We start from the raw sequence: 43,140 nt of genomic DNA, 5'->3' as shown, positions 1-43,140 counted from the left end.
CCTCCCCCAGAGGGGGAGGATCTATCGCTCCAGATGCTCCCCCTCTGGGGGAGCTGTCGCGGAGCGACTGAGGGGGTCGCCGCAGGCGGCAGGCAACCTCTGCCGCACCCTACGCATTTTCCTGACACCCGAAGGGCGAACAGGAGAACGACGGCATGAACGGCGTGGGTTTCATCGGCGCGATCATCATCGGCGTCTTCGCCGGCTGGCTGGCCGAGAAGATCATGAAGCGCGATCATGGGCTGCTGACCAATCTGGTGGTCGGCCTGGTAGGCTCGCTGATCGGCGCCTTCCTGGCGAGCATGGTGGGTCTGGGGGCGACTGGATGGCTGGGCAGCCTGGTGATCTCGACGATCGGCGCGGTGGTGCTGCTGGCGCTGCTGGGTCTCTTTCGCCGACGCGCCTGAGGGTGGCGCGCCTTGGCATGAAACGCGTCCTGACCGCCGCCGCGGCCCTCGCCCTGCTGGGCGTGGCGGCCTGCGGCGAGCGGGCCAGGCTCGACGTCGCCGCCGGCACGGGTCCCAATCCCCAGCTGCCGGCCCCGAAGAAGACCCTGCTGCCGACGCTGAACATCGCGCCGGCCAAGGGCTGGCCGGAAGGCGTGACGCCGAAGCCGGCGCAGGAGCTGGCGGTCAAGGCCTTCGCCGACAAGCTGGACCATCCGCGCTGGATCCAGGTCCTGCCCAACGGCGACGTGCTGGTGGCCGAGACCAACGCTCCGCCCAAGCCCGAGGACAGCAAGGGTCTGAAGGCCAAGATCGAGGCCGTCGTCATGAAGCGGGCGGGGGCGGCGACCAAGAGCGCCAACCGCATCACCCTGCTGCGCGACACCGACGGCGACGGCGTGGCCGACCTGCGGGCGACCTTCCTGTCGGGGCTGAACTCGCCGTTCGGCATGGCCATCGTCGGCGACGCCTTCTACGTGGCCGACACCGACGCGGTGCTGCGCTTTCCCTACAAGGGCGGCGAGACCACGATCACGGCCAAGGGCGTGCGGGTCACCGACCTGCCGGCCGGGCCGCGCAATCACCACTGGACCAAGAGCCTGATCGCCAGCCCCGACGGCAAGCGGCTCTACGCTACCGTCGGCTCCAACAGCAACGTCGCCGAGAACGGCATGGCGGCCGAGGAGGGGCGGGCGGCGATCTGGGAGATCGACCTGGCCACCGGCGCCAAGCGCCTGTTCGCCGGCGGCCTGCGCAATCCCAACGGCATGGGCTGGGAAGGCTCCACCGGCGCCCTGTGGACCGTGGTCAACGAGCGCGACGAGATCGGCAGCGATCTGGTGCCCGACTACCTGACCTCGGTGAAGGACGGCGGCTTCTACGGCTGGCCCTACAGCTATTACGGCGCCCACGTCGACAAGCGGGTCGCGCCGCAGCGGCCGGACCTCGTGGCCCGAGCCATCGCGCCCGACTATGCGCTGGGGCCGCACACCGCCTCGCTGGGCCTGACCTTCGATGCGGCCTCGGCCCTGCCGGCGCCGTTCAAGGGCGGAGCCTTCATCGGCCAGCACGGCTCGTGGAACCGCCGGCCGCACAGCGGCTACAAGGTGATCTTCGTGCCCTTCACCGGCGGCAAGCCGTCCGGCCCGCCGCGCGACGTGCTGACCGGCTTCCTCAACGACGAGGGCGAGGCCTTGGGCCGCCCAGTCGGCGTGGCCTTCGACGCCAAGGGCGCGCTGCTGGTCGCCGACGACGTCGGCAACGTCATCTGGCGGGTGAGCGGGCGGTAAGGCGTCCCTCCGATCACCCGCGTCGCCGTCTTCCCGCGCCGGAAACCTTTGACAAAATCCCGCACGCCCTCAATCATCCAATTAATAGGACTATTGTCCATATATTGGGCTTGGCGGTGGGTCGCCTAGCCGAGAGGGTCCGGCACGAAGAGGCGCCGAAAGCGCGCCTCCCTGCGGACGGGGATGGAAGTGCATGTCTTTGCGTTCGAGCAAGCTCGCCGCGGCGGCCCTGGCCGGCCTGCTGCTTCTTCAGGCCTCTCCCCATGTCGTGGCGGCGCAAGGCGCTGCCGGTCGCGACGCCGGCGCCGAAGCCGTGCCGACGCTCGGGCCCAAGCCCTTCATCGCCTACTTCAAGCCGATGCCGCCCGCCAGGCTGTCCACGACGGCCTGGGGCGCGAAGGAGGTCGGGCCGCGCGATCAGAGCAATGGCCTCGAAGATGCGGGGATGGCGCGCTGGAACTACTGGGACGGTCAGATCCTCAAGGGGCCGGACGGCGGGTACCGCATGTTCGCGAGCCGATGGGACCAGGCGCTCGGCCACAAGGCCTGGGGAGAGTCCCTGGCCGTCAGCGCGGTCAGCGACACCCTGTTCGGGCCGTATCGCGACAGGGGGCTGACCTGGCCCGATAACCAGGGCGGCCGGGGCCACAACGTCACCGTCCTTCGGATGCACGACAAGCGCTACGCCGTGGTGGTGAGCGAGACGCGGGCCGGCGACGTCTTCGTCTCGAAGTCGATCGACGGGCCATGGCGGCAGCTGGGCGCCATCAGCTTCGATCAGAGCCTCTTCCAGCTGGTCAAGACGCCGGGCGACGTCGCCGTCCGGGGCGATCCGGCGGCGAAGCCCGCGCGCCCCGCCAATTTCAGCGTCATGCTGCGGCCCGACGGGGCCTATCAGATCGTCCCGCGCTCGGGCCAGATCCTGATCAGCAGGACGGGAATCCTCGGCCCGTACAAGGTGATGGGCGACAGTGTCTATCGCGGCCTAAGCGGCATTCCCCAGCACGACCTGAGGGCCTTCGAGGATCCCGTCGTGTGGTTCAGCGGCGGATGGTGCCACATCGTCGTCAATCATTGGCGCGAGCGCCGCGCCTACCACCTGATCTCGCGCGATGGGATCACGCAGTGGAAGGTCCAGGGGCTGGCCTACGAGCCCGGCGCCGACTTCATCCGCTACGCCGACGGCGCGGCGAACCACTGGAACAAGCTGGAGCGCCCCGGCGTGGTCATCGACAAAGGCCATGTAGTGGCCATGACCTTCGCCGTCGTCGATACGCCCAAGGACGACCAGACGGGGAGCAACGGCCATGGCAGCAAGATCATCGTCGTGCCCTTCGACGGCGCGGCGCTGGATCGGGACCTCGCCGGGCTCTAGCGGCAAGGCGCTCGCCAAAGGGGCCGCCAAACAAAAAGGCCGCCGACCCTGGGGTCGGCGGCCTCTTCATGTCCGGAAGTCCCCGAAGGGCCAGGAAGACTAGTCTTCCTTGACGCGCTTCTTGCGGAACGACGGATTCAGGATCTGCTTGCGCAGGCGGATGTTCTTCGGGGTCACTTCCACCAGCTCGTCTTCCTCGATGTAGGCGATGGCCTGCTCGAGGGTCATCTTGCGCGGCGGGGTCAGGCGGATCGACTCGTCCTTGCCCGAGGCGCGGACGTTGGTCAGCTGCTTGGCCTTCATCGGGTTGACGTCCATGTCATCCTGACGAGCGTTCTCGCCGATGATCATGCCGAGATAGGTCTTCTCGCCGGCGCCGACGAACATGGTGCCGCGCTCTTCCAGGTTCCACAGCGCGTAGGCCGCGGTTTCACCGTCCGAGTTGCTGATCAGCACGCCCTTGCGCTGCTGGTCGATGGCGCCCTTGTAGCCCTCGTAGTGGCTGAACACGCGGTTCAGCACGCCCGAGCCGCGGGTGTCGGTCAGGAACTCGCCCTGGTAACCGATCAGCGAACGCGAGGGAGCGGTCAGCTGGATGCGGGTCTTGCCCGCGCCCGACGGACCCATGTCACGCAGCTCGGCCTTACGGAGCGACAGCTTCTCGATGACGATGCCCGAGAACTCGTCATCGACGTCGATCATGACGTCTTCCATCGGCTCCAGGCGCTTGCCGGTTTCCGGATCGGTCTGGAACACGACGCGCGGACGCGAGATCGAGACCTCGAAGCCTTCGCGACGCATGTTCTCGATCAGGACGCCCAGCTGCAGTTCGCCGCGACCCGACACTTCATAAGCGTCGCCTTCGCTGGTCTCGGTCACCTTGATGGCGACGTTTGACTCGGCTTCCTTCAGCAGGCGGTCGCGGATGACGCGCGACTGGACCTTGTCGCCTTCGCGGCCGGCCAGCGGGCTGTCGTTGACCGAGACGGTCATCGAGATGGTCGGCGGATCGATCGGCTGGGCGGGCAGGGCGTCGGTGACTTCCATCGCGCACAGGGTGTCGGCGACGGTGGCCTTGGACATGCCGGCGATGGCGACGATGTCGCCCGCTTCCGCGCCTTCATCGACGGGCTGACGCTTCAGGCCGCGGAAGGCCAGCACCTTGGTGATGCGGCCGCGCTCGATTTCCTTGCCGTTGCGGTCGAGGGCGTGGATGGCCATGCCGGGGACGGCCTTGCCGCTCTCGATGCGGCCGGTCAGCAGGCGGCCCAGGAACGGATCGCTTTCGATCAGCACGTTCAGGATCTGGAACGGCTCGTCCTTCTTGGCGATCTGCTTGGGTTCCGGCACGTGGCGGACGATCAGGTCGAACAACGGACCGAGGTTGTCGCTGGGCACGTTCATGTCCAGCGTGGCCCAGCCGGCGCGGCCCGAGGCGTAGATGTGCGGGAAGTCCAGCTGCTCGTCCGTGGCGCCGATGGCGGCGAACAGGTCGAAGGCGGCGTTGTGCACGCGGTCCGGATCGGCGTGGGCGCGGTCGACCTTGTTGATGCAGAGGATCGGCTTCAGGCCCATCTTCAGCGCCTTGGTCAGCACGAACTTGGTCTGCGGCATGACGCCTTCTTCGGCGTCGATCAGCAGGACGCAGCCGTCCACCATGCCGAGGATCCGTTCGACCTCGCCGCCGAAGTCGGCGTGTCCGGGGGTGTCGATGATGTTGATGCGGGTTTCGCCCGCTTCACCGTTCCACAGGACGCTGGTGCACTTGGCCAGGATGGTGATGCCGCGTTCGCGCTCCTGGTCATTGGAGTCCATGGCGCGTTCGGTCGTCGCCTCGTTGGCGCGGAACACGCCAGACTGGGCCAGCAGCTGGTCGACGAGGGTGGTCTTGCCATGATCGACGTGCGCGATGATGGCGATATTTCGCATGGACATGGGAGGACGGCGGGCTTTCGGAGAAAAATCGGATGAGACGCTGCGCGCGTCAGGCGCGCGGCTTTTACGCGACTGCGCTGCGTTTATCCACCCCGCCCAAACGGCGCCTTATGTCGCGGTTACCGGTGTCACGCCGCAAACCCTTATTCCTACCGGGTTTGGGGTGGTTTCTGGCGGTTGTCGTTTCTTGGGCAACTAATTGTGCAGCGCAGCAATGCCTATTTTATAGTCAAGCTTGGAGATCGATGTTCTCCGATCCTTGCTGTGCAAAGGGTTGCTACCGGATGTCGCAGAAAATTCGACAACGTTGTCCAACTTTCCGCTTGCCCGATTTCGCAGCGCACCCTATAAAGAAGGTGTGAGGCGGCGCTGCCGCTTCTGCCCTTCCTGGGCGTTTCCTCCCTAATGAACTAGCCCGGCCTTACCGCCGGGCTTTTTTTTGGCCCGAAGCCGGCGAGGCGCGATTTTGCAAGCCTTTGCGGCGGTTTGCGGACTTCTTGGCCTGTAATGGCCGTTTTTGCAGGCCGCGAGGGCGCTATTTCAGGCCCGACCAGTCGGCCCCGGCCAGCAGGGCCGTCAGTTTTTCGACATGCGCCGTCAGTGTCGCCAGGCCTTCGGTCGGCTCGCGGGTCGTCTCGTTCATATAGAGCGAGCGGTTGATCTCGATCTGCAGGGCGTGGGTGCGCCGGGCGGGACGGCCGTAGTGCTCGGTGGTGTAGCCGCCGGCATAGGGGGCGTTGCGGGCCACCCTGTATCCCATCTCCTCCAGCGCCTGCTCGACCAGCTTGGTCAGCTCGGGCGCGCAGGCCGCGCCGAAGCGGTCGCCCAGCACGATGTCGCAAGGGCCGCCGCCGCGGGCCCGCGAACCGCGCGCCGCCGCCGCCGGCATCGAGTGCCAGTCGATCAGCACCGCCAGGCCGTGGGCGGCCCGCGCCTGGGCCAGCAGGCGGGTCAGCATGTCGTGATAGGGGCGGTGGGCGCGCTCGACCCGGGCCTTGGCCTCGTCGAAGGTCAGCTTGCGGGCGTAGATCGGCCGCCCGTCCGCCACCCGGGCGATGGCTCCCAGGCCGGCGGCGACCCGGGCGGTGCGGCCGCGCGCGAACTCCGGCAGGTCGCCGTCGAACATCGCCGGGTCCATCTCCCACGGGTCGCGGTTGAGATCGATATAGGCCCGCGCCAGCCGCGCCCGGATGGTCGAGATCCCTTGCGTCGGGGCCCTGGCGATCAGCCGGTCGACGAAGGCGTCCTCCGAGCCGCGCAGCACGTTCTCGGGCAGGCGGGCGGCGGCCATCATTTCCGGCGGATACAGGGCACCCGAATGGGGCGAGGCGAACACCAGGGGCGTCGGGGCGCTCTGGCCCTCCGGCGCGGCCCGCACGGCCTCGTACGCCGGCTCGCGCCCCTGGGCGGCGGTCGCGCCGGCCTGGGGCGAAGCGGTGTCCGGGGTGATCGGGTCCCATGCGTTCATGCGTCACATAGTCGAGAACCCCGGGCTTGCGGTCAAATGTCCTCGCGCCCTGTCGTATCTGTGGACGGTCCGCGTCGGTTCACCGGCGATTTACCGTCCCGGGCCTAGATTCGGCTTTCCAGAGACGAGATCCAACGGACACGTAAGCGACATGGCCCGCATCCTCCTCGCCGAAGACGACGACTCGCTGCGCGGCTTCCTCGCCCGTGCGCTCGAACGCGCCGGCTTCGAAGTCACCGCCTGCGCCGACGGCGAAGAGGCGGTCGGCCACCTCGACCACCCGTGGGACCTGCTGCTGACCGACATCGTCATGCCCGGCATGGACGGCATCGAGGTGGCGCGCCAGGCTGCCGCCCGCGACCCGGACCTGCGCATCATGTTCATCACCGGTTTCGCCGCCGTGGCCCTGTCGGCCCAGGACCGCGCCCCGGCCGGCGCCAAGGTGCTGTCCAAGCCCGTCCACCTGCGCGACCTCGTCTCCGAAGTCGAAAAGATGATGGCTGCGTAAGGCTCCACAGCCTTCCGCGAAACTTCTCCGAAAAAGTTTCCTCGGCGGCTTGCGCCCCGGCCAAGCCGCCGCTATACCCCCACACCTTCCCGGCCGGGACGCCTCAACGAGGCGCTTCGGATCGCTTCGGCGGACGCGTAGCTCAGCGGGAGAGCACTACGTTGACATCGTAGGGGTCACAGGTTCAATCCCTGTCGCGTCCACCATCCCCTCTCTTTAAAATCAGAGACTTGCGCCGAGCGCGCTGACGCGCGGCCGCGTTCGATCGCGCCGCTTGGGCCGTGCTGATCTCCGCAGATCGTGCGTAGAATGAAGCCGTTATTCTCCGCACTCATTCCGCCTGAAGCGCCGACCGCCGCGCGGCAAGAAAAAAGCGCCGCGTTTCGGCGGCGCTTTCCGTGGGTCGCTATGGGCGGCCCGGTCTCAAGTCGTAGGCTACGACGCGGCGCCTGCGCGCCGCGTCGCTCCGGTCGTCAGTAGCGCAGGCGCAGGCCGAACGACGCGCCGGCTTCGCTGTAGGCGTCGTTGGCGCGCAGCTTGGCGTCCACGAAGCCGGTCCAGCCGCTCTTGCTGCGGCTCGACAGGTTGAAGCCGAACTCGCCATAGGCGCCGTCGAAGGCCTTGTCGGTGATCTTGAACGGCGCGCCGGCGCTGAGCAGGGTCACGTCGTTCTTGCCCTTCAGTTCGTCGACCACCCGCACCGAGACGGCGTAGCGGGTCGTCCAGGCCTCGCTGGGGGCCAGGACGCCGGTGATGCGGGCGCCGAGGCTGGCCCGCACGCTCTTGGCGTCCTCGAAGCGGAAGGTCGTACCCGCGGTCGAGACGTCGTCGATGCTGGTGTCGACATAGGTCACGCCGAGGCTCGGCTCGATCACCGCGCCGCCGAAGAACGGCCTGCGCAGGCCGGCCTCGACCGCGCCGCCGAGCGAGGTCACGTCGGCCTTCTGCTGGGTCCAGCCGGCCAGCTGCGAGGCGGCCAGCTTGGCGTTCAGCTGGCTGGCCGCGACCGTGGCCGAGACGAAGGTCCCGCCCGACAGCCAGCTGGCGTAGCCGCTCAGCACCGGGCCCTGCAGCTTGGTCAGGGTGTCATACTGGTCGAAGCGGGCCTTGGCCTGGGCGTAGCCGAGCGCCGCGCCCCAGGCCAGGCCGCCGTCCGACGCGGCGTTGACGGCGTCGAAGCCGATCGTCGCGTTGGTGGAGTCCTGCTTGTAGGAGGCGTCGTAGGCGTAGGTGTTCGACAGCACGGTCAGCGACTGGCCGGTCTGGCGTTCGGCGCGGGCGGCGTCGGCCTTGAACCAGAAGCCGGTCTTGGCGGACGGGGCGTCGGCCTTGGCCGCCGGGTCCAGGGCGTCACGCAGCTCGGCGTTGCGGGCGGTACGGTCGGCCGCGCCGTGCCACAGGCCCTGGGCCTGGGCCGCCAGGGTGGCGAACTGGTAGGCCTGGGTCTTGGGGGCGCTGACCAGCACGGTTCCGGTCGAGGCGTTGGCCAGCTGGCTGAAGAACAGACCCGGCTTGTCGATCGCCCCGCCGAAGATGGCGGCGTTGTACCAGGACGAGCCGCTGTCGAGCACGAAGTCGCCGGCGTGGGTGGTCCCAACGACGACGGCCGTTCCGGTCAGGTTCAGCGCGCCGAAGCCGCTGGCCCGGTCGGCGACCCGCACCTTGGTGACGCCCGAGGACGCGCCCACGGTCAGGGTGTCGGCCTTGCCGCCGGCGTTGAGGGCGGCGTCGATCGACAGCAGCGCCGCGCCCGAGCCGACATAGCTGGACCCCGTCGCCACGATGCTGTCGCCGACGACGCCGTTGGCCATCTCCAGCACGCCGCTGTTGGCGAACCGCGTCAGGCTCTTGAGGACGAAGCTCGAGCCGCCGACGGCCACGGGGTTGAAGCCCACATAGACCGTGCCGCTGTTGGTCAGGACGTTGGTCCCGCCGCCGAAGTCGAAGGTGGTCAGGGCGCCCAGGGTGATCAGCTTGCCGGAGTTGCCGAAGGCGTCGTCGCCGGCCGCGAAGATCGACTCGCCGCCGGTCTCGAAGTTGGTGCCGGCGGCGCTGACCAGTTGGCCGCTGTCGGCGCCGGTCAGGGCCGAGAAGTCGACCCGGCCGGCGATCGTGCCGCTGTTGTTGACCACGACCGAGCCGCCGGTGGCGCGCAGGGCCACGTCGTAGACCGAGCCGCTGACCGACTGGATCGTCGCGCCCGACGCCACGTTGAGCGTCGAGTGCTCGCCCTTGGCGGTGTCGAGGGTGATGACCGCCGAATTGGCGCTGTCGATCTTGCCGGCGATCACCGCGCCCGAGGCGATGTTGATCACGCCGCCGCCGGTGGAGACGGCCTGGATGGCCGGGCCGCTGGCCGAGATCACGCTGCCGCCGATGTTCAGCTCCAGCCCGCCCGTGCCCGAGGTCGCCGCGATGCCGACGCCCGAGGCGCCGCTCACCGCGCCGGTGGTGGTCAGGCTGGTCGAGCCCGCGCCGCTGGTCGAGACGACCAGGCCCTGGGTCGAGCCGCTGACCGAGCCGGCGTTGACGACGCTGACGTCGCCGCCGGCCGAGGAGACGACAAAGCCCGCCCCGTCGAAGCCGCGCACGACGGCCCCGGCGGCGGTGGTCACCGTCACCGTCCCCGAACCGGTCGAGACCACCGAGGCGCCGATGTCGCCCTCGGCCACGCCGCCGGCGGCGGTGTAGGTGACGTCGCCCGCGCCTTCCACGACCACGCCGTAGGCGCCGGGATCGATTATCCCGCTGGTCGTGACGACGACCGCGCCCGTGCCGTGGTTGACGGCGTAGATGCCAGCGCTCTGCTGGCCCGAGCCCGGGGCGACATAGATGCCGCCGCTGGAGTTGATGACCAGATCCTGCGAGCCGCCGAGGATCTCGGCGCGGATGCCCGTGCCGACCCAGCCGTTGTCGCCGGCCACGCCGATCGAACCGGCCTGGTTGATGGTGATCGAGCCGGTGGCGGTGCTCGCATTGATGCCGACGGCCGCGCCGGGCGAGATGGTCCCGGTCGCGCCGGTGGTCACGGCGATGTCGCCGGCCTCCGTCGTGGCCAGGATCCCCGTACCCGCCGTAACGATGGCGGCGTTGTTGGCGATGGTGATGTCGCCGGCGCCGACCGTCGCGGCCGAGACGCCGACCGCGCCTTTCAGCGTGGTTCCGGCGGCCGTCGTGACGTTGATGTTGCCGACGCCGCGCACCTGGGCGCGGATGGCCGCCTGGCCGCCCGTCACGTCGCCGCGGGTCTCGACGATCACGCCGCCGTTGGCCCCGCCGACGCCCGAGATCGCCTCGACGCCGTTGTAGCCGCCCGACACCGCGCCGCGGGTCAGGATCGAGATCAGGGCCGCCTGGTCGCTTTCGGCGTAGACGCCGTCCCAGGTCGAGCCGCCGGTCCCGTTGTTGGCGATCGCTGAATTGGCGTCGATGACGATGTCGCCGCCGACGGTCTGGGCGCTGATCGCCGAGCCGCCGGTGGAGGTGACGGTCCCGGCCGAGCGGATGGTCAGGCTGTTGACGTTGAGGACGCCGTTGTTGCGGCCGACAATGCCAAAGGTCGAGGCGGCGTCGATGTCGCCGCCGATGTCGATCAGCACCTTGCCGTTGGGGTTGGCGCCCTGGCTGGAGGCCACGACGCCGCGCGTGCCGGCGTCGATCGTGCTGGCGTAGACGCTGACGTCGCCCGAGCCGGTGGCGAACAGGCCCGTGCCGCCCGAAGTCACCGCGCCGATGCGCTGGGTCGCCGAGCCGAGCGACACGGCGGCCGCGCCGCCGCGCACCCGCACGCCGTCGGTCTGGGCGGTGATCGCGCCGGTGGTGACGCTGACCGCGCCGCCGGCGCTCTGGATCTCGACCGCGCGACCGCTCGCGGCGGTCACGTCGGCCGTGGCCACGGTGATCGCGCCGGTTCCGCCGGTGGTCTGGGCGAAGATCCCGCCGGCCGCGCCGCCGGTGACCAGGCCGGCGGTCGTGACGTCGATCGCGCCGCCGCTGGACAGGGCGATGACGCCGTAGCCGCCGGTCTGGTTGACGCCGGTGACGTCGCTGAGGCCGTTCTGCGAGACGCCGCCGCCATTGGTGGCGGTGACCGCGCCGGTCGAGACCGACACCGCGCCCGCGCCGCTGGCGAAGACGCCCGGACCGCTCGTGCCGGTCACGGCCGCCAGGTCGAGGTCGATGCCGCCCTTGCCGGTCGAGATGGCGACGACGCCGGTCTGGCCCTGGATGGCGGCGTCGGCGGTGATGTCGATCGCGCCGTGGTCGACGGCGCTGCGCAGGAACGCTTCGATCCCATTGTACGAGCCGGTGACCGCGCCGTGGGTCGTGATCGAGATATTGTTGTCGTCATAGCCCTCGGCATAGACGCCGTCCCACGAGCCGGTGGCCTGCGAGGCGTTGGCCCGGATCGCGCCGTTGGCGACGACGGTGATGTCGCCGGCGTTGGCCTGGGCGCTGATCGCCGAGCCGCCGGTCGAGGTGACCGCGCCGGTGGTGATGTTCACGGTGTTGGCCGCGAGCACGCCGTTGTTGAGGCCCAGCACGCCGTAGCTGCCGTTGGCGACGACCGTCCCGTTGACGTCGATCACCACCTTGCCGTCGGGATTGGTCCCCTGGCTGGAGGCGAGGACGCCGCGCGTGGCGGCGGTGACGTTGGTGGCGTAGATGCTGACGTCGCCCGAGCCGGTGGCGAACAGGCCCGTGCCGCCGGCGGCGTTGACCGCGCCGATGCGGTCGCTCGCCGTGCCGACGGTGATGGCGCCGGCCGTCGCGCCGTCGCCCCAGCCGCGCACCCGCACGCCGTCCGTGGCGGCGGTGATGGCGCCGGCGGTGACGGTCACCGGGCCGCTGGCCGAGTTGACCTCGATCGCGCGCCCTGCGCCGGCCGTGACGTCGGCGAGGTCGAGGGTGACGCCGCCGGCGCCGTCGCCGGCCGCCGAGCGGACATAGAGACCGCCGGCCGCGCCGCCGGTCAGGGTTCCGGTCGAGGTCACGTCCACCGCGCCGAGCGAGGAGGTGGCGTTGATCGCATAGCCCGCCGCGCCGGTGACGCCGGTCGCGTCGTTGAAGGCGTCGAGGGTGATCGCGCCGCCGCCGGTCGCGGTCACCGCGCCGGTCGAGATCGAGATGTCGCGCTTGGCGCTCGCGAAGACGCCGTGGCCTTCGGTGGCGATCACGTCAGCCAGATCGAGGGTGATCTTGCCGTCGCCGGTGGATTCCGCGCCGACGCCCTCGTACTTGCCGGTGACGGTCTGGGTGGCGGTGATGTCGATCGCGCCGCCGGTCGTGGCCGCCGTGGCGTTGGCGTAGATCGCCCAGACGCCATTGACCGCGCCGTTGGTGACGACGCTGATGTTTCCGTCTTCGTAGCTCTTGGCCCAGACGCCGTTGCTGCCGGTCGACTTCAGGGCGCCGTCGGCGGTGATCGAGATGTCGCCGTTGACGGCCTCGGCGCTGATGGCGGTGCCGGTCCCGGCGGTGATCGCGCCCGCGGTGCGGATCGTCAGGTCGTTGCCCACGGCCTCGCCGTAGTTGACGCCGATGATCCCGTAGGAGCCGGCGTTGATCGCGCCGCTGACATCGACCACGACGTCGCCGTTCGGCGCCGTGCCCTGGCTGGCCGCGACGATGCCGCGCGTGCCGGCGGTCACGCTGGTGGCGTAGACATTCACGTCGCCCTGGCTGGAGGCGAAGATCGCCGTGGCGTTGGTGCTGGTCGCCGAGCCCAGGCGGCGGTCGGCCGTGCCGACGCTGACCGTGCCCGCGCCGCCGACGGTCGAGTTGTTGGCCGAGACGGCGTTGCCTGTGCGGGCGCTGACCGAGCCGGCATGGACGGTGATGGCGCCCGCGCCGCCGGTGGCGACATAGACGCCGACGCCGTCGCCCCGGATCGAACCGGCCACGTCGACGTCGATCTGGCCGCCCGCGCCGCGCAGGTCGACGCCGTTGCCGGTCGTGCCGATGAACGACGAGCCGGCGTCGGTCGCCGTGACGCTGAGCGCGCCCGCGCCCGAGGAGGTCAGGTAGACGCCCGTGGCGCCGGTGACCGCGCCGGGGCCGTTCAGGGTGTAGGAAATGTCGCCCGATCCGGTCGTGCGGCCGAACACGGCGTTGCTGGACGCGCTGTCCACGCCCACCGTCGAAAGGGTGATGTCGCCCGCGCCCGAGGTGTTGGTCGAGATCCCGCCCGCGCCGGCGCGGATGGCCGCGGTCGCCTCGACGCCGACGTCGCCGCCGGCCGACTGGGCGTAGATCGCCGCATAGGCGCTGCGCGTCGTCGCGCCGACCGTGTCGCCGAGCGTGACCTGGACGTCGCCGGTTCCGTCGGTCACGGCGAAGACGGTGTTGGCGCCGCCTTCCAGCTTGCCGCCCGCGGCCGTGGTGACGGCGATGCCGCCCGCGCCCGACGTCGTGGCGTTGATGGCCGAGCCGGCGGACGTGGCGGTGATCGCGGTGGTCACGCCGCCGTCGGCGCCGACGGTCACGTCGCCGCCGTAGGACAGGGCGCGCACGCCCACGGCGCTGACGATCGTTCCGCCCTTGGAGTCGATGGAGACGTCGCCGGTGCGGTAGGTCGCGCCGAGCACGCCGACGGCGCCGCCGCTGATGGTGTTGGCGCCGTTGAGGATGGCGACCGAGCCGTTCAGCGAGCTGGCGCTCAGGCCCGTTCCGTTGGCGACCGCGCCCACATAGGTCCCGAAGCCGCCGCTGGCGTCGAGCAGGATGTCCTGGGTGTCGGTGTAGACCGATACGGCGGCCGAGCCGCCCTGGATGCTGTTGACGCCGTCAAGCGTGACCAGGATCTGGCCGGCGGTGGTGTCGAGCGACGAGACGCTGACGCCGTTCCAGGTGTTGGCGGTGACGGCGATCACCGCGTCGGTGACGCCGACCTGGCCGTTGACCCCCGTGGTGACCGAAACGCCGCTGCCCGTGCCGCCGTCGAGTATGCCGCCGCTGGTGGTCGTGGTGATCGTCCCGGCGGTCAGGGCCTGGCCCGGGGCGCCGTTCAGCACGGCCTGGGCGCCGGCGAGGCTGGGTGCGAGCGCGCACAGCGCCGCGATCGAGGCGCTCGTCATCATCGTCCGCGACAGGCGGTCGTTGGTCTTCTTCATGTGGTCTCAGTCCCCCGAAGGACCGCGATCCGGCATCACGGCCCCGTCTGGCGCGTTGGCGCGCCATTGTTGCAAGTGTGACCGCTAGCACCGCGCTCGGTGACCGTCGTGTTCCAACATTGGAACATTTGAGGGGGTGGACGAGCGTCTGGCCGCCGAGTCGAGGCGGCCTCGGCGACCGCGGCTCGATCCGCGCTGCGGCGGCGCCATGAAATTCGATCTGGCCGTGCAATGTATTTCAATGCGCGGCGTTCAAGCTTCCACGCAGTAACGCCGCCTTGGTGCTTGTAAAATGATGGTTTTCGAATCGTGAGGGGCGGCTATGGGGAAGTAATGCGGCTTTTGGTCGCGGCGGCGAGCCTGGAACGAGGACGAGAATAGTCATACAGCCACGCTTGTGGGTCGCAAGCGCCGGCCGCTAGCATCGGCGGCGAAGACTTGGTGAAAGCTTGACTGTTCGAACGAGAGATCCAGCGACGATGACCGCAGCGCGGCCTGGGCCGTCGACCGGAGGGTTGGGCCGATGGACGCTGTGACGTCGCCTTCTGCTTCGGGGCCGGCTTCAGGGTCGCTGCTGGCGCGGCTGGTCTCGCGCGTGGGCGTCGCGCTGCTGATCGCCGCCGTCCTGGCGGTGGCGCTCGTCGCGATCGTCATCCCGCTCAGCTTCAAGGACCAGGCGCTGTTCGCGCTGGCGACCATCGTCGGGGTGATCGCGGCCAATCGCCTGTCGCAGTCCAAGCACCTGACCATTGCCTTGTGCGTGGTCTCGGTGATCGTCAGCACCCGCTATCTGTGGTGGCGCACGACCGAGACCCTGCATTTCCGCAATCTCGGCGAGGCCTTCTTCGGCACGGGCCTTTACCTGGCCGAGATCTACGCCTGGCTGATCCTGCTGCTCGGCTACCTGCAGACCGCCTGGCCGTTGCAACGGCCGGTGCGGCCGATCACCGGCGCGCCGGCGTCCTGGCCCAGGGTCGACGTCTACATCCCGACCTACAACGAGAGCCTGGAGATCGTGCAGGACACGGTGCTGGCGGCGCTGGGCATGGATTACCCGCGCGACCGGTTCAAGGTGTACCTGCTGGACGACGGCCGCCGACCCGAGTTCAAGGCCTTCGCCGAGAAGGCCGGCGCGATCTACATGACCCGGCCCGACAACTTCGGGGCCAAGGCCGGCAATCTCAATCACGCCCTGGGCCAGACCGAGGCCGAGCTGGTCTGCATCTTCGACTGCGACCACATCCCCACGCGCGCCTTCCTGCAGATGACCGTCGGCTGGTTCCAGGAGGACGCGCGCCTGGCCCTGCTGCAGACGCCGCACCACTTCTATTCGCCCGACCCGGTGCAGCGGAACATCCAGACGGTGAAGGACATCCCCGGCGAGGGCGACCTCTTCTACGGCGTGGTCCAGCCGGGCAACGACCTGTGGAACGCCGCCTTCTTCTGCGGCTCCTGCGCCATCATCCGTCGCGCGGCCCTGGAGGAGACCCACGGCTTCGCGCACGAGACCGTCACCGAGGACGCCCACACCGCGCTGAAGCTGCAACGCCGGGGCTGGAACACGGCCTTCCTGGAAATCCGGCTGTCGGCGGGCCTGGCGACCGAGCGCCTAGCTTTGCACATCGGCCAGCGCATCCGCTGGGCGCGCGGCATGACCCAGATCTTCCGGATCGACAATCCCCTGTTCGGCAAGGGTTTGAGCGTCGCCCAACGGCTCTGTTACCTGAATGCGATGCTGCACTTCCAGTTTCCGCTGCCGCGCATCGTGTTCCTGACCTCGCCGCTGGTCTTCCTGCTGCTGGGGTTCAACATCATCAGCGCCTCGGCCCCGATGATCCTGGCCTACGCCCTGCCGCACCTGGTGCACTCGATCGTCACCAACAACCGCATGCAGGGCGAGGAACGCATGGCGTTCTGGGGCGAGATCTACGAGACCCTGCTGGCCTTCCACCTGCTGGGGCCGACGATCGTCACCCTGTTCGCGCCCAAGCACGGCAAGTTCAACGTCACCGACAAGGGCGGCCGGCTGGAGAAGGGCTATTTCGACTGGTCGCTGATGTGGCCGCACATCGTGGTCGCGGGCCTGCTGATCGCCGGCCTCTGCTTCGCCATGTGGCGGCTGGCGACGGCCGAGCCGGACTTCGTGCTGGTCGGCACCCTGGTGCTCAACGCCTTCTGGACCCTGTTCAGCCTGCTGGTGCTGCTGACCGCCATCGCCGTCGGCCGCGAGACCCGGCAGGTGCGCCAGCATGTCCGCATCGAGGCCTCCCTGCCCGCCCGCCTGCGGCTGACCAACGGAGAGGTGCTGGAAGTCCAGACCCTGGAGGTCTCGATGGGCGGCCTGTCGGCGATCATTCCCGACGGCTTCTGGGGCGACGAGCGCCAGCTCGACACGGTCGAGTTCCTGCAGGACGAGCGCGCCCGTCCGTTCAAGGCGCGGTCCATCATGTTCGACAAGGGGGTCCTGAGAGTGCAGTTCCTGCCGCTCGGCTTCGCCGAACGCCGCGACCTGGTGCGCAACGTCGTCGGCCGCGCCGACGCCTGGGTGCCCAACGCCCACTGGGCGCCGGTGCGTCCCCTGGCCGCCCTGGCGGGCCTGGTCCGGGCCAGCGCCAGCATCCTGTTCTGGTGGCGGGCGGCCAAGCCCGCGGCCCTTGCGCCGCGCTCGCGCACGGGCGGCGGACCCGACGGCGGCCGGGCGGCGGTGATCGTCGCGGGCCTGCTGCTGGCCGGCGGCCTGGGCTGGAGCGGGCAGGCGAGGGCGCAGGATCCCGCGCCCGTCGCGGCGGCGCCGTCCGGCTCGACCCGCGTGCTGACCCTCAAGGATCTCGGTTTTGGCCAGTCCCTGCGCCTGCGCGGCGTGCAGGGCGAGGCCGGCGTCGACTTCACCCTGCGCCGCGACGAGGTGGTGACCGCCGCCCGTCTCGTCGTCTCGGGCGCCTATTCGCCGTCGCTGCTGGGCGACCTGTCGCAGCTGGCCGTGACCCTGAACGGCGAGCCGGCCGGCGCGGTCATGCTGACCCCCGACCGGGCGGCCGGAACCGAGTGGTCGATCCCGATCGATCCGGCCCTGTTCCTGCGCGACAACAATCTGAACCTCCGCTTCATCGGCCACTACACCCGCGCCTGCGAGGACCCGCAGCATTCGTCGCTGTGGATGACGCTCAGCAACCAGCGCTCGCGCCTGGAGCTGACGGTCTCACGCCTGCCGGCGAGCCCGGACCTGGCGATGCTGCCCGGGCCGTTCTTCGACAAGGGCGGCGGCAAGCTGGTGCTGCCATTCGTGTTCGCCGAGACCCCCTCCGACGCGGTGCTGCGCGGGGCGGGGGCGGCGGCCTCCTATTTCGGCATGCGGGCCAGCTATCGCGGCTTTGCCTTCCCGACCCTGATCGGCGCCCTGCCGCAGGGCGAGGGCGTGGTGTTCGGCCAGTCGGGCCAGACGATCGGCGGCCTGACCTTGCCGCAGGTGAACGGCCCGACCCTGGCCGTGGTCGCCAACCCCCAGGCCCCCGACCATCGCCTTCTGCTGGTGATCGGCCGCGACACCTCCGAGATCCGCCGCGCGGCCCTGGCGCTCAGCATCTCGCAGGGCGGGCTGAACGGCGCCATGGCCCAGGTCGACACCGCCCTGATCGCCCCGCGCGCGGCCTATGACGCCCCGCGCTGGCTGCGCATGGATCGTCCGGTCCGCCTGGGCGAGCTGGTCGACGCCCAGCTTCTGCAGGCGCCGGGCCTGTCGCCGGCCCCGGTGTCCGTGCCGTTCCGCGTCGCGCCCGATCTCTTCCTGTGGCCGGTGCAGGGCGCGCCGCTGCGCGTGCGCTACCGCTATCCGAAGGGGCCGTGGTTCGACCGCGAGCAGTCGCGCCTGGACGTGTCGCTGAACGGCCAGTACCTGCGCTCCTACCGGCTGAGCGCCCAGGACCGCACGGCCGAGGTGCGTGGCCTGTTCAACCGCTTCGCCCGCAACGAGCACAGCCTGGACCTGCCGCCCTACCTGCTGTTCGGCGCCAGCCAGCTGCAGTTCTATTTCGACATCAAGAGCAACAAGACCGGGGCCTGCCAGGGCCAGCTGCCGACCAACGTCCACAGCGGCATAGACCCGGACACCTCGATCGACCTCAGCGGCGGACGTCACTTCGCGGCCCTGCCGAACCTGGCCTTCTTCGCCAGCGCCGGCTTTCCGTTCACCCGCAACGCCGACCTCGACAAGACCACCGTCGTGCTCGACGCCAATCCCGGAGCGGCCGACATCGAGGCCTATCTGGCGCTGATGGGCCGGTTCGGCGACGTCACCGGCGCGCCGGTCACCCGGGTGGCGATCGCGCGCGACGCCGACGCGGCCGCGCTGAAGGGCCGCGACGTGCTGCTGATCGGCCGTCCCGACATGGTCCGCCGGTTCGGGGCGCTGTTCGCCGGCGCGCCGGTGCGCTTCGAGGACGACCGCCTGCGCCTGAAGCTGGCCGCGCCGATCGAGCGGCTGTTCCTGATGGCCGACGGCGAGGCCTCGGCCGGCCGCGACCACGCCGACGACCTGCTGGTGGCCGGCGAGGGCTTCGAGGGCCTGGTCAGCTTCCGCTCGCCCTTCGATCGCGGCCGGGCGGTGGTGGCCGTGCTGGCCAGCGACCCGACCCGCCTGCCGGCGGTGGTGGCCCGTCTCGACGACCCGGCCCAGAACGCCCGCATCCAGGGCGACCTGGCCATCGTCACCGAGGAGGGCTTCTCCAGCTTCCAGGTCGGCAAGGTGTTCCACACCGGCGACCTGCCCTGGTGGGTCTACGGCATGTGGTGGCTCAGCCAGCGGCCGCTGCTGCTGGCGCTGTCGATCTTCGGCGTCGGCCTGGCCCTGTCGTTCCCGCTCATCGTCGCGCTGAAGGCCATCGCGCGACGCCGTCTCGAAGGTAGCGCCAAGTGAAGTCCCTGCGTCGCATGTCCGTGGAAGCCGCCCTGGCCGCCATCCTGCTGGCGGGCGGGACGGCCTCCGTCGCCCAGGCGCAGAGCGGAAGCGCCGCGGTCGGCGCCCTGGTGCGCCAGGGCGACTTCTGGAGCCAGAAGGGCCGCAAGGACCTGGCGGCCGACGCCTACAAGCGCGCCCTGGCGGCCGATCCCAACAACGCGGCGGCCAAGCGGGGTCTCGCGGCCCTCGACGCGCCGGGCGGCGGGGCGAAAGCGCCCGTGGGCGGAACTTCGGCCGGCGGCGCCGACCTGGCCAAGGCCCGGGGCCTGGCCCAGCGGGGCGAGAACGCGGCCGCCGCGGCGGCCTACCGCCAGGCGTTCGGTGGTTCCACGCCGCCCGACGCCGTCGCGCTGGAATACTATCAGACCCTGGCCGGCGCGCCGGGCGGCGTCGCCCAGGCCCAGACGGGTCTGCGGGCGCTGTCGGCCCGCAAGCCGGGCGACCAGAACGTGCAGCTGGCGCTCGGCCAGGCCCTGACCTATCGCGAGGGCACCCGCCGCGAGGGCGTGGCCCTGCTGGCCCGCCTGGCGGGCGGCGGCGGTTCCGTCGCCGGCAAGGCCGCCAGCGCCTGGCGCCAGGCCCTGACCTGGATGGACGAGAGCCCGCGCAACGCCGACCTGTTCGGCGACTACCTGGCGGCCCGTCCCAACGACGCCGAGATCTCGCGCAAGCTGGCCGCGGCCCGCACCGCGCCCAAGGCTCCGGCCGCTGCGGCCGTCGATCCGTCGGCGGGCGACCGGGCCAAGGGCTTCGAGGCCTTGCAGGGCGGCGACGTCGCCGAGGCCGAACGGCGCTTCCAGGCGGCCCTGGCCCGCCGCGCGGGCGACGCCGACGCCCTGGGCGGGCTGGGCCTCGTGCGGCTCCAGGCCCAGCGGTTCGGCGAGGCCGCCGACCTTCTGGGACGGGCCAGCCGGTCCAACCCGGCCAGCGCCGGCCGCTGGAAGGAGGCCCTGACCAGCGCCCGCTTCTACGCCGGCCTGCAGGACGCCCAGGCCGCCCTCGACCAGGGCCAGGTGATCAAGGCCGAGCAGACGCTGCGGCCGCTGACCGCCGAGACCTATCCCGACCGGCTGCTGGCGCGCGGCCTGCTGGCCGAGGCGCTGCGCCGCCAGGGCAAGGCGGCCGAGGCCGAGAGCGCCTATCGCGCCGTGCTGGCGGCCGCGCCCAACCAGGCCGAGGCCCAGCAGGGGCTGGTCCAGGTGCTGCTCGACCAGGGCCGCACGGCCGAGGCCGACGCCGTGGCGGCCGCTTCGCCGGCCCTGCAGCCCGACGCCAGCGGCCAGAACGTGCTGCGCGGCCGCATCGACCACGAGCGCGCCAGCCAGCTGTGGGCCAACGGCGACCTGTCGGGCGCCAACGCCGCCTTCGAGAGCGCCCTGGCCGCCGCCCCGTCCGATCCCTGGGTGCGGCTCGACTTCGCCCGCTTCCTGGCCGGCCAGGGCGAGGCCCAGGCCGCCGAGGGGCTGATGGCCCCGGTCGGCGCCGGAACCCAACCCGAGCAGATCCACGCCGCCGCCGTCTTCGCCGACCAGCAGGGCCGTCCGTCCGAGGCCCTGGCCCTGCTCGACCGCGCGCCCGTGGGCAAGATGACGCCGGAAATGACCGCCCTGCGCGGCCGGCTCGAGATCGACGCCGCCATCGACCAGGCCAGACAGGGCGGCGGCGTCGCCTCGTTGCGCGCCCTGGCCGCCCGTCCGGCGCTGCCGGTCGCGGCGCAGGGCCGCCTGGCCTCGGCGCTCTACGACCTGGGCGACCGCCAGACCGCCCTGGCCATGGCCCAGCGCACCCTTGTGGAGGGCGTCACCGAGGCGCCGGCCGGCTATGACGGCATGGTCGCGGTGCTGGCCAAGGCCGGGCGCGACGCCGAGGCCGCCGCCATCATCCGCCAGGCTTCTTCGCGTTCCGGCGCTTCGCCGGACGGGGTTCGAGCGGTCGCCGACCTGACCGCCACCCTCGGGGCCGAGCGGGCCGACCGCCTGCGCCAGGCCGGCGATCTGGCCAGCGCCTTCGACGTGCTGTCGGCCGCCTTCGCGGTGGCCCCCCGCAACACCCGCCTGCTGGCTCCGCTGGGCCGCGTCTACCAGGACGGCCGGATGTACGACGAGGCCGCCCAGGCCTTCGCCGTCCTGCTGCGCGCCAAGCCCGGCGACAAGGAGGCCCTGATCGGCCTGGCCGACGCCTCGGCCGCCAAGGGCGACGTGGCGAGCGCCCGCCGCACGCTCGCCCAGGCCATCGCCGCCAGCCCGCGCGACGCCGACCTCTATCTCGCCTCGGCCCGGGTCGAGCGCCAGGCCGGCGACGAGAAGGCGGCGCTGGAGGCCCTGCGCATGGCCCGCACCCTGCGCGAGCGGCGGCCGACCTTCGGCTCGGGTCTCGACGCCGTGCTGGCGCCGGGTGGCTCCAACGCCACCCCGGGCGGCGGCCTCGGCCCCAATCCGTTCACGGCCGGCGGCGTTCCAGCGCGGGCGGCGGTGCTGCCGGTGGCGGCCGGCCGATACGACCTGATGACCTCGGCCGCCGCCGCGCCCCTTACCGGCGTCGATATCGCGTCCGGCGGCGACCAACTGGCCGGCGTGCTGACCCCAGCGGCGCCCGCGCCGACCGCCCAAACGGCCGCCGAACGCGGCTTCGCCGGCGTCGCCTTCCCGTTCACCGGCCGCAACGGCCGCGCGGGCGAGGCCGCCTCGCCGCGTCCCACGTCCACCGTCTCGCCGTCGCCGGGCAATCCGTTCGTGGCTCCGGCCGCGCGCGACCCGGTGGTCGGCGACATCGACCGCCAGATCGCCGAGATCACCGCCCGCACCGCCGCCGAGGTGTCCGGCTCGGCCCAGATCCGCGCCCGCTCGGGCGAGGCGGGCCTGGGGCGGCTGCACGAGCTGTCGGCCAGGGCGTCGGCCTCGGCGTCGTTGGGCGAGGTGCGGTTCACCGCCTCGATCTCGCCGGTCAGCATCGACGGCGGCACGCCCTCGGGCTCGGCCGAGCAGCGCTACGGCGCCAACCAGATCATCAACGCCCGCGCCATCGTCGGCGCCTTCGCGCCGGTCTACGCCGCCGCCCCGCCGCAGAGCGCCTCGGGGGCGGCGATCAACCTGGCCATGGCGGCGGGACCCCTGTCGGCCGACATCGGCACGACCCCGATCGGCTTCGGCGACATCGACGTCACCGGCGGCGTGGCGTTCTCGCCGCGCCTGGGGGCCAACGGCCAGGGCAAGCTGTGGATCGAGCGCCGCCCGGTCACCGACAGCGTCGCAGCCTATGCCGGGGCCCGCGACCCGGTCACCGGCCAGCGCTGGGGCCGCGTCATGCGCACCGGCGGCGGGGTCAGCCTGTCCTACGACGATGGCGCCTCGGGGCTCTATGGCGACGCCAGCTACGGCCACTACGACGGCGAGCACGTGGCCGACAACGACAGCTACCAGGTCAATCTGGGCGGCTACATCCGTCCGTATCGCCGCGGCGAAACCGAGGTGCAGGTCGGCTTCAACCTCAACCAGCAGGGTTTCGACAACAACCAGAACTTCTTCAGCCTGGGCCACGGCGGCTATTTCAGCCCCAAGTCGTTCACCAGCCTGACCGCGCCGATCAGCGTCACCGGCCGCCAGGGGCCGTGGAAGTTCAAGGGCGCGATCGCGCCGGGCTACCAGACCTACAACCAGGCCGGGGCGGCCTATTTCCCGATGGACGTCGCCTTGCAGACCGAGCTCAACACCCTGGCGTTGGCCGACAGCGACGTCTTCCCGCGCTATCTGGCGGAAAGCGCCAGCGGCTTTGGCATATCGGGCGGGCTGTCGGCCGATTACCAGTTCCGGCCCGGCGCCAGCATCGGCGGGGCCGTCAACTTCAACACCTTCGGCGTCTACAACGAGACCGCCGTCAGCGTGGGCGTGAAGCAGACCCTGGGCGGGGAGGGCGGCCGATGAGCGGAGATGACGCCCGGGCCAGAGACCTCGACTACCTGAACCGCCGCCGCGTCAGCCCGCAGTGGTCGCCGTTCCTGGCGGCCCTGGCCGGGGAACTGACCGCCGTCGCCGACCCGACCGCCGCCCGGCGCTTCCTGCGGGCCACGGGCGAGCGCATGGCCCGCCGCTTCGCCCTGCCGACCGTCGAGACGCTCGACGAGCTGGAGACGCAGCTCAATGTCGTGCTCGGCGGGATGGACTGGGGCTGGACCCGGCTGGCGGCGGCGGACGATCATATCCTCATCACCCATGGGGCCTGTCCCAATGCGCTCGACGACGACGACAGGCGGGCATGGCCGCCGCTCATGGCCGAGGTTCTGGCGGGGGCCTACGGCGCCTGGCTCGCCGCCCAGGGCAGCCCCGGCGGCGTCACCACCTGCCGCGATCCTTCGGCTTCGCCGCTGGTGTTCGAGCACCGGGTCTAGGCTGCTGATGGCGGTGGTGATCGCCGCGACCGGAGCCTCGGGCGCCTGCGCCAGGCCGCCCGCCGAGGGCTGGGCCGCGTTCAAGGCCGCCTATGTCCAGCCCGACGGCCGCACGATCGATCCCGAGAACGGCGGCGTCAGCCACAGCGAGAGCCAGGGCTACACGATGCTGCTGGCCGAGGGCCACGGCGACCGCGAGACCTTCGACCGGGCGTGGAACTGGACCCGGACCAACCTGGTCCAAAAGAACGCGCCGCTGCTGGCCTGGCGCTACGACCCCCGCGCGAGGCCGCCCGTCGCCGACCAGAACAACGCCGCCGACGGCGACGTCCTGGCGGCCTGGGCGCTGCTGCGGGCCGGGCGGCGCTGGCGCGACGACGGCTACCTCGTCGCCTCCAAGGCCATCCGCGACGCCATCGCCGAGCGGCTGGTGGTCGAGGTCGGCGGGCGCACGGTGCTGCTGCCAGGGCTGGAGGGTTTTCGCGGCCCGGCCGGAGTGATCGTCAACCCGTCCTATTTCATCCTGCCGGCCTTCCAGGACTTCGCATCCGCCGACGGGGCCGAGGCGCCGTGGCGGACCCTGATCGCCGACGGCGTGACCCTGGCGCGCGACGGCCGGTTCGGACCCCGGAAGGTTCCGCCCGACTGGCTGCTGGTGCGTCCCGACGGCAGCCTGGCGCCGGCCCCGGACAAGCCGCCGCTGTTCGGTTTCGACGCCATCCGGGCGCCGCTCTACCTGGCCTGGGGCGGCCAGGATTCGCTCGCGGCGGAGACCGCGGACTACTGGCGCGGAAACATTCAAGCCCAAAAAAGGCCGCCGGCATGGGTCAATATGTCCGACGGTCATGAAGCCGACTTTCCGTTATCTAGCGGGGGTGTCGACATCGCCGCCCTGGCGCTGAACGACCCGTCGATCCAGAGGCTTCGGGGGACGCCGCCGGATCGCACGTACTACTCGTCCGCCCTCGTCCTGCTCGCCGAAATGGCGGGGAAGGAAAGGCGGGCCAGACGACCTTGAACCCCGAACCGCCTTGCGGTGGAGCCACGACATGTCCGGCGACGTCAACCGCCTCTTCTCGATGATCAACCAGATCAATCTGCCGTATCAGATCTTCGAGACGGCGGAGACCGAGGCCGATTTCGAACCCGAGCCCGGGCGCCCCTCGCTGCAGGCCGAGGCCGAAGCCATGGTCCGCGCGCTGGAAGGCTTCTTCGGCTGCCCGCCGGCCGCCGCCAACGAAGACGTCGTCGCCTGCGACATCGGCTTCCTGCAAGCCTACGCCGAAAAGCCCGCGCCGGTTTCCGCCGCCGCCAGCACGCAGCCGGGCGACAACCGGCTCTCGGACATCTTCAAGCGCATGCGCGAACGGGCCTGAGGCCGGCGCCTCTCCGCGCCTCCCCGCGACGGCGGAATCCAAGCTGACGCCCTTATCCCCATAACCGTGAAATCCCGTATTGTAGGATTAATCGTCTTCAGTATGGTAGCGCTCACAATATCAAGGACGACCCCGGCTCCGGCCCGAGGATCGTCCAGAGCGCAGCGGGGGAAACCAGATGTTCTTCGATCGGATGAAGCCTGTCCTGGGGCCGGCCCTGGGCGGCGCGGCCCTGGCCCTGATGCTGGCCGTGGGCGGCCCGGCGACCCAGGCCCGCGCGGCCGACCAGCCCTACGCCTGGGCCAGCGTGCCCTATGGCGCGGGCGGCTATATCGACGGTTTCGTCTATCACCCGCGCGAGAAGGGCCTGCTCTACGCCCGCACCGACGTCGGCGGCGCCTATCGCTACGACTACGCGGCCAAGCGCTGGATCCCGCTGCTCGACCACCTGCCGCGCGAGGACGCCGACCTGATGGGCGTGCTGAGCCTGGCGGTCGATCCGGCCGATCCCAACAAGCTCTATGCGGTCTGCGGCCTCTATCTGCAGGACTGGGGGCGCAAGGGCGCCGTGCTGCGCTCCGACGACCGCGGCGCGACCTGGAAGAAGACCGAGCTGCCGATCCGGGTGGGCGGCAACGCCGACGGCCGTGGCGCGGGCGAGCGGCTGATGGTCGATCCCAGCGACCCGAAGACCATCTGGTTCGGCTCCAACCAGGACGGGCTTTGGCGCAGCACAGACAGCGGTGTCAGCTTCACCAAGGTCGCCGTCTCGCCTGCGCGGGCGATCAATCTGGTGATCTTCGAGCCGAAGAGCGGCGACCTCTATGTCGGCGGGGCCGACGGCAAGGGCGGGCTGTTCGTCAGCCATGATCGCGGCGCCTCGTTCCAGCCAGTGGCGGGCGCGCCGGCCCAGCTGCCGCAGCGGGCCGTGTTCGCTCCCGACGGAACGCTCTACGTCGCCTTCGCCGAGGGGGACGGAAGCGCTTTCGCCGTCAATCCCAGCCACGCCAAGGGCGGCAGCGTGCAGAAGCGCGACCCGGCCTCGGGCAAGTGGCGCGACATCTCCCCGCTGAAGGGCGAGGCCCGCCAGGGCGGCTTCTCGGGGATCGACGTCGGGCCGGACGGCGCGCTGGTGGTCTCGACCCTGGACCGCTGGTGGCCCAACGACGACATCTTCGTCTCGCGCGACGGCGGAGCCAAGTGGAGCGCGCTCAGCCGCCAGGCCGGCTTTTCGGCCGGGGCCTATCCGTGGCTGGCCGAGACCAATCCCGAGCGCAAGATGGGCGGCTGGATCTCGGCCCTGCGGGTCAATCCGTTCAACGCCGACGAGCTGATCTACGGCCACGGCGGCGGCCTGTGGATGAGCCGCAACCTCACCGCCGCCGGCGGCGACGCACCAGTGGCGCTGGACGCCCGGATCGACAATCTGGAAGAGGGCGCGGTCACCCAACTGGTGTCGCCCACCGGCGGGGCGACCCTGCTGGCGGCCATGGGCGACACCGCCGGGGCGGCCTGGGACGATGTCGCCCGTCCGCCCGCCAACGGCCTTTTCCGCCCCAACACCGAGAGCAACTGGAGCGTCGACTACGCCGGCCAGAAGCCCGGCTATATCGTCCGCACCGCCAACGGCAAGGCCAACGCCTTCTACTCCACCAGCGGCGGCGCCGACTGGCGGCCGATGCCGGCCCAGCCCTACAAGGTCCCCGGCGAAGGCCAGCCCTGGCGCGGGCCGGGCGCGATCGCGGTGTCGGCCAAGGGCTCGGCCCTGCTTTGGGCGCCCGAGAAGGACGTCGGCTACGCCTCGCTCGACGGCGGCAAGACCTGGACGGCCTCGGCCGGCTGGCCCGCCGCCGGCGACCAGACCCTGGTTCCGGTCGCCGACAAGGTGGTCGAGCGGGTGTTCTACGTGCACGACCGGGCCGGCGGCCGCGTGCTGGTCAGCGTCGACGGCGGCCTGACCTTCACGCCGATCGCCTCGGGCCTGCCGGCGACCCAGCACTGGGACCGCGCCCAGCTGGCCGTCGTGCCGACCCGGATGCGCGACCTGTGGATCGCCCTACCGTCGGGCCTGCTGCATTCGCGCGACGCCGGCGCGCCGTTCAAGCCGGCCCGCAAGGTCGACGCGGCCTGGTCGGTCAGCTTCGGCGCGCCCAGGGAGAAGGACGGCTACCCGGCGGTCTATCTCTACGGCAAGGTCGACGGGCGTGGCGGCCTGTGGCGCTCGGACGACGAGGGCGCGTCCTGGACGCGGATCAACGACGACGCCCACCAATTCGGCGACATCCAGGGCGTGGCCGGGGACCTGCTGGAATACGGCGTCGTCTACATCGCCCCGCACGGTCGCGGCGTGCTGGTCGGGCGACCGCCAAAGGCGCCGTAAGGCGCCTCGCGGTCTAGTCCAGCTCGTTCAGCCAGCCTTCCCAGCGCCGCTTGGCCAGGTCGGGGTCGTTGCGGGGCTTGTCGCCCACGGCCTCGCGATAGGCCTGCAGGCCGGCGCCATAGACCTCGGCGAACAGCCGCTCCATCTGCGGGACGCCGCCGAAGCCGAGGCGCTCGGCCAGTTCGTCCTCGCCCGGCGCCGCGTGGCCCTGGGCGTCGAGCACGGCGCGCAGGGCGTCCAGGCGGATCAGCTGGATGAACCGCGCCACCCCGCCCTGCTTGTCGAACAGCCGGTAGAGCGACGAGCGCGAGATGCCGGCCCCGGCGCTGATGGCGTCGACCGACAGGGCCTTGTCGGCCAGGCGGGGCAGGACGAAGCGGCGCACGCTCTCGCGGCGGGCCAGGTCGCGGCGCTGGTCCTCGCGGCCGGCGCGGGCCGCGTCGCCGCCGATCGACGACAGGATGTCGATGAAGGCCCGGCCCAGGGCGGGCAGGGCGGTCGGGGCCAGGCCGTCGCCGCGCCGGGCCAGGGACGAGAGGAAGTCGGCCAGGACCAGATTGTCCGGCGGGATCAGGATCTGGCCGTGCAGCCGTCCGGCCGGGCCGAGCGCCGCCTCGATCACGTCGCGGGCGATGCTGGCGGTCAGGATCACGGCGTCGCGGTGGTCGGTGCGCATCGGCCGGCGGGTGTCGAGCAGCACGCCTTCGCCTGGTCCCAGGGTCCGGGGCGGCCCCGGCGCGTCCAACCGCACCTCGCCCTCGACCACGTGGGTCAGGACGAAATGATCGAAGCCGTCGCCGGCGATCCGCTCGCGCCGGGCATGGACCACGCCCGACAGCCGGCGCTCGAACAGCAGGATCTTGTCCAGCCGCCAGGCCCGCACCTGGGCGAAGAACGGGCCTTCGCCGCGGCTGACGTCGGAGCCGCGCGAATAGAGGGTCGCATAGAGCGCGAAGGCCTCCTCGGCCGGGTGCTCGTCGCTCGAGAAATGGAAGCTGTCGGTCACTGAAGCAGACATCTAGGCGCGCGCCATCCCGCTCGTCTCTTGCGCCAGCCGCCGCCAGGGCTCCGCCCCGAGAAACGCGGCGAGCCCGGCCAGTGATCCCGCCGCCGTCATCACCGCCGCCAGGGCCATGGCCAGGCCGTGCGGTCCGGAGAACAATCGGTCGCTCAGCAGGCCGGTCAGCAGCGGGCCGAAACCCAGGCCCGCCACCGTGACGAAGGCCAGGTAGAGGCTGTTCATGGCCGGGCGCAGATGCGGCGGGCTGAGCGGCTGCAGGCCGGCCAGGGCCGCCAGGGCCGCGGCCCCGCCGCCGGCCGTGATCAGGAAAAGGGCGGCCGCCGCTGTCGCCGGCGAGCCGGCGCGGCTCAGCAGCAGGGCGCCGAGCACGGCGAGCAGGGCGCCGCCGGTCACGACCAGGGCCGGTCCGCCGCCGGCCTTGCGCCGCTGGTCCAGCAGCCAGCCGCCGCCCAGATGTCCGGCCGGGGCGGCGACCAGCACCACCAGGCCGGCCAGCAGGGCGCTGGCGGCCGGGGTGAGGCCGCAGGCGCGGTTGACGATCGACGGCGCCCAGGCCGCGGCGGCCTGCACCAGCAGGATCACCGCGCCGGCGGCCAGGAAATGCAGGCCAAGGCCCGCCGGCCGCGCGGCCAGATGGGCCAGCGCCTGGGTCAGGCCCTGTCCCCGGGGAACGGCCTCGTCGCGGCCGCGCACACGCCAGGCCAGCAGGGCGACCAGCACCAGATTGGGCAGGGTCAGCAGGAGGATGGCCGCGCGCCACGGCGCGTGACCGAAGGCCTGGAAGATCCCCGCCGAAAAGGCGCCCAGGGCCAGGCCCCCGGCCAGCAGGGCGCCGCTGCGGCCCATCGACGATCCCGAGGTGAACACCGACACCCAGCGCGACAGCCGGGCGGCGGGGGCCCCGGCCACGATCACGGCCAGGGCCGTCGGCGCGAACACCGCCTGGGCCAGGCCCAGCACCAGGCGCGAGGCGAACAGGGCGGCGTAGGTCTGGGCGAAGGCCATGGCCATGGTGGCCAGGGTCCAGAGGGCGGCGGATCCCGCCAGCAGCAGTCCGCGCGGCAGGCGGTGGCCGCGATGGCCGGTGACCAGGGTGGCGATGGTGTAGAGCGCCACGAAGGCGGGGCCTTGCAGCGCGCCCAGCTGGGTGTCGGTCAGCTGGAAGCCGGCCTTGAGGGCGGGGGCGTAGACGCTGGGCACGGCCCGGTCGACGAAGGCCATGAAATGGCCGGCGGCCAGCAGCAGGACGATTGGGAATTCGAGAAGCGGGCCTTCATCCGGGCCCTGCCGTACGCGCTCTGACATCGGGCTCTGAAAGCTTTCCGGGAGCGCACTGTTTCCCCCGCGCGAAGTCGTAGTTAACGCAACCGCATGTACTGTCCAGCCCTTCGCGGCGCGCCGTGTCGCGGAATGTTCCAGGTTTGGGACGCGACAATTCCCCGGAGCGGGTGCTAGCCGTCGCCCTCGAGCGCTTCCGTCGCATGGCGAGGGAAGCGACGAGCGTCTCCTGCGTTCTGGCCGGGCCCGTCGATCCCTCGATCCCCGCCGCAACGCTGCCGGGGGACGGCTCGACGTCGTCACGCACTCCACAAGCGGTCGGCGGCGTCGAGACGGACCCGACGAGATTTCGCCCGCGGCCGCGATGATCGGCGCCCGGACGACGACAGCCTTCGCCGCTTCCTCCAAGCGGTGAAGAGGAGAGGGTGGCCTGGCTGCAGGGTCGTGGGGGCGATCCGCGGCCCGGTCCGCGACCAGCGACGCGCATTCTGCGCCGCTGGTCGCCTCCCCGCTGATCAAACAGCGCTCACCATCCACCGTTCTGCCAATAATCGCCTGGGTTGATCTGGACGCTGATTGCGAACAAGGCGATTATTTCCCGGCTCGCGCGAAGACCGGCGCGAGGCGATCACGACGTCCGTGGACCGATCGTTTCAGAGGAGGTTCTGTCGAGATATCGACGAAACTCGCTCACTGTGGCGCCAGCGCCACAGCCGATTTGCGAGGTCACGCGTTTGTCGTCGTGGAAGCCGCCCCGCGGGGGGCGTCCTGGCTAATTTAAAGAGGGTTCTCACATGAAATTCGGGTTGCTGGCTGGCGTCGCAGCCGTCGCGCTTTGCGCGGCGTCAGGCGCCTCCGCCCAAAGCGCGTTGAGCGGATGGTACGTGGCCGGCGACGTCGGTTACCACTCGACCGAGGGCGTCGAAACGAGTTCGTCGGTGGACGCCTCCGACGGCCGTCCCTACGACTGGACCTTCTCGACCGACAAGGACTGGGCGGGCTTCGCGCGCCTCGGTTACCGTCTGTCGCCGAACTGGCGCGTCGAAGGCGAATACGGCTATCGCGGCGGCGACATCAAGGGCGTCCGCTCCGAGGACGGCTCGCGTCCGCAGCCGCTGGGTCTCTGCACCGCCGGTCCGATCCGCACGGTGACCAGCCCGACCTGCGGCGAGCCGAACGGCGAGCTGAAGGCCACCACCCTGATGGCCAACGTCATCTATGACTTCCTGCCCGACTCGTCCTGGCGTCCGTTCGTCGGCGTCGGCGTCGGTACGGCCTGGGTGCACAACAAGGTCTACGGCCAACTGAGCGGCGTGCCGACCGGCGCGGCGCCCTACCAGAACCTCAGCATCGACGACGTCGATCAGGCGTTCGCCTATCAAGGCCTGCTGGGTCTGGCCTGGGACATCACCCCGAACTGGTCGCTCGACCTGACGGGCCGCTACCTGACCGCCAAGAACGTCACCTGGGGTTCGGTCTCGACGAACGTGGGCGCGGCCGGTCCGGCCCCGACCTCGCTCGGCTACTTCGAAGGCGACTACAAGGACAGCTCGATCACCCTGGGTGTGCGCTACACCTTCGGCTCGCCGCCGCCCCCGCCGCCTCCGCCCCCGCCGCCGCCTCCCCCGCCGCCTCCGCCGCCCGAGCCCCCGGCTCCGCCGCCCCCGCCGCCGCCTCCGCCGGCCTACGAGGCCCGCGAGTTCGTGGTCTACTTCCCGTTCGATCAGTACGTGCTGACGCCGGAAGCCCAGGCCGTGGTGCAGCAGGCCGCTGACTACGCCAAGGGCGGCAACGCGACCAAGATCACGGTCGTGGGCCACACCGACACCTCGGGCTCGCCGAAGTACAACGTCCGCCTGTCGGAACGTCGTGCGAAGGCCGTGGCCGATGGTCTGGTCGGCGCCGGCGTCCCCGCCACGACCCTGGCGGTCGACTGGAAGGGTGAAAGCGCCCCGGCCGTCGCCACCGGCGACGGCGTGAAGGAACCGCTGAACCGTCGTTCGACGATCTCGATCAACTTCTAAGATCGGATCCCGGACGGAGGCTTCACGCTTCCCGACGAAATGCGAAGGCCCCGGAGGAAACTCCGGGGCCTTTTGCTTTGTGGCCTTCTCCCCTTGCGGGAGAAGGTGGCGGCGAAGCCGACGGATGAGGGGTTTCTCAGAAGTGAGACGCCGCACCCAGCCGATCGGATTTTCGCGGCGGATAGGGCTTTCGACCCCTCACCCGACCCGCTTCGCGGGCCACCCTCTCCCGCAAGGGGAGAGGGATCAGCGGCCAGGCTCCACCAACCCCGCCAGCGCCCGCGGCAGCGGCGACGGCGCGCCCAGCATCAGGGCGACCACATGCTCGGCCAGCAGCGGGGCGGTGGTGAAGCCTCGCCCGCCCAGGCCGCCCAGCACGAACAGGCCGTCCGGCGCGCCGGGAACCGCGCCCGCCAGGGGCAGGTGGTCGGCCGTCGTGGCGCGCACGGCGGCGCGGCCGTCGAGCGGGGCAGCCGCGAGGCGGGCGGCGAGGTCCGGCCGCCCCTTGGCCAGGGCCGCGCGGTTGCGGGCGTGATCGGCCTCGCGAAGCTCGACGGCCATGTCGCCCCGGTCGTGGGTGGCGCCGAACAGCACGCCGCCCTCGCGCGTGGGAACGGCGTAGCCGCCGAAGGCGGCGGGGGTGATCGCCGTGTCGATAGGGCCGGTCCAGCTGGTCTGGCCGCGCACCGGGCGGATGGGCGCCTCGGGCCAGAGCCGGACCAGGTCGGCGCCGCCGGCCAGCACGACGGCGTCGGCGGTCGCCAGGACTGCGCCGGCCTCGTCCAGCAGGCGCCAGCCGTCGTCGCTGGGCTCGATCCGCACGACCTCGGCGGCGATCGCCTCGCCGCGCCAGGCGACGAGGACGGCGGCGGGTTCGACCACGCGGGCCAGGGCCATGGAGAGCGCGCCGCTCGCCGCCTCGCCCAGGGCTGTGCTCGCCGTCCCGGCGTCCAGGACGGTCATTTCGCCGGCGGCGAACAGCTCCTGGCCGGTGACGGCGGCGAAGCGGTCGGGGTCCTTGGGGCCGGTCGCCAGCCGCAGCACGCCGCGCGCCAGCACCGCGTCGGGGAGAGCCTCGTAGAGAGCGGCGGCGCGGGCCAGGGCCTGGGCCGGGAAGGCCGCGCGCGGACCGCCGCCGGCGTCCAGCGCCGGGGTGACCAGAGCGGCGGGATTGCCCGAGGCCGGGTCGCGGCCGGCGTCGATCACCGTCACGGCCAGGCCCTCGGCCCGGGCGGCGCGGGCCAGGCTGGCCGCCGCGATGCCGCCGCCGACGATCGCCAGGCTCTTCGGACGGCGGGGCGCGGGGCGCTCGCCGGGGAAGGTCGCCTCCAGCCGTTCCTTCTTGCGGCCGAAGCCGGGGCGTTTTTCCCAGGAGAAGCCGGCGGCGGACAGGCCCCGGCGCACGGCCCCGGCGACGGTGAAGGTCGCGGCGCGTGCGCCCGGCGCGGTGCGGGCGGCGACGGCGGCGAGGATCTCCTCGCTCCACATGGCCGGGTTGAGGGCTGGCGAGAAGCCGTCGAGGAACCAGGCGTCGGCCGCCCCGCTCCAGGCCTCCAGCGCCTCCGTCACGTCCATGACGGCCAGATCCAGCACCGCGTCGAAGCCGGGCAGGTCGATGCGGTGGAAGCCGCGCGCGGCGCTGGGCCAATGGTCGAGCAGCACCTGGGCGGCCTCGCCCAACTCCGGCCAGACGGCCAGGGCGCGGGCGGCTTCGTCGCGGGTGATCGGGTGGGCCTCGATCGAGAAGATGTTGAGCCGTGCTCCCGGCGCCTTCTCTCGCCGCCACAGGTCCAGCAGGGCGGCGATGTTCAGCCCCGTGCCGAAGCCCAGCTCGCCGACCACGAAACGGTCGCGCCCCGCCCAGGCGCCCGGCAGGCCGCAGCCTTCCAGGAACACCGCCCGGGTCTCGGCCAGGCCGTCGGCGCTGGAGAAGTAGACGTCGCCATAGAGCCGCGACTGCGGCAGGCCGTCCTCGCGCCAGATCAGCGGGGAGCCCGGGGCGGTGTCTGAAGAGTCGGAAGTCATGGCGCCATCATAGAAGAAGGGCCGCCCTCGCGGACGGCCCTTCGGATAGTCGAAGCTCGAAAAGGCCTGAAAAGGCTCAGTGGCCTTCGGTCTTCTTCTCTTCGGCAGGAGCTGCGGCGGCGGCCGGGGCCGTACCTTCGGCGGCCGAGACGGCGTCCGGTTCGGCGGCGGCGTCGGCGGCGGCCTTGTTGGCGTCGGCGGCGGCCTGGTCCTCGGCCGAGCCGGCGTCGGCGGCCGTCACGTCGCTGGCGCCGGCGGCGGCGGCCGCGGCGGCCTTCTCGTCGGCGGCGGGAGCCTCGTCCTTCTTGCCGCAGGCGGCCAGCGACAGGGCGGTCATGGCCGCGCCGGCGATGAGGATCTTGCGGAGGACTTGGGTGGTCATCGGGGCATCCCTTGCGACGTCTAAATGGAAACGCCCGGCGTGGGAGCCGGGCGCCATGGTGGCAAGGAACCGCTTTTCACGCCTCGTTGCAAGACAAAGATCACGGGCGCGTGATCTGGCCGTACGCGGACGGAAGGATCGGGCTCAGCCCTCGGCCGGGATCTGCGACAGGGCCTCTTCCAGCTCGACGAAGCTGGGCTGGCAGACGCTGGGCACGTTGCCGCGGCCGATCTCGACGCTGATCTGGGCGGCGTTGCCGTGCAGGTGGGCGACGAGCACCGCCTGGATGATCTTGTAGAAGGCGCCGTCCTCGTTGACGACGGCCTGCAGGCGGGCGGCCATCGGGCCGACCAGGCCATAGGCCATGAACACGCCGAGGAAGGTGCCGACCAGGGCGCCGCCGATCATGCCGCCGAGCACGGCGGGCGGTTCGGTGATCGAGCCCATGGTCTTGATGACGCCCAGCACGGCGGCGACGATGCCCAGGGCGGGCAGGGCGTCGGCCATGGATTGCAGGGCGTGGGCCGGCTCGAGCGCCTCGTGGTGGTGCTTTTCGAGCTGCTTTTCCATCGCGTCCTCGACCTGGTGGGGATCCTCCAGGTTCATGGTCATCATCCGCAGGGTGTCGCAGATGAAGTCGACGGCGAAGTGGTCTTTCGAGATCTTCGGGTAGCGCGAGAAGATCGAGCTGTCGTGCGGCTTTTCGATGTGGCTTTCCAGGGCGATGACGCCCTTGGACTTCATCGTCTTGGTCAGCAGGAACAGCAGGGCCAGCAGGTCGCGATAGTCGCCGGCCTTCCACTTGGGACCGGCGAAGATCTTGCCGAAGCCGCCGGCGGTGGCCTTGATGACGGTCATCGAGTTCGAGATCAGGAACGCGGCGACGCCCGCGCCGAGGATGGCCATCAGTTCGTGAGGGGCCGCCTCGATGATGACGTCCATCTTGCCGCCACCCATCAGGTAGCTGCCGAACACGAGGCCGAAGAGCAGCACGATGCCGATGATCTGGAACATGACGTCAGGAGGCCCCGAAGAATTCAGCCCGCATCATGGCTGTTAATGATTAATCCAAGGTATCGGCGGTTTGCAGGTCCGTGCGGCGGCTGAGCGCAGGCCGCGCCGTCACGCCGCGCGCGCCGGCTTGCGGGCCTGGGCCGCGCCGCCGACCCGGAAGCGGCCGATCAGGTGGGAAAGAGTGGCGGCCTCGGTCTTGAGGCTGTGGCTGGCGGCGGTGGACTGCTCGACCATGGCGGCGTTCTGCTGGACGGTCTGGTCCATCAGGTTGATGGCGCCGTTGACCTCCGACAGGCCGGCCGACTGCTCGGCGGCCGAGGCGGCGATCTCGCCCACCAGCCCGTCGATCTCGCCCACCTTGTCGGCGATGGCCTGAAGGGCCTGGCCGGTCTCGCCGACCATCGACACGCCCTGCTCGACCTCGCGGGCGGCGGTGGCGATCAGCACCTTGATCTCGCGGGCCGCTTCGGCCGAGCGCTGGGCCAGGGCCCGCACTTCCATGGCGACGACCGCGAAGCCCTTGCCGCTGTCGCCGGCCCGGGCGGCCTCGACCCCGGCGTTGAGGGCCAGAAGGTTGGTCTGGAAAGCGATCTCGTCGATCACTCCGACGATGCGGCCGATCTCGCGCGAGGAAGCCTCGATGCGGGTCATGGCCCCGACGGCGTCGCCGACCACGACGCGCGAGCGCTGGGCGTCGCTGCGGGCCGCGCCGACCACGATGGCCGCGCTCTTGGCCCCGGCCGAGCTGCGGCGGACGGTGGCGGTGATCTCGTCGAGGGCCGCGGCGGTCTCCTCCAGGCTGGCGGCCTGGCGCTCGCTGCGGCGGGAGAGGTCGTCGGCGGCGCAGGCGATCTCGTCGCTGCCGGCCTCGATGCCGCCGGCCGAGCGGACGATCACCTTCAGGGCGTCCTCCATCTGGGCGATGGCGGCGTTGAAGTCGGCGCGCAGGCGTTCGTATTCGGCGGGGAAGGCGATGTCGACGCGGCGGGTCAGGTCGCCCTGGGCCAGGGCGCGCAGGCCGCCGGCGAGGCTGTCGACCACGGCCTCCAGCTGCACGCGGGCGGCCTCGCGCTCGGCTTCGGCGGTCTGGCGCGCGGCTTCGGCCGCCTGGCGCTCGATCTCGACCTGGCGTTCGACGGCGATCTTCTCGATGGCGGCGTCCTTGAAGCGCAGCACGGCCTTGGCCATGGCGCCGATCTCGTCGCGGCGGTCGACGTCGGGCACCTCGACGCCGTTGTCGCCGCCGGCCAGGCGGGTCATGACGCCGGTCAGGGCGGTGACCGGCCGGCCCAGCACGCGGGTCAGCAGCCAGGCCAGGCCCAGCGAGGCCAGAAGGCCGAGGATCCCGCCGACCACGATGCCGAGGAAAGCCCGGCCGAAGGCCCGCTCGCGGCTGGCCGAGCGCACCGCCTCGTCGCGATGCTCCTGGGCCTCGACCTCGGCCAGCACCTTGCGCAGGTCGGCCAGGCGGTCGTTGGCGCCCGTCCGCGTCGCGGCCTGGGCGCGGCCCTCTGGCGTGGCGGCCATGGCGATCAGGGCCTGGGCCTCGGCCTTGTACTGCTTGCGGGCGTCCGAGAGCTTGGCGGCGGCGGTCGCGTAGTCGCCGGCCGCGTCGGCGTTGCGCAGGGCGTCGAGATCGGCCTCCAGGGCCTTCTCGGCCGCGTCGAAGCGCTTGATGTGCTCGCTGGCGCCCGAGGCGACATAGCCGAGGATGGCGTTCTGCTGCTCGAGCGCGGCGGCCTGCATGCGGGCGCTGGCCATGGTCAGGGCCATGGAGTCGTCGGTCATCTCGGTCGCCTTGCGCAGCGACCACAGGTCCAGGGCGACCACGGCGCTGGCCGCGCCGCAGATGGTGATCATGGCCGCGAAGGCCAGCAGCAGTTTGTGGGGGACGGAGATGTGACGCAGCATGGCCCCAGTACGCGTCCGCGCCATGAGCGGACCCTTAATTTGGGCGTCCCAGGGTTGCGGCAAAGCGTCCCGGTATCGCTTGGGATTTCCTTGGGCTTCCCCTGACGACGAACCCACTCTAACGTTTGTTCGATGTCTGCCGCCGCTCAAGATCAACAGGTCAACCGGCGGGCCTTCGCCATCCTTTTCGGGGTGTCGGCGGCCACGGCGCTGGGCAATACGGGCATGCTGTCCGTCCTCCCCGCCATCGGCCGGCAGATCGGCATCCCAGACGCCATGGTGGCGGCGATCTTCTCGCTGTCGGCCCTGCTGTGGGCGCTGTCCTCGCCGTTCTGGGCCAAGCGGTCGGACGTGCGAGGGCGCAAGCCGCTGATCCTGCTGGGGCTGGGCGGGTTCTGCGTGTCGATGACCCTGTGCGCCTTCGTGGTCAGCGCCGGGCTGCACCACCTCTTTCCGCCGATGCTGGTCTTCGTGCTGTTCCTGCTGGCGCGGGCGCTGTTTGGCCTGTTCGGCTCGGCCGCCAATCCGGCCACCCAGGCCTATCTGGCCGAGCGCACCAAGCGCGAGGAGCGCACCCAGGCCATGGCCACCCTGGCCGGGGCGTTCGGCCTGGGCACGGTGGTGGGGCCGCTGCTGGCGCCGCTGTTCGTGCTGCCGGTGGTGGGCCTGGCCGGGCCGATGTTCGCCTTCGCCGGGCTGGCGGCGGTGATGATGTGGATCGTGCACCGGGGTCTGGAGGAGGCCAGGCGGCCGGCCAGCGCGGGCGAGGTCCAGCCGCGCGCGCGCCTGGCCTTTCCGTCGCTGCGGCGGGGCGACGGCCTGTGGCGCGACCCGCGCCTCATGCCGTTCCTGATCTTCGGCTTCCTGGTGGCCACCTGCCAGACGGCCCAGACCCAGACCCTGGGCTTTCTGATCATCGACAAGCTGGGCGTCGCGCCGGTCAAGGCCCAGGGCTTCATCACCCTGGCCATGGCGGCTGGGGCGGTGGCGGGCCTGCTGGCCCAGTGGGGCCTGATCCGGATGTTCGCCATGGGCCCGCGCGAGCTGATGCGCTGGGGCGTGGGGGTCGCGGCCCTGGGCAATGTGGTCGTGGCCTTCGCGCCGGACTATGCGGCCGTGGCCATCGGCTATGCGGTGTCGTCGCTGGGCTACGGCTTCGCGCGGCCGGGCTTCACGGCGGGAGCGTCGCTGTCGGTCGAGGCTAAGGACCAGGCCGGGGCGGCCGGCGCCATCGCCGCCATCAACGGCCTCAACGTGGTGGTCGCGCCGCTGTTCGTGCTGCTCTACGAGGCCGTGCGCTGGGCCCCGTTCGTGCTCAACGCCCTGATCCTGGCGGCCATGCTGGCCTACGCCCTGCGCCAGGCCGTGCTGCGCAAGGTCAGCGACGAGGAGACGCCGGGCGAGGCGACCCTGGCCGGCCTGGAACGCGGCGACGAGGGCGGGGTGTAGCCCCGCCCGTCAGCCTTCACCCCTTGCGGATGATCCGCGCAGCGGCGGCGTGGAAGGCCGCGTCGGTTTCGGCCAGGTTGGCCACGGCGCCATGGCGGTCGGCGGCGACGCTCATGCCGGTGGTGGTGTAGGACTGCGACACCCGGCGGGCTTCCTCGCCGCGCAGGGCGGCGTTGGCGGCGGCGGTCTCGTGCCACTCGGCCAGCTCGCCGGCGGTCAGCGGGTGGTCCTCGGCGGCGCTCGGATGGTGCACCACGTCGCCGAAGCCGATGGCCACGAAGCCGTGAATGACGCCGTAGTCTTCTTCCGACAGCAGGAAGGTGATCTGCCGCTCTTCGATCTGGCCGGTATAGACGTCCTGATCGGGATCGAACTCGCGCAGCACCAGCACGTCGCCGACCTTGAATTCGCGGTCGTTGCGGCGGATCTCGAAGCGCTTCTTGCCCGAGCGCACGGCGGCGAAATACTGCGGCCAGGTCTTCAGTTCGTGACGGGTCATGGAAAGTCTTTGAATTGGCGCCCGAAAGCGCCGGAAAAATCGAAGGCGACGCTCTTAGAGCGCGTCGGCGGCGAGGAAAAGGCGGTTTGTGACCGGGCCGTGACGCGCAGGCGAGGAAACCAGCGGCATCATAGCAGCAAGTCGCGCCAACCCCAGGCGGCGATTGACGATGCGCGGGCGTCGCGGTCAAGTTCGCGCTCAACTTTTGGGGGAGATGCGCGTGCGGCGGATCGGGGTGGTGCTGGCGGTCTTCGGGCTGGTGGCGTCAATGACGGCCTCGATGGCCGAGGCCGCTTCACCGCCCAGCGCGGCGCGCTATGTCGAGCCGGTCGAGGAGCGCTTCTGCCTGCAGGCCGCCGACGCCGAACTGCCGGGCGACGGCGTGGCCGTGCTGGTCTGGCGGACGCCGTCGAGCGGCCCGGGGAAGGCGTTCGTGTCCTTCGACTCCCGCCTGAAGCCGGGCGGCGAGGTGCTGAGTTTCTCGCCTGAATTCCTGACCCTGGCGGCGGACGGCTCCGGGACGGTGCGGTTCGTGGACAACTGGGGCGCGCCGGCGAGGGCGCGTGTCCGACGGTCCGGAGACGAGGTCGAGATCGACCTGGCGCGACGGGGCGAGGCGCTGGCGCCGTCGCCGGCCAAGGCCGTCAACTATGGCCGCTTCACGCTCAGCAAGGCCGCCTGCCGCGCCGCGGACCTGGACGAGCTGCCCTGGGCGGTCGCGGCCGACGCCTACGATCTGTGGCGCTACACGCCCGGACGGAACGGTCGCGGCGCGGTGGCCGAGTTCATCGCCGCTCCAGGCGGCATTCCCTTCCGCGCGACCTGCGAGCGCGCGACGCTGCGGCTGGAGTTCTTCACCGACGAGGGCGATCCGCGCGCCTGGGACAAGGATCTGCGGGACCTGCTGCTGATCCTCCGGGACCCGACGACGGAGCGTGAGCAGAACCTGGTCCTGAAGGGCGAGCCGAAGGCCCGCAGCATCGTCGGACGGCTGGCGCTGACGCCGGCCCTGGCCCGCGCCGTGGCGACGGCGCCGATGATCTCGCTCTACGGCGAGAACGGTCCGTCGAACGAGTATCCGGGCGGCCGCTCCGAGGGCTTCCGGCGGCTGGTGCGGGAGTGCGCGCCCAAGGCCTGATCCGGGTCCGGTCCACGCATGAAAAAGGCCGCCGCGGGGGAGCGCGGCGGCCTTCTTTCTGCGGCGAAGGGGGGAGCCTTACGCCTCGACCATGTTCTTGGCGAGGGCCGCCTCGCGCATGGACTTCTGCAGCTTCTCGAAGGCCCGGACCTCGATCTGGCGGACCCGTTCGCGGCTGACGCCGTACTGGGCGGCCAGGTCTTCCAGGGTGGTCGGGTCGTCCTTCAGGCGGCGCTCGGTCAGGATGTGACGCTCGCGGTCGGTCAGTTCGACCATGGCCTCTTCCAGGAGGCTCATCCGCATGGACTTCTCCTGGTTCTCGGCGACCACGGTCTCTTGCGAAACCTGGTCGTCGTCGGCCAGCCAGTCCTGCCACTCGCTTTCGCCGTCGGCGCGCAGGGGCGCGTTCAGCGAGGCGTCGGGACCGCCCAGGCGGCGGTTCATCGAGATGACCTCGCTGTCCAGCACGCCCAGCTTGGTGGCGATGTAGCTGACCTGGTCTGGGCGCAGGTCGCCGTCCTGGAAGGCGGCGATCTGGCTCTTGGCCTTGCGCAGGTTGAAGAACAGCTTCTTCTGCGCGGCGGTCGTGCCCATCTTCACCAGCGACCACGAGCGCAGGATGTACTCCTGGATCGAGGCGCGGATCCACCACATGGCGTAGGTGGCCAGGCGGAAGCCCTTCTCGGGCTCGAACTTCTTGACCGCCTGCATCAGGCCGACATTGCCTTCGGAAATCACTTCCCCAATCGGCAGGCCGTAGCCGCGATAGCCCATGGCGATCTTGGCCACGAGGCGCAGGTGGCTGGTGACCATCTTGTGCGCGGCGTCGCTGTCCTGATGCTCTTTCCAGCGCTGGGCGAGCATGAACTCCTCGTCCTTCGCCAGCATCGGGAACTTGCGGATTTCGGTGAGGTAGCGCGACAGGCCGCCGTCCGGCGACATCACCGACAAGGAATTCACTGCCATGAGTTCAACATCCCCTGGGCCCGAAGCCAACGTGGCTCCCGAGGCCCACTTTCGAATGGGTGAGATAGGTACGGGTTGCGGCGAAGGTAAGGTCGATAACGCAAATGTAATGTCCGACACCGTGGCTCAGGTATTGGACATTTCGATGGCGGAATGAACGTTCATTCTCAAAAAAATGAACGATCATTCTCAAAATTGCAAGAGGCTTGAATGCGCCCCTCTCCCCTTGCGGGAGAGGGTGGCCTCCCGGAGGGAGGTCGGGTGAGGGGTCTCTCAGAACTCAAAGCTGCGAGTGGCGGGCAGGCTGGGGAGGACGTCGGATGTCTGAGAGACCCCTCATCCGACGGCTTCGCCGCCACCTTCTGCCGCAGGGGGAGAAGGATCACCTACCCCGCCGGCGCGTCCAGTTCGGCGCGCACGCCGGGATTGTTGTCGTGATAGGCCAGGGTTCCGGCCAGCTGGCGGACCATGGCGTCCATCATCTTGCTGCCGAAGCCGACGCGGGGGCCCTGCTTGCCGCCGCCCTGGTCGGCGACCGAGATGCGCACGCGGCCGCCGTGCTCGACCAGGCCGACATCGATGCGGCCCGGCCGGCCGCCATAGGCGTACTTCACCGCGTTGATCACCAGCTCGGTGACCACCAGGCCGATGGTCACGGCCTTGTCGGTCGAGACCGTGGCCGGGGCGGCGTCGACGCGCAGCATCCGCGCCCACTCCTGGCCCAGGGATTCCACCAGTTCCTCGGCCAGCTCGACGAGGTAGCGGTCGAGCGACACCGTCTCCAGCTGGTCGCCGCGATAGAGCCGGCGGTGGACCAGGCCCACGGCGGTGAGCCGGCGGCTGGCCTCTTCGAGCGGCGCGCGGGCGGCCGGATCCTCGATGGTCTTCATCTGGATGGTCAGGAAGCCGGCGGCCAGGGCCAGGCTGTTCTGGACCCTATGATTCACCTCGCGCAGCAGAAAGTCCTTCTGCCGCAGCAGGTCGTCCTTGTCGTCCAGCGTGGCGCGCAGCTGGCTGTTCAGCTCGGCCGTGCGGCGGGCGCGGCGCAGGTCCAGGAGGTCCTGGCGCAGGCGCAGGGCGGCCTCGGTCTGCGAGGTGCTCCACGGGCGCGAGCGGCCGCGGACCGTCTCGCTCCAGGCGTCGAACGAGGCGCGCGGCGTAAGCGCCCCGTCGCCCCCGGCCGCCTTGGCGGTGCGGTAGGGATCGCCGGCCCAGTGCACGACCTCGACCTCCTCGGCGCGGGTCCACAGCACGGCCAGCAGCGGGGAGCGCTCGACCACCACGCCCATCAGGCCCGAGGCCCAGCTCTTGAAGGCGCTGGCGCCGGGAAACACGGCGGCGCTGCGGTCGGTGGCGATCACCCCGCCGGCGTCGACGTCCAGCAGCCAGTCGCGCAGCATGGCCAGGGCCGTGTGCGGCGGGGTCTTGCCGGCCGTCTCGATGCGGTCGTCGCGGAACAGGGCCACGCCGTCGGCGTCGCCCAGGGCGACCAGGTCGGGAACGTGCTCCTCCAGCGCCAGGTCGCCGATGTCGGACTGCGACAGCACCGAGGCCAGGTCGTCGCCCAGGGCGCGCAGGCGCAGCTTCTCGCGCCAGGTCTCGGCCTCTTCCTTGGCCTTGATCTGGCGGGCCAGCCCGCCGGCCAGGGCGCGGCAGGCGGCGCGGATCTCGTAGGGCAGCAGGCGCGGGCTATTGTGATGGCAGGCCACCAGGCCCCATAGGCGGCCGTCCTTGACGATCGACACCGAGGCCGAGGCGACGACGCCCATGTTGCGCAGATACTGCAGGTGCACCGGCGAGACGCTGCGCAGGGCCAGGTCGCTCATGTCGAGCTGGCCTTCCGGCGCCGGTTCCAGCGGGGCGGGCGTGTAGGCCGAGTCCGGGATCACCCGCACCAGGTTGCGCACATAGAGGGCGCGGGCCTGCCTGGGGATGTCCGAGCCGGGGAAGCGGTGGTTGAGGAAGCTCTTCAGGTGCTGGGCGCGGTCCTCGCCAACCACCTCGCCTGCGTCGTCCTCGACCCCGAAGCGATAGATCATCACCCGGTCGAAGCCGGTCAGGCGGCGGAACTCCAGGGCGGCGCGGTCATAGAGCGTCTTCAGGCCCGGGCAGCGCTCGAAGGCGGCCGCGGCCGCTTCTAGGTGGGTCAGGATCTGCGAGCCGGCCATAGGCCGCTCGAGGCCGGGTTCGATCTCCAGCAGGACGA

The 43,140-nt window shown here is 71.1% G+C and carries 25 protein-coding genes and 1 tRNA gene (1 of these 26 cut by a window edge); 14 read left to right on the top strand and 12 right to left on the bottom strand.

Features of this window, described 5'->3' with window-relative positions; translation table 11 throughout:
• The first annotated feature begins 155 nt into the window (after positions 1–155).
• From AC1RRS_RS15205 to AC1RRS_RS15195, 3 genes are all read left to right on the top strand, one after another.
• Positions 156–407 carry a GlsB/YeaQ/YmgE family stress response membrane protein gene (locus AC1RRS_RS15205; protein ID WP_110119265.1) on the top strand — a complete coding sequence of 84 codons (252 nt, stop codon included), beginning with the start codon at positions 156–158 and terminating at the stop codon, positions 405–407.
• Positions 408–424: 17 nt separating this feature from the next.
• Positions 425–1,735 (top strand): PQQ-dependent sugar dehydrogenase, encoded by a 1,311-nt coding sequence (locus tag AC1RRS_RS15200; RefSeq protein WP_492855868.1) that lies wholly within the window; start codon positions 425–427, stop codon positions 1,733–1,735.
• A 193-nt stretch (positions 1,736–1,928) separates the two neighbouring features.
• Positions 1,929–3,110: a glycoside hydrolase family protein gene (locus AC1RRS_RS15195; protein ID WP_492855867.1), complete on the top strand. Its 1,182-nt coding sequence runs from the start codon at positions 1,929–1,931 to the stop codon at positions 3,108–3,110.
• A gap of 99 nt (positions 3,111–3,209) precedes the next feature.
• Here the strand turns inward: AC1RRS_RS15195 and typA are convergent, their stop codons facing one another.
• Both typA and AC1RRS_RS15185 read right to left on the bottom strand, forming a co-directional pair.
• Positions 3,210–5,045: a translational GTPase TypA gene (gene typA / locus AC1RRS_RS15190; protein WP_110119268.1), complete on the bottom strand. Its 1,836-nt coding sequence runs from the start codon at positions 5,043–5,045 to the stop codon at positions 3,210–3,212.
• Between the two features lie 535 nt (positions 5,046–5,580).
• Entirely contained in the window at positions 5,581–6,513 is a 933-nt protein-coding gene (locus AC1RRS_RS15185; RefSeq protein ID WP_492855866.1) for an N-formylglutamate amidohydrolase, read from the bottom strand.
• A 151-nt stretch (positions 6,514–6,664) separates the two neighbouring features.
• On the opposite strand from AC1RRS_RS15185, the gene cpdR reads away from it, so the two are divergent.
• Both cpdR and AC1RRS_RS15175 read left to right on the top strand, forming a co-directional pair.
• A complete protein-coding gene (cpdR, locus tag AC1RRS_RS15180; protein ID WP_110119269.1) occupies positions 6,665–7,021 on the top strand; it encodes a cell cycle two-component system response regulator CpdR in 357 nt (118 codons plus the stop codon).
• A 131-nt stretch (positions 7,022–7,152) separates the two neighbouring features.
• Positions 7,153–7,227 (top strand) — tRNA-Val (locus tag AC1RRS_RS15175).
• Between the two features lie 267 nt (positions 7,228–7,494).
• Here AC1RRS_RS15175 and AC1RRS_RS15170 read toward each other — a convergent pair.
• Complete coding sequence (locus tag AC1RRS_RS15170) at positions 7,495–14,133, bottom strand: hypothetical protein (protein ID WP_492855865.1); 6,639 nt, start codon at positions 14,131–14,133, stop codon at positions 7,495–7,497.
• Positions 14,134–14,656: 523 nt separating this feature from the next.
• Between AC1RRS_RS15170 and bcsA the strand changes: the two genes are divergently transcribed.
• The 6 genes from bcsA (at position 14,657) to AC1RRS_RS15140 (ending at position 27,227) form a co-directional block, all read left to right on the top strand.
• Positions 14,657–19,045, top strand: coding sequence for a UDP-forming cellulose synthase catalytic subunit (bcsA, locus tag AC1RRS_RS15165; protein ID WP_492855864.1), 4,389 nt, complete (start codon positions 14,657–14,659; stop codon positions 19,043–19,045).
• A 14-nt stretch (positions 19,046–19,059) separates the two neighbouring features.
• Positions 19,060–23,007 carry a cellulose synthase subunit BcsC-related outer membrane protein gene (locus AC1RRS_RS15160; protein WP_492855863.1) on the top strand — a complete coding sequence of 1,316 codons (3,948 nt, stop codon included), beginning with the start codon at positions 19,060–19,062 and terminating at the stop codon, positions 23,005–23,007.
• Positions 23,004–23,471 (top strand): cellulose biosynthesis protein BcsD, encoded by a 468-nt coding sequence (gene bcsD, locus AC1RRS_RS15155; protein ID WP_492855862.1) that lies wholly within the window; start codon positions 23,004–23,006, stop codon positions 23,469–23,471. Before AC1RRS_RS15160 ends, bcsD begins: the two co-directional genes overlap by 4 nt.
• Before the next feature lie 7 nt (positions 23,472–23,478).
• Positions 23,479–24,489 carry a family 8 glycosyl hydrolase gene (locus tag AC1RRS_RS15150; RefSeq protein WP_492855861.1) on the top strand — a complete coding sequence of 337 codons (1,011 nt, stop codon included), beginning with the start codon at positions 23,479–23,481 and terminating at the stop codon, positions 24,487–24,489.
• A 31-nt stretch (positions 24,490–24,520) separates the two neighbouring features.
• Positions 24,521–24,847 carry a hypothetical protein gene (locus AC1RRS_RS15145; protein WP_492855860.1) on the top strand — a complete coding sequence of 109 codons (327 nt, stop codon included), beginning with the start codon at positions 24,521–24,523 and terminating at the stop codon, positions 24,845–24,847.
• Positions 24,848–25,025: 178 nt separating this feature from the next.
• On the top strand, positions 25,026–27,227 hold the full coding sequence (locus AC1RRS_RS15140; protein WP_492855859.1) for a WD40/YVTN/BNR-like repeat-containing protein: 2,202 nt from the start codon (positions 25,026–25,028) through the stop codon (positions 27,225–27,227).
• 13 nt (positions 27,228–27,240) lie between these two features.
• Here AC1RRS_RS15140 and AC1RRS_RS15135 read toward each other — a convergent pair whose 3' ends face one another.
• Complete coding sequence (locus AC1RRS_RS15135) at positions 27,241–28,245, bottom strand: AraC-like ligand-binding domain-containing protein (RefSeq protein WP_492855858.1); 1,005 nt, start codon at positions 28,243–28,245, stop codon at positions 27,241–27,243.
• Entirely contained in the window at positions 28,246–29,553 is a 1,308-nt protein-coding gene (locus AC1RRS_RS15130) for an MFS transporter (RefSeq protein WP_492855857.1), read from the bottom strand.
• A gap of 767 nt (positions 29,554–30,320) precedes the next feature.
• Here AC1RRS_RS15130 and AC1RRS_RS15125 point away from each other — a divergent pair.
• Entirely contained in the window at positions 30,321–31,550 is a 1,230-nt protein-coding gene (locus tag AC1RRS_RS15125) for an OmpA family protein (RefSeq protein ID WP_492855856.1), read from the top strand.
• 246 nt (positions 31,551–31,796) lie between these two features.
• Here AC1RRS_RS15125 and mnmC2 read toward each other — a convergent pair whose 3' ends face one another.
• The 4 genes from mnmC2 to AC1RRS_RS15105 form a co-directional block, all read right to left on the bottom strand.
• Positions 31,797–33,575 carry a tRNA (5-methylaminomethyl-2-thiouridine)(34)-methyltransferase MnmC2 gene (gene mnmC2, locus AC1RRS_RS15120; protein ID WP_492855855.1) on the bottom strand — a complete coding sequence of 593 codons (1,779 nt, stop codon included), beginning with the start codon at positions 33,573–33,575 and terminating at the stop codon, positions 31,797–31,799.
• A gap of 76 nt (positions 33,576–33,651) precedes the next feature.
• Entirely contained in the window at positions 33,652–33,957 is a 306-nt protein-coding gene (locus tag AC1RRS_RS15115; protein ID WP_492855854.1) for a hypothetical protein, read from the bottom strand.
• A 144-nt stretch (positions 33,958–34,101) separates the two neighbouring features.
• The gene (motA, locus tag AC1RRS_RS15110) at positions 34,102–34,971 is read right to left on the bottom strand and encodes a flagellar motor stator protein MotA (RefSeq protein ID WP_487292013.1); all 870 of its coding nucleotides are present in this window, start codon (positions 34,969–34,971) and stop codon (positions 34,102–34,104) included.
• A gap of 108 nt (positions 34,972–35,079) precedes the next feature.
• Positions 35,080–36,906 carry a methyl-accepting chemotaxis protein gene (locus tag AC1RRS_RS15105; RefSeq protein ID WP_492855853.1) on the bottom strand — a complete coding sequence of 609 codons (1,827 nt, stop codon included), beginning with the start codon at positions 36,904–36,906 and terminating at the stop codon, positions 35,080–35,082.
• A 108-nt stretch (positions 36,907–37,014) separates the two neighbouring features.
• Here AC1RRS_RS15105 and AC1RRS_RS15100 point away from each other — a divergent pair, with 108 nt between their 5' ends.
• Positions 37,015–38,331 (top strand): MFS transporter, encoded by a 1,317-nt coding sequence (locus AC1RRS_RS15100; RefSeq protein WP_492855852.1) that lies wholly within the window; start codon positions 37,015–37,017, stop codon positions 38,329–38,331.
• Between the two features lie 16 nt (positions 38,332–38,347).
• Here the strand turns inward: AC1RRS_RS15100 and AC1RRS_RS15095 are convergent, their stop codons facing one another.
• Positions 38,348–38,830, bottom strand: a complete 483-nt coding sequence (locus AC1RRS_RS15095) for an ASCH/PUA domain-containing protein (protein WP_487292017.1) — start codon at positions 38,828–38,830, stop codon at positions 38,348–38,350.
• A gap of 220 nt (positions 38,831–39,050) precedes the next feature.
• Between AC1RRS_RS15095 and AC1RRS_RS15090 the strand changes: the two genes are divergently transcribed.
• Positions 39,051–39,968 carry a hypothetical protein gene (locus tag AC1RRS_RS15090; RefSeq protein WP_492855851.1) on the top strand — a complete coding sequence of 306 codons (918 nt, stop codon included), beginning with the start codon at positions 39,051–39,053 and terminating at the stop codon, positions 39,966–39,968.
• A gap of 78 nt (positions 39,969–40,046) precedes the next feature.
• On the opposite strand, the gene rpoH is transcribed toward AC1RRS_RS15090, so the two are convergent.
• Together rpoH and AC1RRS_RS15080 are read right to left on the bottom strand one after the other, a co-directional pair.
• Positions 40,047–40,934, bottom strand: a complete 888-nt coding sequence (rpoH, locus tag AC1RRS_RS15085; protein WP_487292019.1) for an RNA polymerase sigma factor RpoH — start codon at positions 40,932–40,934, stop codon at positions 40,047–40,049.
• Between the two features lie 386 nt (positions 40,935–41,320).
• Positions 41,321–43,140, bottom strand: partial view of a histidine kinase dimerization/phosphoacceptor domain -containing protein gene (locus AC1RRS_RS15080; protein WP_492855850.1) — the 3' portion only. Its footprint extends 316 nt past the window's final position; 1,820 of the gene's 2,136 nt are visible here — the last part of the coding sequence; its start codon lies beyond the right edge, outside the window; it ends in the stop codon at positions 41,321–41,323.

The sequence above is a fragment of the Caulobacter sp. GW821-FHT12A07 genome, assembly GCF_058807655.1.
Note: the sequence above shows the minus strand (reverse complement) of the source record. Positions and strands in the feature narration are given on the sequence as shown.

Excerpts from the sequence above, each read along its gene's own strand:
- AC1RRS_RS15140 (WP_492855859.1), top strand. The coding sequence starts at position 25,026 with ATGTTCTTCGATCGGATGAAGCCTGTCCTGGGGCCGGCCCTGGGCGGC.
- AC1RRS_RS15105 (WP_492855853.1), bottom strand. The coding sequence starts at position 36,906 with ATGGCGCGGACGCGTACTGGGGCCATGCTGCGTCACATCTCCGTCCCC.
- cpdR (WP_110119269.1), top strand. The coding sequence starts at position 6,665 with ATGGCCCGCATCCTCCTCGCCGAAGACGACGACTCGCTGCGCGGCTTC.
- AC1RRS_RS15130 (WP_492855857.1), bottom strand. The coding sequence starts at position 29,553 with ATGTCAGAGCGCGTACGGCAGGGCCCGGATGAAGGCCCGCTTCTCGAA.
- AC1RRS_RS15185 (WP_492855866.1), bottom strand. The coding sequence starts at position 6,513 with ATGAACGCATGGGACCCGATCACCCCGGACACCGCTTCGCCCCAGGCC.
- AC1RRS_RS15205 (WP_110119265.1), top strand. The coding sequence starts at position 156 with ATGAACGGCGTGGGTTTCATCGGCGCGATCATCATCGGCGTCTTCGCC.
- rpoH (WP_487292019.1), bottom strand. The coding sequence starts at position 40,934 with ATGGCAGTGAATTCCTTGTCGGTGATGTCGCCGGACGGCGGCCTGTCG.
- bcsD (WP_492855862.1), top strand. The coding sequence starts at position 23,004 with ATGAGCGGAGATGACGCCCGGGCCAGAGACCTCGACTACCTGAACCGC.
- AC1RRS_RS15125 (WP_492855856.1), top strand. The coding sequence starts at position 30,321 with ATGAAATTCGGGTTGCTGGCTGGCGTCGCAGCCGTCGCGCTTTGCGCG.
- AC1RRS_RS15195 (WP_492855867.1), top strand. The coding sequence starts at position 1,929 with ATGTCTTTGCGTTCGAGCAAGCTCGCCGCGGCGGCCCTGGCCGGCCTG.
- AC1RRS_RS15135 (WP_492855858.1), bottom strand. The coding sequence starts at position 28,245 with ATGTCTGCTTCAGTGACCGACAGCTTCCATTTCTCGAGCGACGAGCAC.
- AC1RRS_RS15200 (WP_492855868.1), top strand. The coding sequence starts at position 425 with ATGAAACGCGTCCTGACCGCCGCCGCGGCCCTCGCCCTGCTGGGCGTG.
- mnmC2 (WP_492855855.1), bottom strand. The coding sequence starts at position 33,575 with ATGACTTCCGACTCTTCAGACACCGCCCCGGGCTCCCCGCTGATCTGG.
- AC1RRS_RS15170 (WP_492855865.1), bottom strand. The coding sequence starts at position 14,133 with ATGAAGAAGACCAACGACCGCCTGTCGCGGACGATGATGACGAGCGCC.
- AC1RRS_RS15160 (WP_492855863.1), top strand. The coding sequence starts at position 19,060 with ATGTCCGTGGAAGCCGCCCTGGCCGCCATCCTGCTGGCGGGCGGGACG.
- AC1RRS_RS15100 (WP_492855852.1), top strand. The coding sequence starts at position 37,015 with ATGTCTGCCGCCGCTCAAGATCAACAGGTCAACCGGCGGGCCTTCGCC.
- typA (WP_110119268.1), bottom strand. The coding sequence starts at position 5,045 with ATGTCCATGCGAAATATCGCCATCATCGCGCACGTCGATCATGGCAAG.
- AC1RRS_RS15150 (WP_492855861.1), top strand. The coding sequence starts at position 23,479 with ATGGCGGTGGTGATCGCCGCGACCGGAGCCTCGGGCGCCTGCGCCAGG.
- AC1RRS_RS15115 (WP_492855854.1), bottom strand. The coding sequence starts at position 33,957 with ATGACCACCCAAGTCCTCCGCAAGATCCTCATCGCCGGCGCGGCCATG.
- bcsA (WP_492855864.1), top strand. The coding sequence starts at position 14,657 with ATGGACGCTGTGACGTCGCCTTCTGCTTCGGGGCCGGCTTCAGGGTCG.
- AC1RRS_RS15095 (WP_487292017.1), bottom strand. The coding sequence starts at position 38,830 with ATGACCCGTCACGAACTGAAGACCTGGCCGCAGTATTTCGCCGCCGTG.
- AC1RRS_RS15145 (WP_492855860.1), top strand. The coding sequence starts at position 24,521 with ATGTCCGGCGACGTCAACCGCCTCTTCTCGATGATCAACCAGATCAAT.
- motA (WP_487292013.1), bottom strand. The coding sequence starts at position 34,971 with ATGTTCCAGATCATCGGCATCGTGCTGCTCTTCGGCCTCGTGTTCGGC.